This is a genomic window from Paraburkholderia sp. GAS199, assembly GCF_050436585.1.
Lineage (GTDB): Bacteria > Pseudomonadota > Gammaproteobacteria > Burkholderiales > Burkholderiaceae > Paraburkholderia.
In genome coordinates this window covers 113613-171283 of the sequence record NZ_JBNDMM010000011.1, presented here as the reverse complement: position 1 = coordinate 171283, position 57671 = coordinate 113613, and the positions used below count along the sequence as shown (strand labels likewise).

Below are 57671 nucleotides of genomic sequence, written 5' to 3'. Positions count from 1 at the left end.
GACGAAGAGATTGCGAGCTGTGTGCGCTCGTTGTCGTCCGGCCAACTCGACGACATCAAATTCGCGCAGGCACAGGTGCGCAACTTCGCGCAGGCGCAACGCGACTCGATTCGCGACGTCGAGATCGAGACGCTGCCCGGCGTGGTGCTGGGTCACAAGAACATGCCGGTGGATAGCGTTGCCTGCTACGTGCCCGGCGGCAAGTTTCCGCTGGTTGCGTCGGCACACATGGGCGTGGTGACGGCGAAGGTGGCCGGTGTGCCCCGCATCATCACGGCGTCGCCGCCGGTCGGCGGCAAGCCGAATCCGGCCGTGGTCGCTGCCATGCATCTCGGCGGCGCCGACGAAATCTACACCTTCGGTGGTGTGCAGGCGATCGCCGCGATGGCGCTCGGCACGCAGACGATCGATCCGGTCGCCATGGTGGTCGGACCGGGCAACGCGTTCGTGGCCGAAGCGAAGCGTCAACTGTTCGGCCGCATCGGCATCGACCTGATTGCGGGTCCGTCCGAAACGCTGGTGATCGCGGACGACAGCGTCGACGCGGAAATGTGCGCGACGGACCTGCTCGGTCAGGCGGAGCACGGTTTCAACACGCCGGCGATTCTTCTCACGAACTCGCTGCAACTGGCGAAGGACACCATCGCGGAAGTCGAGCGGCTGCTCAAGATTCTGCCGACCGCGAACACGGCCGGCGTTTCCTGGCGCGACTACGGCGCCGTGATCGTGACCGATACGCTGGAAGAGATGGTCGCGGTGGCGGATGACATCGCCTCCGAGCACGTTCAGGTAATGACGCGCGACCCGGACTACTTCCTGAAAAACATGAAGAACTACGGTGCGCTGTTCCTCGGCGCGCGGACCAACGTCGCGTTCGGCGACAAGGTGATCGGCACGAATCACACGCTGCCGACGGGCAAGGCGGCGCGTTACACAGGCGGACTCTGGGTCGGCAAGTTCATCAAGACCTGCACGTATCAGAAGGTGTTGACGGATGAGGCGAGCGCCTTGATCGGATCGTACTGTTCGCGGCTGTGTGCCATCGAAGGCATGATCGCGCACGGCGAGCAGGCGAATATTCGCGTGCGCCGTTTCGGCAACCGCGAAGTGCCGTACGGCACGGCCGTTCCCGCCTGATTGCCGGTGCGGGCTGTGCGTGGAATGTGCGTGGGCAGGGCAGTCGTGCCTGCCCGCTGTTAGTCCCCGACTTGCTGCAGCGTTTCGAGTGCTTCCAGAAGCGCGATCTTGGCGGGGCCTTTGAGGAATTTCTTGAGTTCCTTTTCGACCTGATTCTGCGCCGCGCGCCAGTACGGCTCGGCTTCTTTCAGTACACGAGCACCCGCGGGACTCAGGGTTGCCAGCTTGTACCGTGCGTCGTCGTCGCTGGAAACATCGACCCAACCGGCGTCGATCAGCAACTTGATGTTTCGGGAGATCGTGGTTTTGTCGAGCGAAAGTTCGGTGGCGATCTCGTTGTAGGTGGCGGAGCCGAGCCGGTCGAGGCCGCGCAAAAGAGTGAGCTGCGTGATTTTCAGGCCGAGCGGGCGCAACGCATTGTCGTAGACGCTCGTCAGGGCATTCGCCGAGCGCCTGAACTGGGTGCAATAGCATTCAGTGAACATCGTCAATCCTCTGAAGATTGAGAAGTGTATATGCAACTATCGTAGCACTGCTCGATGGAAGCGTCGATGTTAAGACAAGCCGTCGCGGAGAAATCCCGCTTCGGGTTCGCACCAGGTTGAAGGGCGATCTGGCTTAACTAGACTGATGCATATACATCGGTTGTAGATACACCTCCAGGTCTGTTCCGTCACGCTGTTCGAATGAAGGGAGTGGAGGGAGAAGAACGTAGCGTGCGATATGGCGTCTACACGCTTTCTGCAGACCGTTTGCGCGCTTATAGATGTATATGCATCGGAACAGCGCCGCGATTCACTTTAAAAAAGGAGTTTCTTGCCATGCCAATTATCGTTTGCAACACACGCGCTGGACTGGACGTCGACGTCAAACGCAAGATCGCCAAGGCGATCACCCTTGCCGTGAACGAGACTATCAAATCGCCGCTCGACATCATCAGCGTGATCTTCAACGATCTCGCATCCGAAAGCAGCTATGTCGGCGGGGAGCCGGGCGGCGACACGCTCATCATGTGCAACATCCGCGCCGGCCGATCCGACGACGCCAAACTCACGCTGGTCAAGAAAGTGAGCGCCATTTTCAGCGACTTCGCCGGCATCTCCGAAGATCGCATCGAAACAGGGCTGCTCGAATACGTTCCCAAATTCATTATTCGCGGCGGCAAGCAGTTGCCCGATCCACCTTACGCGTGATCGACGGCATCGTAGTGAGGCGCTGCAGATAAGGTCATAAATAGTTGCATACCTATGCATTAGGAGACGGGTTTGGATACCAAGCGTTCGACCGCGGCAGGGCATTCGTCACCGAAGATGCTGACGATTGCGATCGCCAGTTTTATAGGAAGTGCCATCGAATGGTTCGATTTCTTTCTGTACGGAATCACCTCGGCACTCGTTTTTGGCAAGCTGTATTTCGCTGGCGGCGATCCGCTGACGGGAACGCTACTCGCGTTCGGCACTTTCGCCGTCGGTTTCATCGCGCGTCCATTCGGAGGAATCGTTGCAGGGCATCTGGGTGATCGCGTCGGGCGCAAGTTCGTTCTCGTCACGACACTTCTCGCCATGGGACTGTCGACCACGCTGATCGGTTTCGTCCCGTCGTATAACCACATCGGACTGGCCGCGCCCGTTCTGCTGGTCCTGCTGCGTATCGTGCAGGGTCTCGCCGTGGGTGGCGAGTGGGGCGGCGCCGCGCTGATCGCCGTCGAGCATGCGAATCCGAACCGGCGCGGTCTCTTCGGCAGCTTTCCGCAGATGGGTTTGCCGGCCGGCTTGTGCATGGCGGTGGGCGGAATGGAACTCGCCAGCCGATTGCCGGAAGCGGAATTCCTGGCCTGGGGTTGGCGCATTCCGTTTCTGTTCAGTGCGGTACTCGTCGCGGTTGGACTGGTGATCCGGCTCCGTATCGAAGAGCCGCCCGCCTTCAAAAAAGTGCTCGATAGCGACGCCACCGTCAAACTGCCGATCGTCGAAGCGGTCCGGCGTTTTCCGCGAGCCATCCTTCTGTCGGCCGGACTCCGCTTCGCAGACAACATCCTGTACTACGTATTCACCACGTTCGGCCTGACGTACATGACGAGCCATCTCGGCTTGCCTCGAAAGACGGTACTCGTCGCGATCCTGATTGCGGCCGCACTCGAACTGTTGACGAAGCCATTCTTCGGCGCGCTATCGGACAAGATCGGCCGCAAACAGGTGGTCGTATTCGGTGCGCTGGTCGCGGTGGCGGCGCCGTTTCCCTTCTTTCAACTCGTGGGAACCGGCAATCCGACGCTCGTCGTGCTCGCCGAAATCATGGTGCTGAGCGTGGCGCACGCTGCGGTCTTCTCGCCGCTGGCGGCGTGGTTCGCGGAGATGTTCAGCCCCGAAGTGCGCTACAGCGGTGTGACGATCGGCTTCCAGTTGGGCGCTTTGGTGGCCGGCGCTCCTACGCCGCTGATCGCGACGGCACTGCTTGCCAAATACGGCGACTACACGCCGGTGGCCATCTTCGCGATGCTCGCGGCCGCTATCACGCTCATCTGTGCCCTGTTCGTGCGTGTCGCCACCGACCCGAAAGCGTCGCCGGCGCACACGTTCGTACCGGCAGCCGGGACGAACGACAGTTGAGCGCCGTCGATAAAACTGAGGCGATCAATTGAACCGGAACCGCAGGAATAACTATGTCGAACGGACTTTTCAGGCTTGATGGAAAAACGGCGGTGGTGACGGGGGCAAGCCGCGGCCTCGGCGCCGACATCGCGTCGCTGCTGGCCGAATCCGGCGCTCATGTCTACCTGCTCAGCAGGGGCGCGCAGGAACTGGAAGAGGTTGCCGCACAGATCCGCCGGAAAGGCGGAATCTGTACGCCACTGACGTGCGATCTGTTGAACGACGATCAACTGGAGCAGGCGTTTGCCGATCTCCCCGCGCTGGATATTCTGGTCAACAACGCGGGCACCAATATTCCCTCACGGATCGCGGACGTGAAGACTTCGGACCTCGATTTCGTCCTCGGTCTGAATGTGAGGGCCACGTATCTCGCGACACGCGCCGCCGTTCGCAAGATGCTGGAAACGGACGATTCGCGCGACCGTTCCATTATCAATATCTCGTCGCAGATGGGACATGTCGGCGCGCCCGATCGATCCGTGTACTGCATGACGAAGCACGCCATGGAGGGACTCACGAAGGCCGCCGCGGTCGAACTCGCACCGAAGATACGCGTGAATTCGGTCGCGCCGACTTTCGTCGATACGCCCATGACCCGGCCGTTCTTCGAGAACGAACAGTTCAACCGCTGGGTCTTCGATCGTATCCCGATGGGCCGCCTGCTTCCCGCGGACCAGGTGGCGGCCGCGGTGCTCTACCTGGCGTCTCCGGCCGCCGCGATGATTACCGGCACGAGTCTTCGCATCGACGGCGGATGGACGGCGCAGTGAACCGCGTACGAGCAGTGTAAAGCGCACTGCAAAGAACACCGAACCGGTCACCGGATGGCCTGAATCGTTGCGTATACGTCATTGTAGGTGCCGAACGATGCAGCGAGAATTGACTCGTCGCTTTGAGCGCATGACGTAGCCCGCAGCACGGTTCTTTCTGTTGATTCTCATGTCTCGCATCGGAACCTGCGTGCGTTCTGAACCGGAACACAGAGGCAAAAGCGGACTCGCTGTGCACGCCACGCGGAACGTTGCCGTGTCTGCGTCAGGCGACCATTAATCCCATTTGTTTGTCCGCCGGCGCACTGCCATGGCGGATGATTCCCCACGACTGGAAAAGGTGAGATGTCCAGAGGAAAGAATGTTCTGCCAGAAGCGGGGCCGACGTCGTCACGGCCGGCGCGAGGCTGGCTGAAGCGGGCTATTGCCGGTGTAGCGGCCGTCGCTGTCATCGGCGTCTGCGCGTTTGCTGCGTTGGCATGGCGGCCCGCCATTCCGGAAGCGCCCACGCCTGACGCCTCCAGCTTCTCGCCCGTGCTGATCCAGCAAGGCAGCCGCCTCGCGGCCGCAGGCTTCTGTGCCAGTTGCCATAGCGTTGCCGGCGGCAAACCGCTGGCGGGCGGCTACGCGATGAAAACCGGTTTTGGCACCATCTATTCCACCAATATCTCGCCGGACCGCGAGACCGGTATCGGCACCTGGTCTGAAGAAGCGTTTCTGCGTGCCATGCACGAAGGTGTGGCGCGAGACGGATCGCATCTTTTCCCGGCCTTTCCGTACGACCACTTCACCAAGCTGTCGAATGCGGACGTCCACGCGCTCTACGCGTACATCATGACGCAGCCGCCCGTGCATGCGGAAAATCATCCCAACGAGATGCCGTTTCCATTGGGATTCCGGCCTCTTCAGGCGGGATGGAAATTGCTGTTCTTTCATCCGGCGCGCTACGAACCGCAAGCGGATCAGTCGCCCCTCTGGAACCGCGGCGCCTATCTTGCCGAGAGCCTGAGCCATTGCTCGGCATGTCATACGCCGCGCGGGCCATTGGGCGAGGAACTGAAGGGCCGTTTGTATCAGGGTGCCGCCGTGGATGGATGGTTTGCGCCACCGTTGACGGCGGACAATCCGTCGCCCGTTCCGTGGACGTCGGCCGAGTTGTCCGATTATCTGACCAGGGGGATGAGCCGCTATCACGGCCCGGCCGCCGGTCCGATGGCGCCCGTCGCGCACGAACTGGGCATGCTCGACCCCGAGGATCAGAAGGCGCTGGTGACCTATGTCGAGTCGCTCGGCGGCGGCGACGCGAGAGCGGATCACACGGCGGTCGCGGTGAAAACGGCACTCGCCGCCGATGCGCAGGACAGCTCGCGTATCAGCGACGCGGGCGGCCGCCTGTTCGTGTCGGCGTGCGCTTCGTGCCATTACAACCGCACACCGGACGTCAATCCGGTCCGACCGGAGTTGGGTCTCAATAGCCCGGTGTTTCTCGACGATCCGTCGAATCTGATTCGCGTGATTCTTTACGGGATCAGTGCGAAAGAAGGCGCCGGCGGGATCGTGATGCCCGGCTTCGCACGCGGAATGAGCGACGAGGACGTGGCGAGCATTGCCGTCTATTTGCGAAACACGCGCACCGACAAAAAGCCCTGGCCGGATCTGGCGAAGCAGATCGCCACCATTCGCGCCGCAGGACCTGGAGAAATTCGATGACACGCCTACGCATCAACGGCAAAGCCGTGAACGTCAACGCCGAAGAGCAAACGCCCCTGCTATGGGTCATTCGCGACGAAGTCGGGCTGAAGGGAACCAAGTTCGGTTGCGGAATCGGCATGTGCGGTGCGTGCACGGTTCATGTCGGCGGAAGGCCCACGCGCTCCTGCGTGACCCAGCTCGGCGCCGTAGAGGGCGCTGACATCACGACGATCGAAGGACTGGACGCACACGGCGAGCATCCCGTGCAGCGCGTGTGGCGGGATATCCAGGTGCCGCAATGCGGCTACTGCCAGTCCGGCCAGATCATGCAGGCAGCCGCCATGCTCAAGGATTTCCCCGAGCCGACCGACGCGGATATCGACGCGGTGATGACGGGCAATCTTTGTCGTTGCATGACGTATTCGCGGATTCGCGAGGCCATCAAACAGGCGGCGCGCGCCATGGCGGAGAGCAAGGCATGAGTCGGGTAAAGCAGGGCATCGAAGGCGAGACCATCAATCTTTCGCGGCGCTCGTTCGTCGTCGCGACGGTGGCGACGGGCGCGCTGTTCGGTTTTTCGAATGCAGCCTACGCGCTGAACGCATTCAGCAGCGCGCCAACGGATTCCGCCGAATCGACGGGACCGGTTTTCGAGCCCACCGTATGGTTCGGCATCGATCACAACGGCATCGTGACGGTGAACGTGCCGAAGGCCGAGATGGGTCAGCACATCGGCACCGCGATCGCACGTATTCTCGCCGACGAACTCGAAGCCGACTGGAACATGGTCAGAATCGTGGGCGTCGATACCGATCCCAAGTGGGGCTTCATGGTGACGGGCGGCAGCACGTCCGTATGGGCGACCTTCCCGGTCTTCAGCCGGGCAGGCGCGGCCGGCCGTATTGCGCTGATCGAGCAGGGAGCCAGGCTGCTCGGCGTACCGGTTGCATCGTGCACGGCACGCGGCGGCGCAGTGCACGCCGGCAAGCGCTCGATCGACTATGGCCAGATCGTGCAGCGCGGCAACCTGGGTCGACGTTTTTCCGCCGACGAAATGAAGGCATTGCCGATCAAGCCCGCGTCCGGTCGCAACCTGATCGGCAAAGAGACGCGCGCGCTCGACGTTCCGCACAAAACGAACGGTACGGCCGTGTATGGCATCGACGTCGACATTCCCGGCATGGTCTACGCGCGCCCCAAATTACCGCCGACACGCTATGGTTCGAAGGTCGTGTCGATCGACGATAGTGCCGCGCGCAACATCAAGGGCTATCTTCGCAGCATCGTTCTCGACGATCCGTCCAACACGGTGCCGGGCTGGGTGATGGTGCTGGCCGAGTCGTACTACGCGGCGCTGCGTGCCACCGATCTCATCAAGGTCACATGGCAAAGCGGCGATACGTCGACCGTATCCGAGAAGAACCTGTTCGATCACGCTGCCGCGCTGATCGCCGACAGCAGTCAGGGCGCGTTGCTCGACACGGGTGGCGGAGACGTGGACGGCGGCCTCAAAAATGCAAAGAAGACGCTCGAAGGTGTCTACACCACGACGGGCGTTCTTCACTTTCAACTCGAACCGGTCAACGCGGTGGCGTTCGAGAAAAACGGCGTGTTCGAGATTCATACCGGCAATCAGGCACAGGGCTTTATTCTGCCGGTTCTCTCGAAGGCGCTCGGCGTGCCGGTGGATCGCATCGTCATGCGAACGTATCTGATCGGCGGTGGATTCGGTCGACGGCTAAACGGCGACTACACGGTGCCGGCGGCGCTCGCCACGCAGAAGCTCGGCCGTCCGGTCAAGATGGTACTGACGCGCGAAGACGATACCCAGCTCGACTCGCTTCGTTCGCCCACCTTGCAGCGGCTGCGTCTGGGATGGAACGACGAAGGCAGAACGCTGGCGATGGAACACGTGGCGGTCGCGGGTTGGCCTAGCCTGACCGTGTTTCCAGGCAATCTGAAGAAGGGCACCAATGGTGCGCCGTTCGATCCGTTTTCGATTTCGGGCGCGGATCACTGGTACGAAGTGGGCGCTTTGCGGGTCCGCGCGATCAATAACGATCTGGCGCAGAAAAGTTTTCGCCCCGGCTGGTTGCGCGCCGTCGCGCCTGGCTGGACGAACTGGGCGCTCGAGTCCTTCATGGACGAAGTGGCTCACACTCAAGGAATCGACCCGGTTGCTTTCCGCCTGAAACATCTCACGGCCGCGGGTCGCAATGCGGGCGCGGCGCCGAGTTCGGTCGGCGGCGCGTTGCGTCAGGCCAATGTGGTTCGTCGAGTGGCCGCGCGTGCCGGATGGGGGCGCGCAATGCCGGCAGATACCGGGCTCGGTCTCGCGAGTTCTTTCGGACAGGAGCGCGACATGCCGACCTGGTGTGCGTGCGTGGCGCAGGTCAAGGTAGACCGGCAGACCGGACGCGTGACGGTTCAGAAGCTTTGGATGGAGATCGACGCCGGCTCCATCATCGATCCCGACGGCGCAATGGCTCAGGCGCAGGGCGGAACCTTGTGGGGCTTGAGCATGGCACTCTACGAAGGGACCGAGTTCGAGAACGGCAACGTCAAGGACAAGAACCTGAATACGTACACGCCGCTGCGCATGGTCGACGTGCCGGAGATGGATATCGCTTTCGTGGATAGCGCCGAGGTGCCGGTGGGGCTCGGCGAGCCGCCTACGACGGTCGTCGCGCCCGCCATCGGCAACGCGATCTACGCGGCCGTGGGTGTGCGAATGCGCCATTTGCCCATACGGCCGGCGGCGATCAAGCTGGCACTGGATCAGGCGCAACCGAAAAAAGCGGGCTAGCGGCGGCGCGCAAGGAGCCTACGTTCTCTTCGATATGCCGTCCCGTACCTCATCAGGATCGACCGACTTTTCCGCTCTGGATGTGGAAGGTCGGCGGGACGAATCTGCTGGCACAAAGGGGCTTTCCGACCCGTGGAGTCAGGCGCGATTGTCGGCGAATGAAGTCTGCTTGGTGCTTTTCGACGGATGGTGCGAACGGCGTAACGTCACGGCGCTCGCGTATCTCATGCACGCGTGGCCGCTGATCGACGATGACGAGTTTCTGATTCGACGCCTGCTGCAGTCGATGCGTGAGCTTGAAAAACATCACCGCGATACGCTGCTCGACAGTGAGATCGTATTGATCGAACTGCTGTGCAATGAACTATCGGACCGGGAATGAATTCCCGATCCGATCAGGGTACGCAGAAAAAAACATCGATCATTCAACCGTGCTTTTCGGTGCCGGCACATCCGCGAGTCCGTTTGGAAGCATCATGCGTGCCGTGGATATGATGTTCAGGTACTCGCGCAGCAGTTTGATTTTTCCACCTTCTTCGACAAGACGGGTGACGTAGTCCTGAGCGTACACGCGCTCCGTGCCATCGATGAATCCATCGGTATGGTATTCGGTGAACAGCCCGTGACCGTCTTTCAGTTCGTGGATGCTGACATTCGACACGGTGAACGAAGAGAAGCGCGACCGGATGAGATTCAGCACTTCCCGTAGGGCCTCTTTTCCCTCGAATCGGGTCGGCATGCCGAGCGTCGAAAAATAGGGGAATTCGAATACGCCGTCGTCGGCAAAAAGATCGACGCAGCGATCGACCGACGTATCGAGATGTTTAAGGCAATCGAAAAATTCGTGGATCAGTTCATTGGCGGATGACATGTGAGTGTCCTGGTGTCGAAAGAAGCCACGCGCCGCTTTACGTGCGGCGGCACGTGGCCATTCGCGTGAATGGGTGGTTGCGCGCTCAGATCTGGGCGATGCCGCCGTCGACGAAGTACTCGCTTCCCGTCACGAAGCTGCTGTCGTCGGAGGCGAGGAAGGCGGCGACCTTGGCGACTTCGTCGTCACGGCCAATGCGCGCGAGCGGCGTGACGCTGGCCGCGAAACCGAAAAAGCCGCTGACCTCGTCTTTGCTAATGCCCATCTTGTCGTGACCCGGGGTTTCGATGACGCCGGGGCTCACCACGTTCACGCGGATGTTCTGGCCTTTGAGATCGGACGCCCAGGTTCTCGCGAAAGAACGCACCGCGGCCTTGGTGGCGCTGTAGATGCTCCAGCCGTTGAAACCCTTGCTACCGACAATCGAGCCCGTGAGGATGATCGATCCGCCCGACCGGATCAGCGGCAGCGTTTTCTGAACCGTCCAGATCACGCCTTTGACATTGGTATTGAGCAGATCGTCGACGTGCTGCTCGGTCAGATTGCCGAGCGGCGCGGGTTTTGCAAAGCCGGCATTCGCGAACACGACATCCACGTGTCCGACTTCCGTTTTCACCAGATCGACCAGGCGATCCAGATCGGCAGGGTTCGTCACGTCGCCTTGAACCGCGACCGCGCGGCTGCCCAGCGCGCTGACCGCCGCATCCAGTTCCGCCTTGCGTCGACCGGTCAGATAGACCCGGGCCGCGCCTTCGTCGAGGAATGCTTTGGCCGTCGCGAGGCCGATACCCGAATTTGCGCCGGTGACTATGGCGGTTTTATCTTTGAGCCGAGACATTGAAGTTCTCCATTCTGTAGAAGTGACGGGGCGCAACCGCGATCGACGACGGCGTCGCCGCATTCAGGTTTTCGCGTCCCATGAGCGGGGTGGTGCCCGATGACTACAGTTTGGCGCTTGCCATTCATGGCGACAATGTCATAATTGCCACCTTTCTCGCCATGGAGTGTCAGCCATGCACAGAGTCGGTTTTATCGTTTATCCCGGCTTCCAGCTCGTCTGCCTCGCAGCCAGTTCGGTTTTCGAAGTTGCCGATCGCGTCCTCGGCGTGCCGCATTACGAGGTCACGATCCGCTCCGAAGCGGGTGGCACGATTCGAGGCACCGCCGCCGTTTCGGTGCTGAGCGATCCACTCGGAGACGAGTCCTTCGACAGCATCATTGTTTGCGGCGGCGCGGACGTCCCGATCGCATCGCCGGGACTCGTGGACTATTTGCGCGAGGCAACCGCGACCACGTCGAGAATCGCGGCGATCTGCACCGGCGCGTTCATTCTGGCCCAGGCCGGTCTTCTGCATGATCGCCGCGCGACCACGCACTGGATGATGGCGGCGGAATTGGCGCGACGCTATCCGCAAGTGCAGGTGGAAGCGGACCGGATCTTCGTTCAGGACGACCGGATCTGGACCTCCGCGGGGATGAGTGCTGGAACCGATATGGCATTGGCCATGGTGGAAAACGATCACGGTATCGAAGTCGCGCGGACTGTCGCGCGTCAGCTCGTTCTCTATCATCGCCGTGCCGGCGGACAGTCGCAGTATTCGGCGCTGCTGGAATTGGCGCCTAAAACGGACCGCATTCAGAATGCGCTCAACTACGCCCGCTCGAACCTGAAAAGCCCCTTGTCGCTGGACGAACTCGCCGACGCCGCGCGTCTGAGTTCGCGCCAGTTCAGTCGTGCCTTTCGCGACGAAACCGGACAAACGCCCGCGAAGGCGGTGGAACGTCTTCGCGTCGAGGCCGCGCGGCAGATGCTGGAACAGGGACGCCACACGATCGAGACCATTGCGTACGAGACCGGATTCGCCGACCGTGAACGCATGCGGCGGGCCTTCCTGCGTACGCTGGGTCAGCCGCCCCAGAGCGTGCGCCGCAACGCCTCCTAGCCCCTTCACGGCGCGTGCATTAGCGACGCCTCCGTCGTAGGCGGATGTCGTCGCATGCTCGTGAATCTACTCGCCTTCCTCCTCGCGCCTGCCGGCGCAAATCCAGTCCGAAACTTCTTTTCGAAGCGCGCCTTCCGCGCGCGCGGCGGCGTGTCCGAAATCGTTGCATCTACGTCATTGAGGATATAAGCGCCGCTCCTTACTATTCCCCTCACTTTGCCGCGTTCTGCCATGCAGTCGAAAGCCGACCGCGGCAAGGTCGAATTTTGTCCGTCGCACTAACGTCGTCATTCGGCTACGTACCGCGCCGCTATTTTGAGGGGTTGATCGTATGGATATCGGAGTTCCTGCGGAAACAAGGCCACATGAAAGCCGGGTCGCCGCGACACCTGAGACCGTGAAGAAATACGTGTCGCAGGGTCACCGTGTTCTTGTTCAGCACGACGCGGGTTTGGCCGCGAGTTTCACGAACGAGAGCTTTTCGGCAGCCGGCGCGCAGATCGTGGATGCAGCCACGGCCTTCGCGGCCGAAGTCGTATTGAAGGTACAGAGCCCGACCGACGTCGAGATTCCTCTGCTGAAGCGCGGCACGGTGCTCGCGGGCATGCTCGATCCGTTCAACGCGGAAAACGCGGCCAGGCTGGCTGCGGCCGGTGTCACGGCATTCGCACTCGAAGCCGCGCCGCGCACGACGCGCGCGCAAAGTCTCGATGTCTTGTCGTCGCAAGCCAATATTGCCGGATACAAAGCCGTGCTATTGGCCGCCACGTTGTACCCGCGCTTCCTGCCGATGTTGATGACGGCGGCCGGCACGGTGAAAGCGGCCAGGGTTCTGATTCTCGGCGCAGGGGTGGCCGGCTTGCAGGCCATCGCAACGGCAAAGCGTCTCGGCGCCGTCATCGAAGCATCGGATGTGCGTCCCGCCGTCAAGGAGCAGATCGAGTCGCTCGGCGCGAAATTTCTCGACGTGCCTTTCGAGACCGACGAAGAGCGCGAAGCGGCGCAGGGCGTAGGCGGTTACGCGCGCCCCATGCCGCCTTCATGGCTCGCGCGTCAATCGGCACTGGTTCACGAACGCGCCACGCAGGCGGACATCGTGATCTCCACGGCGCTCATTCCGGGCCGGGCCGCGCCGACACTCATTGCCGTCGACACCGTTCGCGCGATGAAACCGGGTTCGGTGCTGATCGACCTCGCGGCGGGCCGCGGTGCGGAGTTCGAAGGCCGGCGCGGCGGCAATTGTCCGCTGACGGAAGCCGACACGGTCGTCACGCGCCACGGCGTTCAGATTGCCGGCTATACCAACCTCGCTTCGATGGTGCCTGCCGACGCATCGTCGTTATACGCACGCAACCTGCTCGACTTTCTGAAGCTGATCGTCACGAAAGAGGGCGCGTTGAATATAGATCTCGCCGACGACATTGTCGCCGCCACGCTTCTGGCGCGCGACGGTGAAGTCACGCGCAAACCTTGAAGGAGAACGGAAATGGAAGCCGTCAACCATACCGTCATTAACCTCACGACGTTCATTCTGGCCATCTATGTCGGCTATCACGTCGTCTGGAATGTCACGCCCGCATTGCATACGCCACTGATGGCCGTGACCAATGCCATTTCGGCAATCGTTATCGTCGGCGCAATGTTGGCCGCGGGGCTGACAGTCGGCCACGTTTCGAAGTTCTTCGGAGCGGCTGCGGTCGCGCTCGCGGCAGTCAACGTATTCGGCGGATTTCTCGTCACCCGGCGAATGCTGGAGATGTTCCGCAAGAAAGAGCCGAAGAAAGCATCGCCGACTCATACGGGGAGCGGAAAATGAATCTGAATGTTGTCACTCTGCTTTATCTGGTCGCGTCGGTCTGTTTCATTCAGGCGCTCAAAGGACTCTCCAATCCGAAAACCGCGCGTATCGGCAATACCTTCGGCATGGCCGGAATGGCGATTGCGATTCTGACCACCATCGCGCTGATCGTCAGGCAGGCGAGCGGGCTTGGTGTGGACCTGGGTCTTGGGTTCGGCCTTCTGCTCGCGGCGCTGGCAATTGGTGGTGGCGTGGGCGCGTTCGTCGCGGCGCGCGTCGAAATGACCAAGATGCCTGAACTGGTCGCGGCGATGCACTCGCTGATCGGTCTGGCCGCCGTGTGCATTGCGTATGCCGTGGTGTCGGAGCCCTCGGCCTTCGGACTCGTCGATCCCGCAAACACGGCGCCCGGCTTTCTGCCTTACGGCAATCGCGTCGAACTGTTCATCGGCACGTTCGTGGGTGCGATCACGTTCAGCGGTTCGGTTATCGCGTTCGGCAAGCTCTCGGGCAAGTACAAGTTCAGGTTGTTTCAGGGCGCGCCGGTTGTCTATGCGGGCCAGCATCTGATCAATCTGCTGCTCGCCATTGCGATGATCGGCTTCGGCGTGGCGTTCTTCGTCACGCAATCGTGGCTGCCGTTCATCATCATGACGATCATCGCCTTCGTGCTCGGCGTGCTGATCATCATCCCGATCGGCGGCGCGGATATGCCGGTGGTGGTGTCGATGCTGAACTCGTATTCGGGCTGGGCGGCGGCGGGCATCGGCTTCTCGCTGAACAATCCGATGCTGATTATCGCGGGCTCGCTGGTGGGGTCGTCCGGTGCGATTCTGTCGTACATCATGTGCCGCGCCATGAACCGCTCGTTCTTCAACGTGATTCTCGGCGGCTTCGGTAACGACGCGGGTGCGGCAGTAGCAGGCGGATCGGCGGAACAGCGTCCGGTGAAATCGGGTTCGGCCGACGACGCCTCGTTCATGCTCGGCAACGCGGAATCTGTCGTGATCGTGCCGGGCTATGGACTCGCGGTGGCGCGCGCGCAGCATGCGTTGAAAGAGCTTACCGACAAGCTGGTCGAGAAGGGCGTCGAGGTGAAGTACGCAATTCATCCGGTGGCAGGCCGCATGCCGGGTCATATGAACGTGCTGCTCGCCGAGGCGGAAGTGCCCTACGACATGGTGTTCGAAATGGACGACATCAACGGCGAGTTCGGTCAGGTGGACGTGGTGCTGGTGCTCGGCGCGAACGACGTGGTGAATCCCGCCGCGAAAAACGATCCGAAGTCGCCGATTGCGGGCATGCCGATCATCGAGGCGTACAAGGCGCGCACGGTGATCGTGAACAAGCGCTCGATGGCGGCGGGTTACGCCGGTCTCGACAACGACCTGTTCTACATGGACAAGACCATGATGGTGTTCGGCGACGCCAAGAAGGTGATCGAAGATATGGTGAAGGCCGTCGAGTAAGTGTTGGTAAGTATTGCGACGCTGCTTTGCGCTGAATTGGCGCAAAGCGGCGTTGGTTCGAACGACACTGTAATCAATACGGCGATGTCGCCGTGACGTATTTTTGAAGCTGAGGCTTACATGGATCAACTCGCATCGATGCGTGCGTTCGTCACGGTCGCACGAACTCAAAGCTATACGAAAGCCGCGGATATTCTCAACGTATCGAGAGCCGCGATTTCTCGCGCCATATCGGATCTGGAAGCGCACACCAGTACGCGACTTCTCAACCGGACCACGCGCCGCGTTGCGTTGGCTGAAACCGCGAGAGACTATTTCGAGTCCTGCTCGCGAATCATCGACGAACTGGAGCAGGCCGAGCGGCGGCTTATCGATGAGAAAGCTTCTGAATGCGGCTACGTTCGCGTCGTGGCGCATCCTCTCGCCGTGGCCGCCGGTATCTCAACCTTGCTCGATGCGTTCGGCGCAACGGCACCTTGCATAAAAATCCATCTCTCAGTACAGGACGGCCCACTCAACCTGGTTGAATCGGGTTACGACCTGTCGATCTATCCGCCCGAGCGCGTGGCGAATTCCACCGTCGTGAACCGTCCGCTGCTGCAATCCGGCTTTGTATTCGTGGCCAGTCCGCCGTACCTCGAAAAGAGTGCGCCGGTGAACTCGATCTGCGATTTGCCGCAGCATCGGATCATCGACGGACGCGACGAAGCCGCGAGAAAAGGACTGGAAATTTCCTCGCAAACCAGCGAGTGCCCAGCGCTTTCGCTGGACACCGCCAGCATGAACGTGCCCGGCGCGATCGCGAGAGAACTCGCGCTCGCGGGTGCCGGAATCGCGTTGCTGCCCGAAGTGACCGTTCGTCATGATCTGGCGCGAGGCGACCTCGTGAAAGTGCAGTTCGACGGCGATCTGTCTTTGGGTGGGATTGAGCTCGGCGTTCAATACCAGCAGGCCAGTTCCGTTCCACGAAGGACGAGAACATTTATCGACGCCTGTCTGGGTTATTTCCGATCGTTGGATAGTGATCAGGAATTAGCGGCGCCTTCTTTGTCCGTCTAAAAACGCGGGATGGGCAGCCTGTTTAACAGGCTGCTTTTTTTTCGTCCCGATCGAGCAATCGACGTGGGGCACCTGGCTTTTCACGCGGGTATCAGGATCATTGCAGAGAATTAACGCAGAGGAAAAGCTACTGCCAAAAGCTATGCCGATAGTCGATGTCGACTATGGGAGAAAGTCACGACCGCATCGTGTGTTGCGATCGCACATAACGCTATGCCGTCACCAGTATTGCGACCGGGTGACGGCATAGTACGACAACAGAAAACTGCTTACTTGCTCGAAGCCAGGCCGTAGCGCGCTGCCGGCGCCGAGTTGCCGAACTTCTGCGAGATCGCACGGCGACCCGCTTCCCACTGGTTCCAGTCTTCTGCGTCGTGCAGACCCGGAATCGTCACGATTTCGCCCGCATCGAGGCCGGCGAGTGCGGCGTCGACCAGATTGGCGGCGGACATCGTGATCGGCGAAGTCTTCTGGTCGGAATAGCCTGCGACGTCCCAGAATTCGGTAGCAGTTGCGCCCGGCAGAACCGACTGCACGCGTACGCCCTTGCCGGCCAGATCGCGTTGCAGAGCGTGGCCGAAGCTGATGACATACGACTTCGATGCGCTGTACACGCCGTTCAGCATTTCAACCGCGATACCGACCACCGACGCGATGTTGACGATCGTGCCCGTGCCACGCGCCACGAAGGCGGGCGCAACGGCGTACGTGAGGCGCGTCAGCGCAGTGATGTTCAGGGCGATCATGTCTTCCATCGTGTCGACGTCGCCTTGCAGGATCGAGTTGACCGAACCGACGCCGGCGTTGTTGACGAGCATGGTGATGCTCGCGTCGTCGCGCAGCACGGCTTCGACGCGGCGCAGCGCAGCCTTGTCGTTCAGATCTTCGGCGAGATACTTCACCGAGCGGCCCGTTTCGGTTGCCAGACGGCCAGACAACGCTTTCAGTCGCTCTTCGTTGCGTGCGACCAGGATGAGGTCGTAACCGCGCTTCGCGAGACGCTCTGCATAGATAGCGCCGATGCCGGTCGACGAGCCAGTGATGAGGGCAGTACCTTTCGAATTGCTCATGATTTTCTCCAAGGGTTTGGGCCGATTAATTTCGACTTCGAGACGAAAGATACGCCGGCTCGTCGCTGTCGCAAATGTCATATACGCAACTATTCCGGCCATGACGGAAAATACGGTGCCGTGGAACACGCGCATGCAGGAAGCCGGGCTCAATTGGGCGGCGGGTTCAGGCTGGTGGGGAATGTGATGACGATGTGGACGGGGGGAGCGCCCAGGCGCGTCGAACAGGCGTATTGCGCGCGGTTTTGACGACTCGCGCACTACTAGTGACGGGGAGTTTGCGTTAGCCGCCGCCGCTCATGAGCGAGCGGCGGGGTAGTGACCGACGTGCGTTAAAGCTTGAGTGGGCGATGCATCAAGCCGGAACGGAAGGCGAGGCGGTGCGCTGTATCGATTGCGGCGGCTGGCCGAATGCCCGCAGAAACGCTCGACGCATACGCTCGCGATCGCCGAAGCCGGTTTCCCGCGCAATCCGGTCGATGGGATGACGGCCCGTTTCCATCATGGTTCTTGCGGCTTCGACACGAAGACGCTCAACCGCCTTGGCCGGCGACTGCCCCGTTTCTTCGCGGAATATCCGGCTGAACTGCCGTGGGCTGAGATTGGCGGCTTCCGCCAATTCCTCGACGGAGAGTTCCGCAGTGAGATGTTCCTTCGCGTACGCAAGGGCGCTTTGAACGCGATCGGTCTTGGCGTCGAGTTCGAGCAGGGCGGAATACTGCGACTGGCCACCCGCGCGCCGGTGTGTCACCACCAGTTTTCGGGCGATGTCGCGAGCGATTTTCTGCCCCAGATCTTTTTCCACCAGCGCCAGCGCAAGGTCGACACCGGCACTCATGCCGGCGGAAGTCCAGATATGGCCGTCGATCACAAAGATCCGGTCTTCTTCCATCTGGGTGTTCGGATAGGCGCGCTCGAACGCTCTGGCGAACTGCCAGTGCGTCGTGACGCGGCGACCCTCGAGCAGCCCCGCTTCCGCGAGAACGAATGCGCCCGTGCAGATTGCGCAGATGCGGCGGGAATGACGGCTGGACGCGCGCAGATATTCCTTCAGGCCTTCGCTCGGCTTGGCGGTTTCGTTATCGCCGGTAACGATCAGCGTGTCGAATTTTTTGCGGACGAACGTACTCGTTTCGACCGAGAAACCTTGTGATGATTTGACGAGGCCGCCGAGTTCCGAAACCAGCGACAGATCGTAGATCTGTTCGCCGCTCATGATGTTGGCGTATTCGAAAACCGTTGCGACGGCGAGTCCGAGCGACTGAAAGTTAGGATAGACGACGAGTCCTACCTTCTGCATGACAACCTCCAATGAATGAAAACGTCGATGGCAGGAAACGTTGCATCTACGTCATTGAGGGGATGATCGCATAAATCTAAGATTCATTCACGCTCACTAACCCGCATCAACAACCAGCAGGAATTTTTCGGAGAAGTGTCTTGATAGAAGGAGTCAGCAAGGGAACTGCAGTCGTTACCGGCGCCTCGAGTGGCGTCGGTGCGTGCTACGCAGAGCAGCTTGCTGAGCGCGGGTATGACGTGATCATGATCGCACGCAATCGTGCGCGAATGAATCAACTCGCGAACCGACTGACGGACAAAACCGGACGCAGTTTCGAAGTGATGCAGGCCGACCTGGCAAAGCAGGCCGGTGTGCAAAGCGTCGAGTCTTTGCTGCGTAGCGATTCGAGCATCACGATGCTGGTGAACAACGCGGGAATCGGTTCGGCCGCGCCTGTGCTGCAAAGCGACACGAACCGGATCGGCCCGATTATCGCCGTGAATCTGGCGGCATTGACGCGCTTGACCACGGCAGCCGCCCCCGCTTTTGCATCGCGTGGGACGGGCACGATTATTCAGGTGGCAACGGTTGCCACGCACGGACCGGAGTGTAAGAACGGGATGTGCGAAGCAATTGCGGCCTATGTGCTGGCGTACTCGAAATCGGTCCATCAGGATTTCATCGATCAGGGCATCAGGCTTCAGGTGGTGTTGCCCGAATCGAAGTACAAGCGCTTTCTGAAGATCGCCGAGTACGAGACGGCATGCGCGCCGATCAGTCATTCGAAGGCTGCGGAGAACCTGGTGAGGACGGCTTTGGCCGGACTCGATCAGGGCGAATTCGTGTCGATGGCTTCATCCCGTTAGCGTTGGATCTTCGGCGCGGGCCGTAGACGAGTCGATCAAGTGGATTGGCAACACAATTGGAATTTTCTTTTAACAAAGTTGTACTAATCAAACAAGGTAACTTTCATTCATGAGCAAGTTCAAACTCAGCAGTCTCATTCTGGCCCTCGGTATTGCTGCCGCCGCGCCGACCATGGCCTCGGCACAGTCGCATGGCAAGGTTCTCGTCGTGCTGTCGAGCGCGCATACGCTCGATCTTCGTGACGGCAAGACGTACAAGACCGGTTATTACCTGAACGAGCTGGCCATTCCGCTGAAGCAGATCGTCGACGCCGGCTATACGCCCGTGTTCGTCAATCCGAAGGGCGACACGCCGTCGATGGACGAGAACTCCAACAACAAGATGTTCTTCGGTAACGACGACGCCAAGCGTGAAGACGCGCTGAAATTCGTCGACGGCTTCGCTGGCATCAAGCATCCGATGAAGCTCTCCACCGTCGCGGCCAAGGGCACGACTGGCTACGTCGGACTCTTCATGCCGGGCGGTCACGCACCGATGCAGGATCTGCTGAAAGACAAGAACCTCGGCAAGATCCTGGTCAGCTTCCACGACACCGGCCGTCCGACCGGCATCATCTGCCACGGCCCGATCGCACTGCTGTCGACCACGAAGAACCCGGCCGCCTTCGACAAGGCGCTGATCGCAAACGACACCGCATCGATCGACAAGCTCAAGCAAGGCTGGCCGTATGCGGGCTACAAGCTCACCGTGTTCTCCAACGCCGAAGAAAAGCAGCTCGAAGGCGAAGGTAAGCCGCTGGGTGGACAGGTCCAGTTCTACACCGACGAGGCGCTGGCCAAAGCCGGTGCCGACGTACAGATCGCCGAGCCGTGGAAGAGCAATGTGGTCGTCGATCGTGAACTGATCACCGGTCAGCAACCGTTCTCGGACCACGCATTGGGTGACGCGCTGGTTGCGAAGCTGAACGAGCAGGCGTCGAAGTAAGGTTGGCAAACGTGGCGTTCTGCCGGCGTCGATCGCGGGTGAGCTTGCAAGCTCACCGCGATCGGCGGACAGGACGTCCGCCTGGGCCACACCGGAGCGGCTTGATTCGAGAGGTCAAAGTGGACAGCGTCGATTTGGATGTGATCAGAACGAGTGTTCAATGGCTGCATGAAGGGCACGATGTTCTGCTAGCGACCGTGGTGAGCACCTGGGGTTCGTCGCCACGTCCCGAGGGCGCCATGCTCGCTTTGCGCGGAGACGGCCGCCTGGTCGGATCGGTGTCCGGCGGCTGTATCGAAGACGACCTGATCGCACGCTTCCGCTCGCAGATAGCGCAATTGCAGCGTCCCGAAGCCGTGACCTATGGCGTCACGGCGGAAGAAGCGCGCCAGTTCGGTCTGCCGTGCGGCGGCACGATCCGGCTGATTCTCGAGCCGTTGCGTGCGCAAAGCAGTGGAATCGAGGAACTGCTGATCGCGCTCGACAGCGGCAAGCTGATGAGCCGCACTCTGCACATGGCCACCGGTATTGCGCGTATCGCACCGGCGAAGCGGGACGACGCGCTCTCGTATGACGGTGCAATCTTCAGGGCCGTGCTCGGTCCTCGTTACCGGATGCTGGTGATCGGCGCGGGTGATCTGTCGCGTTACCTCTGCACGATTGCCCTCGGCCTCGATTATCAGATCACGGTCTGCGATCCGAGAACCGACTATACGACCGACTGGAGTTTGCCGGGTGTGCGCGTCGTCCACTCCATGCCCGACGACACCGTGATCGGGATGAATCTGGACGAGCGCAGCGCGGTGATCGCGCTGACGCACGATCCCAAGCTGGACGATCTCGCCTTGATGGAGGCGCTGAAGACGCCTGCGTTTTACGTGGGTGCGCTCGGATCGCGACGCAACAATGCGGCACGCCGTGAACGGCTCAAGCTATTCGACGTGTCGGGAGAACAGGTGGCACGGCTTCGCGGGCCAGCGGGGCTTTATATCGGCAGCAAGACGCCGCCGGAGATCGCCGTGTCGATTCTGGCCGAGGTGACGGCCCACAAGAACGGCGTTCGTCCAGCGGAGCACGCGACGGTAGAAGAGGGTAAGCGCCGTCGTGAACGCAAAGACAGATTGCCCGGCGGGCCCTATGGCGAGAAGCGTTATGCGAGTGGAAACATGGGCTGCGTTCCCACTACGCCCGTCATTTGACGAACCTGTTCCAGCCCAGCGTTTCAGCGACTCGGGCTTCGGAATGTGGGAACTACGTATTGTTGCGGCACGGCCGTAATCGCATACTTTTTTTAACGGGAAACGACGCGGTGTGTCGTTTCTCAATCCATACAGTTGAGGAAATCATGCCCTATCTGCAGCTCGACGTACCCTACGAATACACCTCGGACCAGAAGAAAGCAGCCGCAAAAAAGATCGGCCAGATCTACGCGGATGTGATGAAGGTCAACACGAACATCATCACCGTGTCGATCCGTGAAGTGGGCAAAGGCGGCGTGTGGCGTTGTTCCGACGACGAACCGGATGAAGCGGCGATCATGATGCTGGATATCCGCCGTGGGCGCCCGCTCGAACAGCGCGGAGAACTCGCGCGGCAGCTGATCGAAGCATGTGTGGAATTGCTCGGTCTGAAAACGAACCGCCTGAACGTCGAGTTCACCCAGCATTCCGGCGACGAAATGTATCACCCGATTCTGGGTGGATTCAATAAAGACTGGATCGAAGACGAGCGCAGCGAATAACAGTTTCGATACAGCCTTTTTCTTCTTGCATTTCGTGTTGAGCGACAGAACCGGCTGCCATCGGCCAGCCGGTTCTCTGATCGCGCGTGCGTCGACTTTATGTGTTCGACGTCGCGAGAGGATGCATGTCGTCTGGCAGGTCAAAAGAAAAATATAACCGGACCGGTCAAGCGGTCAACCGGTAATCGACGGGTACGACGAGTATTCCCCGGAAGAAATCCATCGACGCCGTAGGCGCCAGGGTATGTGAGGATGACACCATGAAGCAACCTTTCTACAAAGTCCTGTATCTGCAGGTGCTGTTTGCGATTGCCGTCGGCATCGTGCTCGGTCATCTGTATCCATCGTACGCGATGTCGATGAAGCCTTTTGGCGATGCCTTTATCAAGCTCATTCGCATGGTGATCGGTCCCGTCATATTTTGTACGGTTGTCACCGGCATCACGAGCATGGGTGACCTGAAGAAAGTCGGCCGGGTCGGCGGAAAAGCGCTGCTGTACTTTGAGATCGTTTCGTCGCTGGCGCTGGCAATCGGCCTTATTTCCGGGCATTTTCTGCGTCCCGGTGATGGCTTCAACGTGGCGATTTCTTCGCTCGATCCCCATGCGATCTCCGGGTTCGTGAATCAGGCCGAACATATGGACGGCATTGGGGGCTTTCTCCTTGCAATCATTCCGGGCTCGTTCTTCGACGCCTTTGCACGCGGAGAGACGCTACCGATTCTGTTCGTTTCGGTCATGTTCGGAATCGCGCTGTCTGCGGCGGGCGAGCGCGTTCAAAGCATTACGGTTGCCATCGAAAAGCTCTCGACCGTCTTTTTCTCACTCGTCAAGATTATCACCAAAGTCGCACCCATTGGCGCCTTCGGTGCAATCGCTTTTACCGTGGGCAAGTATGGAATCGGCTCGCTGGTTCCGCTCCTTAAGTTGATTGCCGTGTTTTATCTCACCGCATTCGCGTTCGTCGCCATCGTGCTTGGGCTGATCGCGAAACTGGCGGGATTCAACGTCTTTCGTTTTCTGGCTTACCTCAAAGAAGAACTGTTCATTGTTCTCGGAACGAGTACATCAGAAGCCGCACTGCCGCAACTCATGCAAAAGCTCGAACGGCTAGGCTGCTCGAAAGCGGTAGTCGGACTGGTTGTGCCGACGGGATACTCCTTCAATCTCGACGGCGCGAACATCTACATGACGCTGGCCGTGATGTTCCTCGCGCAGGCCACCAATATCCATCTCACGCTGACACAGGAGCTGACGCTGTTCGCCGTCACCATGCTGACATCGAAAGGATCGAGTGCCGTTGTCGGCGCGGGTTTTGTCGCGCTGGCAGCGAGTCTGTCGGTCGTGCCTACCGTTCCTGTCGCGGCGATGGTGTTGATTCTGGGCATCGATCGCTTCATGGCCGAGTGCCGGTCGCTGGTCAATATCATCGGTAATGCCGTGGCGGCGGTGGTCGTTTCCGCATGGGAAGGCGAACTCGACCGCGACGCGCTGGCTCGTGAATTGTCGGGTCGCGGCGAGGCGGTCAGTTTAGCCAATGCGGCCAATGCGGAAAGTGTGCGGTTCGGAACGCCCGCCGAGGTGATGGCAGCCGCGTCGAACGCTCCTGAAACGGAAACTTTGTAAAGCGAGCGGGTATTCCGTGCGCTTTCGACCACTGACGAGCGGCCCGTGGCGGTTAGTCATTCCACTCGGGGTCATCTGCTTTATCGTCGTCGTGACGGGGGCGCTGCTGTCTGTTTCGCAAAACCTCGAACACGCGCGACAGGAGCGGCAACTCGTATCCGATACGCTTTGGGCCGAGCAGGCAGTCGTCTTTGAATTGCAGAGAGTGGTGGAGGCGTTGCAGTCGCTCGAACGTGACTACGCGTTGTCGTCGCAGAGCGAGCAGTACTTCCACGTTCGGGCCGCGGCGATCATGCAGCGGAGTCCGGCGATCGGGCGCATTCTGCTTTGGCAGGGCCATGTCGATAACGGCGGCCCGCACATTCTCATGAGTGAAGGTGCTGCCGGCGCACACAGCGAACCAGCAGCCAGCGAAGACGCGATTCGGGACGCGGCGCTCAAGGCCAACACCTTGCGCGGACCCGGCGTTTCGATCTTCCGGGATCTGCAGCATGGGTCACACATGCTGCTTGCCGTGACGGCTTCCGCCGATAGCCGGCAGCAGGTCATCGTCGCGTCGATTTCGCTAGACCAGTTGCTTGCGTCGACCATTCCATGGTGGTTCGCGCACCAGACGCAGCTTTCGCTGGAAGATTTCAAAGGTGACGTCCTGGTGACCCGTGACCCTCACGTCATAGGAAAAGGCGTTTATACCCACCGTCTGGCGGCGTCCTTTGCCGACGAAACACTTTATCTCGACGCCAACAGTACGCTCGGGCCGCCGTCTCTGATTCCAAACGTGTTGACGTTGGCGGTAGTCGGTATGTCCGTCCTTCTGGCGTGGACCGTGTATGCCTTGTGGCGCGATCTCGCATGGCGGACTGCGGCCGAGAAGCGTCTGCGCTCGCAGCAGGCCTTCAGGGAAGCGATGGAAGCATCGATGATCACCGGTCTGCGCGCCACCGATACGGCTGGAATCATCACGTACGTCAATCAGGCGTACTGCGCCATGGTGGGGCGAAGTACGGGGGAACTCGTCGGCACGCGTGTAGAGCTTTCGAACGGTGGTGGCGGTTCATCGGGACACGATGCCAACGTCGAGGGCGTTGCGGCACAGAACGCGCAGGAGGCGCGCTTGATGCGATCGGACGGCACGCTGATCGATGTCGCGATCTTCGAAGCACCCATGCGTGATGCGACGGGTACTGTTTCAGGACATATGGCGTCGGTACTCGACGTGACCGAACAGAAGCGCAATGCGTCCTTGCTCGGGGCACAGAACGCGCGCGTCAATCGGCTGTCGCGGCTGATTACGATGGGCGAAATGACTTCGGCACTCGCTCACGAAATAAACCAGCCGTTGACAGCCATCAACAGCTATCTCAGCGCGGGAAAGAATCTTCTGGAAGCGGCATCGCACGATGCGGAGCACTCGGAAGCGTATCAGATGCTCGAAAAGGCGCGCTATCAGGCGGAGCGTGCAGGGCTGATCATTCGAAGGATCAGGCAGTTCGTGCACAAGTCCGGCCCGGTTCCGGGACCGGTGGATATGACGCAAGTCATCACCGAGTTGCTGCCGTTGATACGGCTGCAGGCGCCGCGTCCGGACGCCGATATCGAACTCGATCTCGATGCCGCGTGTCCGCCTGTGATCGGCGATCGGGTTCTGCTCGAGCAGGTTCTTCTGAATCTGACGAGAAATGCTTTTGAGGCCATGTCGACGTGGCCTTCTGCCGATCAGATCGTGGTCGTCGCGATGTGGCGTCCAGAGGACGACAGGCAGTCGGTCGTCGTCGAGGTTCGGGACTCGGGACCGGGGCTGGGAGACGAAGCAAATGCCGACGCGAACACGATTCTCTCCCGTTCATTCGTGTCGACGAAAGCCGACGGCATGGGACTCGGGCTTTCGGTTTGCCGCACGGCTTTGGAGCTGCTCGGTTCGCGGCTCGTCTACGAAAAAGCCGCAAGTGGCGGCGCTTCGTTTCAGTTCCGGCTTCGAAGTACTTCAGGCAGTGAGAGAACACGATGACAACGCGCGAAAAAACGCCGTACAAAGATGCCCGTCTTTTTCTGGTGGACGACGACGAGTTCATTCGGGATTCGCTGGGCGCGCTATTCCGGTCGCGCAATGTTTCGTCGGACGGATATGCCGATCCCCGGCAATTCCTCGCCTCGTGGCGAACGGATGGCATGAGGGAAGGGCCGGCGGTATTTCTACTCGATGTGCGGATGCCCGGCATGTCAGGCTTCGAATTGTTCGAGCAATTGAAAAAGCTCGGCTTGCCCGCGCACAACCTCGTTATCTTTCTGACCGCTCACGGAGAGATTTCAATGGCCGTCGAAGCGATCAAAGCCGGCGCATACGATTTTCTGGAGAAACCCTTCTCCGACAATCGACTGGTCGACAAGGTGATCGCCGGGATGCGGCACGCGCAGACGGTTTTCGCATCGGAGGAACGGGAGCGGCTGCAATCCAATGGCGAGGTGTTGACCGTGCGTGAACTGGAAATTGCCGAGCGGATCGTGGCGGGAAAAACGAACCGGAATATCGCTGAAGAGTTATTCATCAGCGTACGTACCGTGGAGGTTCACCGGGCAAAACTGTTTTATAAGCTGAACATCAAGAGTGCAGTGGAACTGGTGCCTCTTCTGAAAAAGCAATGAAGAAATGAGCAGGACAGTCTGGACATCATCGATATGGTGAATCTCAAGCGGCGAACGCTCCTCGGCGTCGCGGGTGCGGCGGCTTGCGTCGGCCTGGGCGCGACCTTTTTGAGCCGTCGTGAACGGCATCAGGATGCGCCGATTGTTCTGCGCTTCAGTCACGTTGCCGCAGCGAATACGCCGAAGGGAAGGGCAGCGCAGTATCTGAGTGACGAAGTGGCGCGTGCCAGCCGCGGAGAAGTGCGAATCGATGTCTTCCCCAATAGCACCTTGTATAAGGACGGAGAAGAACTCGAAGCATTGCAACTCGGCACGGTGGATATGATTGCTCCGTCGCTGTCGAAGCTCGCGTCGATTGGACTCAATGGTTTCGCCGCTTTCGATCTGCCTTTCCTGTTCTCCGGTTACGAGAGTCTGCACGAGATTACGGATGGGCCGATTGGTCGAAAGATGCTCGACCAGTTCGAACATGCGGGACTCGCGGGGAAAGCGTTCTGGGACAATGGTTTCAAGAATATGAGCGCGACGCGGCCGCTGATCGAGGTGAAAGATTTCAGCCAATTGCGTATGCGTATCCAGCCTTCGAAAATCATCGATCTTCAGATGCGACTTCTCGGTGCCAGTACAGAAGACATCGCTTTAGCCGATCTGCGCGACGCACTCGCAAAAGGACTCGTGCAGGGTTGCGAGAATCCGCCGTCGAACTTTCTGACGCAGAACCTTGGCGCGGTCCAACAGTACATGACGCTGTCACGGCACGGCTATTTAGGCAATCTTCTGCTGGTGAACAACGAGTTCTGGTCACAATTGCCGCGCTATATTCGCACGCTGCTCGACGAATGCATCGACGCAGCGACCCGCTACACCAATAGCATCGCGAGGACGGAAAACGATCAGGCGCTCGCCATGATTGAGAGTACAGGAACGACCAGGGTTCTCGATCTTTCTGCGCGCCAACGAAGCGACTGGCAAAAGACGCTCGAACCGGTTTATCAGCAGATTACGGATTCCACTTCGTTGGCGCTGGTGGCAACAGCGCGTCGCCGCTCGTAGCACGAATGTTCACGTCATGGCTGTCGCGCCTCAGCCAAGGCGGCTTCGTAGAGATTGTTCGAATACGTCCGTGGCCTGACGTAGATTGCCCGGCTGCAACGCACGAACGATTTTCGCGTCGAGAGAGAGCGAGAAGTCGGTGACATCGACAATCGATAACTCATCGCGTAGCGGACTTTCTTCGACAACGCTGCGCGGCACGATGCCCAGCCCCATGCCCGCCGCAACCAGCCGAAGCTGCACCTCGGTGCCGTGCGTGTTGATACTGATCTGCAGCCGCCGGCCTTTGCCCTCCATGGCGCGTTCGAGCGCCGCGCGATAGCCACATCCCAGCGGATTCAGTATCCACTTGTGTCTGGCCAGTGCGTCGATGCCGGACGGTGAGTCGACTGACGGGTGTTGCCTGCTCTGCACGACGACGGTCTCGACGCGCTGGATGAGTTGACCTTCCACGTCATTGGGCAGATCGGTGCCGGACACGACGAGGAGGGCGGCGGCATCGAGCGCACCCGAGCCGACCATTGCCAGCAAGCCGGGACTCCAGCCGGTATGCAACTCCAGATCCAGAGCGGGAAAACTCGTTTTCAACTGCACGACAGTGTGAAACATGGCGATGTCCGCGAGAGCATGCGTCAAACCGAGGCGGATCGTGCCGGCAGGTTCGGTGGTTTCCTGCGTGATCGCCAGCAAGCCGTCGCGGTCACGCAGCAGCCGAACCCCTTGCTCGTAGATGCGCCTTCCCATCGCGGTGAGGCCATGTGGCTTGATCGTGCGGTCCAGAAGCTCGACGCCGAGCGTGCTTTCGAGTTGTTGCAAACGGCGCGAAATGGCCGATTGCGTGATCGACAGTTTATCCGCCGCTTTGGTCAGGGACTTGAGATCCGCAACCGCGACAAAAGCCTCGATATCCTGTAGCAACTTGCGCTCCGTTCATAAACATAATGAAAATTATGCGCTTGTCGCACATTTGCTAACACTCTAACCTATGTTTATTCCCGGCGCTGCCGGCAACATCAAGTCCCTTTAAAAGGAAATCGATCATGCCTCTCGTTCGAATCAATATTTCCCAGACTGCTTCCAAAGAAGTTGTCCGTACCGTAAGCGACGTCGTGTATGACGCGATGATCACTGTCGCAAACGTGCCGCAACACGACAAATTCCAGATCATCACGCGCCACGCTGCCGACGAACTCGTGTATCCGGAAGAAGGCTATCTCGGGGTGACGTATAGCCCGCAAATCGTGTTTATTCAGGTCACGTGGAATGCGGGAAGGTCGACCGACACGAAAAAAGCCTTCTATCAGGCCGTCGCGGAAGGTATCCACACGAAAGCCGGGATACGCAAGGAAGATGTGTGGATCAGCCTCGTCGACGTGGCGCGCGAAGACTGGTCGTTCGGTAACGGCGAAATGCAATACGCGCCGAAGTGACGCGCAGTTGCTCGAACCGCATTCTGTTACTTAACTGACGATGACCCCATGAAATTCGCAACGTTTGAGCATCAGGGAAAGCAGCTCGTCGGCAAGGTCAGCGCCGACGGCCAGCGCATTTCGCCCTTGTCGGCAACGAGCATGCTCGACCTGATCGAGAGATACGAACACTTCGCCGGACAAATCGAAGCCGGGCACCCGGACGCGTTGCGCCTCGACGAAGTGCGATTGCTCGCGCCCATTCCGGCTCCGCGCAAGAACATTTTTTGCGTGGGCAAAAATTATCGTGAGCATGCGCGTGAGTTCTCGAAGAGCGGCTATGAAGCCGGCGCGGTGAGCGGAAGTGAGATCGACGACTATCCCGCTGTTTTCACGAAGCCTGCGACTTCCGTTGTCGGCCCGGACGACGCGGTCTACACGCATCCTCAAATGACGGACAAGGTGGACTACGAGGGCGAAGTCGCGGTCGTGATCGGGCGCCGTGGTTCCAATATCAGCAGGGCGGACGCCGAGCGTTATATCTGGGGATTCACGATCATCAACGATGTCACTGCGCGGGACCGGCAGAAGAATCATCGCCAATGGTTTCTCGGAAAATCGCTCGATACGTTCTGCCCGATGGGACCGTTCATCGTCACGTCAGATGAACTGCGCCACGACGACCTGTCCATTCGCACGTGGGTGAACGGAGAACTGCGGCAAGACGCGCACACGCGGGATCTGATCTTCGACATTCCTGCGCTGATCGAAGCCATTTCCGCGGGCTGTGCGCTCGAACCCGGTGACGTCATTTCGACGGGGACGCCCGCCGGCGTCGGCATCGGGTTCACGCCGCCCAGATTTTTGCAGTCGGGCGACGTCGTGGAGATTGAAGTGGCCAGGATTGGACGTTTGAAGAACCACTTCGTCTGAGCATAGCGGACGCACTACCGGCGTCTGCCTTGCGCGTGACGGTCGATCAGTTCGTCGACGATCCGGTGCGCCGCTTCGATCTGGTCCGTGATCGGCGTGGCAGCCTCCACGGCATGCAAAACCGAGCCGCCGAGCTGCTTCGCGGCCTGCGTAAGATCGGGCGGCGTGGAGACGGTTGGGTTGATGAAGAGCGTTGTTTCGATTCTCCCGTCCTCGATATGTCTGAGGACGAGGAGAATTTCGAAACCACGATAAACATCGCGAACAGGTTCTTGCACCTTTGACTCCTTCAAGCCGGAAGACGCCGCGCTGCGTCGAACATGATGAAGTTTGATTTTCGCCGTTCCTGGATGTATGTACAACAATCTGGGCGAGAGAAAGATGTGGGTTGGGACGTGCGGTGAGTAGGTTATGGACGTGGTGGGAGGTCAGCTTATTCTTCGGATTGGTGATTTGACATAAGATAAATTATCACCAATTTGTTTGTGGCGAATACATCCCGGACTGAACCCAAACCACCTCCATCGGAAGCCGGAAAACCGCTCGCGAATGCGTCCTGTACCACGTAACGCGAACACAATCCGTTTTACCATCGAATGCATTTTCGCGTCGCACGTGGGGAGATTGGCATGATCTCGTTGCGCCACAGTTCGTCGTTCGGAGCCGGGTTTGTCCTCGCTGCGCTGGCTTTGCCCGCGGCGGCCTTTGCCGGGAGCGCCTTGCACGATACCGGCACTGGCGGCATCGTGCGCGTCCGATACGACACCGGCGTCGTGGTGACGTCGCGCGTGATCAACGCCGCCAGCAATCACCAGTCCGTCGAAGACTTCCATTCGACTGAAGCCGTGCCTTCCTTCCGGTTCTGTCGCAACCGGCCCGACTGGAATGGCCGCTGTGACGCTGCGCGCGAATCCTTCGAAGAAGTCGAACTCGAATCGCGTTGCACCGGCCGCGTGCCGGCCGGCGGATTTCCGTCCGCGCCGGGATTGGACACGGGCCAGCACCAGCATCATGCGGCGTTTGACAACATCGCGCAGTGAGCTCTAGACCTCCAGCAGATTCAGGCGGATCAGGCTTTCGGCGGTTGCCACGATGGCATCCTCGGCCGGGCGCGGCCGCCAGCCCAGCCGCTTTTCTGCTTTCGCGCTCGTCGCGTTCATGTTGACGCCGAGCATCGGCGCAATGGCCTTCATCTGCGGATTTTTGCCTGCGCCGAGTCGAACGAGCCAGTTGGGCAAGACGCGTGTCGATACCTTACTGGCCGCCGGCCCCATGCGCTCGCGCAGAATCCCGGCCACGTCGGCAAGCCACAGGCTTTCGCCGGCAATTGCTAGAAAGCGCTCTCCGTTGGCGGCCGCCATGGACATGACCCGCACATGCAGGTCCGCCACATCGCGTACGTCGACGAAGCCCGAATTGATTTTCGGTGATCCGGGCTGGCCGTCCATCATGTTCTTGATCAGACGAATCGAGTGCGAATAGTCCGCGCCGAGGGCAGGTCCGAGAACCGCCGTTGGATTGACGACAGCCATCTGCAGCCCGTTGCCCTCCTCTTTCACGAATTTCCACGCGGCCATTTCGGCGAGCGTCTTCGACCTCTGGTACGGAGCGAGATCGCTCTGCAAGTTGCTCCAGTCGTTTTCATCGAACGGCCGGTCCATCGGTTCATGGCCGCAACCGACCGCGCCGAACGCCGAGGTCAGGACGAGGCGCTTGACGCCCGCATCGCGCGCGGCCCGTAACACTCGCAGATTGCCCTCGACGGCGGGCCGGTTCCAGTCGTCTTCGGTGGCGTAATGGCCCGAGGGAGTCGACGAGGCGCAATGAATGACATAGGTGCAGCCGTCAACGGCCTCGGCCCATCCCGCGTCGGAGCCCAGATCCGCCGCGACGAACGATAGTAAATCCTCTGCTTCCGCACCACCCGTTTTGAGGTTCGTTCGAACTTCCGCTTCACGTGACAGATTGCGTAAAGTCGTGCGAATCCGGTAGCCCTGAGCCAACAGCGCCAGCATGCAGTGCTGCGCGATGAATCCCGTGCCGCCGGTGACGAGTACCCGTTCCTGACTCATTGTCGATCCTTCGTAGTGTGTCGTGTTCATTAGCGCGTTGGTTCAGCGGTCGATCGTCGTCATGACGAAGTCGTTGTAGCGATTGCCCGAAACCGTACCGGCGGCGAGTGCCGCGTCGAGCGTCTGCATTTCCGCTGCATCGAACCGAATCTGGTCGGCCGCGACGTTTTCTTCCAGATACGCGCGGCGCTTGGTGCCCGGAATCGGGACGATGAACTCGCCTTTGGCGAGCAGCCACGCGAGCGCAATCTGTCCCGCCGTGACGCCCCTGCTTCGGGCAATGTCGAAGACGATCTGCGCAGCCTCGACATTGGCATCGAAGTTCTCGCCCTGATAGCGCGGGTCCGTGCGACGCGTGTCGCCATCCTGATACGCCTCCGCGCGCCTGACGCCGCCGGTAAGAAACCCGCGTCCCAGCGGACAGAACGGCACGAGGCCGATTCCGAGTTCCTTCAGAACCGGGATGATGTCCGGTTCGAGGTTGCGCTCCCACAACGAGTATTCGCTCTGCAGCGCCGAGACCGGATGAGTGGCATGAGCACGACGAAGATTGGCCACGCCGATTTCGGAGAATCCGAGGTAGCGCACCTTGCCCTCGCGCACCAGCTCGCCGACGGTGCCCGCAAACTCTTCGATCGGCACGTTCCGGTCGATCCGATGCTGGTAGAGCAGATCGATATGGTCGGTCCGAAGCCGACGCAAACAGCCTTCGACGGCGAGGCGAATACTTTCGGGCCGGCTGTCGGTATCGGCGCCCATCTGGCGACCGTTCTCGAAGCGAAAGCCCACTTTCGTCGCGATGACGACCGCGTCGCGGCGGTCCCTGAACGCACGGCCGATCAATTCCTCGTTGACGTAGGGGCCGTAGCCCTCGGCGGTGTCGAAAAAATTGCAGCCCAGTTCGACCGCGCGATGCAGCGTGGCGATCGATTCGGTTTCGTCGGCTGGTCCATACGACTGACTCATGCCCATGCAGCCGAGCCCGATGGCCCCCACTTCGAGTCCCTGCGTGCCCAGTTTTCGTCGATGCAAGCTCATTCATTTCTCCCTGATTCGAATTCGTGGCAGGGAGAACGATAAGTGGCACGGTCCGTACTGAGAATGCTTGAACGTCCGTTTTGCTTGTGCGAAAGTACGAGAATGCATGCCGATCCCTTTTCCGACATCCTCAAACTGACGCAGGCGCAGAGTCTCGTCACCGGCGGTTTTTCGGCCAGCGGACCGTGGGCCGTGCGCTTCCCCGCCCCCGACAAAATCAAATTCTTCGCGGTGGTAAAGGGAAACTGCTGGGTGCGTCTGGAGGGCCTGGCCGAACCCGAGCGCTTCGAGACGGGCGACGTCGGCTTGCTGTCTGCGCACCGCTGGTCGATCCTGTCGAGCGATCTGGAGACCGAGCCGGTCGAAGCCATGGACATCTTCTCTCGCACCGGACGCTCCACTGCCAAGCTCGGCAGCAGGAGTGAGAGCGAGAGCGAGTTCGCGCACATCGGCGGTCACGTGTTGCTCGATCCTGTCAGCGGTCCGTTGCTGCTGGACGTCCTGCCGCCGTGGATCCATATCCGCGCATCGTCGCCGCAAGCGGTGGTGTTCAGCTGGCTGCTCGATCAACTGGTCGAAGAGCGTGCGTCAGGTCAGCCTGGCTCGCAACTCGCGTCGGCGCAACTATCGCAATTGCTGTTCATCCAGATTCTGCGTGCGCATCTGGCGGCCTCGGGGCCGCTCGACGCCGGCTGGCTGCGCGCATTGAGCGACACGCGCATTGCGCCGGCGCTTCGTCTGATGCACGGCGATCCTGCGAAAACGTGGCATCTCGAAGATCTTGCGCAGGCGTGCGCCATGTCGCGAACCACCTTCGCTTCGTATTTCAAGTCGGCCGCCGGGGTCGCCCCGCTCACCTATCTGACCAACTGGCGCATGCGATTGGCGGAACGCGCGCTGGGGCACGACGGCACGGCGGTGTCGGTCGTCGCCCAGACGCTCGGGTATGCCTCGGAGAGCGCGTTCAGTCACGCGTTCAAGCGCGTCACCGGGAGATCGCCCAAGGCCTATCGGGGACTGCGTCACGCGCGATTGGTGAGCCCGCTGTGAGTCCCAGCGACGCGTCTACGTGGCGTGATTCCGTTGCGCTTCCGCTTACGTTCGAGCCCACGCCCCCGGACGGGACGCTTCAGACGGATTGATGCCGAGTGGCTCGCCTGACACCGTTTTCCTCGCTCATCTGGGCTCATATCCTTCGCTGCCAATCCGCCCCCCTCCACGCTCAAGCCTTCCCCATTCTTGCCGTTAATCCACTCGCAGCTGCTATAAACCGACACTTCCGTCTTCGGCAAGCAATCCGGTCGCGCCACCCAGGCGGGCCGTCGAATCCACAGATGTCAATGAACCTCATACCGTTCCGGGTGAATCGCGGAGCCCGGCACATGATGCACAGCACGACACTCGGCGCGTACTTCCTGGCGCTCGGGCTGCTCGCGGGCTGCGCGACGAAAGTCGCGCGCGTCGAGCCGACTGCCGCGCACTACGACGGACCACCCGTGCGTTTGCACCCTGCGCCCGGCCCCGCCAACACCATCGTGGTCGGTACAGAAAATGCGCTGGGTTACGTGAATGCGCGTCGACAGGAAGCGGGCTTGCCGCTCATCGCGGTGGACGCCGACATTGCCGCCGCGGCCGCGGATCACGCGCGCTATCTGGACCTGAACCGCGTCGGCACGCACGAAGAGACGGCGGGCAAACCCGGTTTCACGGGCATCGACGTCTTCACGCGCGTCCGTCTGCACGCGAACGCCGATGGCGCGAGCGAAGTGCTCGCCGTGTTCGGTGGTTCGGGTCCAGCGGATACGCCGATCGAAGATATTTTTGCGTCGCCCTATCATCGCGGCGCGATTCTGTTCGACTGGGCGCGCGCAGGCGAAGCGTCGATTGTCGGTTCGAGTTCGGTGACGGTGGTGGACTTTGCCGACGTGGCCCCTGCGCTGACGGACACCGAACTGGTGGCCTGGCCCTACGACGGTCAACGGCACGTGCCGACGATGTGGATCGACAACGAGCAGCCCGATCCGATGGGCGCGGATGGCCGCTATCGCGGTCAGGTGCTGGGTTTTCCGATCACGCTGTCGGGTGGACCCAACGCGCACATCGAATTGCTAGGCGTCGATTTGCGGGATCAGCGCGGCAAAAAGGTGCCGTGCAAAATCGCCCCGCTCACGGTTGCCGACGCCGCGCGCAACACGGCCGTTTGCACGCCCTACGAGCCGCTGCGCACGGGTACGCATTACACGATTCATGCGCTTGGACGCGTGACGCAACTGGGGAAGATTGCGCCCTTCGATCTGGTCTGGGGGTTTAGCACGCGCGAAGAACCCGGCCGTGCTGCTTCGGTGGTCGCGCAGTCGCGTAGCCGGGCAGTCAGCGAGTGATCTGACCGGCTTGAATCGCCTGTAGACGCCAAAGCAGCGCCGAAGCAAAGCCGCTTCAGGCCTGATCCACTCTGCGGCGTGTCGAAATCGCCGACGCTGTCGATATGACGAGGTCCGCGAAGCGCTTTTCATCGCGATCCGCCTGCCAGCGCGAACGCGCAACCGCGATATTCACCGCGCCGATGCCGCGCCCATGTGCATTCGTGACGGCGGCGGCCGTTGAAATATCGGCGACGAAATATTCGTCTTCGGTATGCGCGTAACCCTGTTTGCGGATTTGCGCGAGCCGTTCCTTGATCTTGCGCGGCTGATAAACCGTGGACGACGTGAATGGAACCAGATTGGTGCGCGAGAGAATGTCGTCGACTTCGCCATCCTGCAGCGTGGCGAGAATCGCAAGACCCGGCGCCGTGCAAAACGCGGGCAAACGCGACCCCGTAATCACGTGCGCATTGAAAACGTTGCGGCTGACGATACGCAGCACGAACACGATGTCGGTGTCGTCCAGCACCGTGAGATTGGTGGCCTCTTCCGTTTCCGAACCCAGTTGCTGCAGATAAGGCGTGGCACGGCTCACCAGTTCGTTCGAAATCAGATAGTGATACGTGAAGTCCACGAGTTTCGGTGACAACTCGTACTTGCGACTGTCCGGATCCTTGAACAAGTAGCCGAGCGCCGCCAGCGTGAACGTGAAGCGCTGCGTCGCGCTCAGGTCGAAGCCTGTCAGCGTTGCGATTTCGGAGAGCGAAAGCTGACGCTTGCTGCCGTCGAAGGCGGTGAGTACTTTCATCGCCTTTTCGACGGATTGCACGTAAAGCGACGACTCCGTAGGGTCTGCCGCCTGCTTTGCGCCCTGTGCGGCGCCGGACGCACGGCTTTTGCGTGCGGGTTTAGGTTGGGTTGGGCTCACGATAGTAGACGATGTTGCATAGCTCGTTCATTATTGCATATCGCCAGCCAATTATCAGATAGCGATAAGCCTGCGAATCAGACTACTTTCCGGATACGGGTTGCCTTTTCAGTGCTGCAAACGGTCCCACGCATCGCCCGTGTCGCGTGACAGCAGATGCTTGCGAATGCGCTCGCTGGCGGTCATTTCGAAATGCGCGACCGCGCGATAGTAACGGGGCAACTGGAAGCTCGCGAGCCGTTCGCTAGCCCATTCGTGCAGTGTCTCCCACGTCACGGCGTCCTGCTTGAACTGCACGTTCAGCAAAATATCCTGCTCGCCGACCGATGAGGCCACGCCGATCGCCGCACTCGCCTGCACCGCCGGATGCGCCGCAAAAATGCGCTCGATTTCCCACGCCGACACGTTTTCGCCGCGCACGCGCATGCTGTCCGTGCGACGGCCGATGAAATACAGATCGCCGTCGGCGTCGCGTCGCGCGTGATCGCCGGTATGCAGCTTGCCGCCGCGTAGCGCGCTTTGCGTCGCCTCTTCGTTTTTCAGGTAAGTCGGCAGCAGCGCGCCTTCCACCTTGCTCGTCAGCACGATTTCGCCCGGCTCGCCAATGCCGACCTCGCGACCGTTCTCGTCCAGCAGTTCGAGTTCGAACCAGGGCAACGCCCGACCGATCGAGCCTGGCTTGTTGGTCGTATTGAGCGTGGCGAAACTCGAGCATTCCGTCATGCCGTAGCACTCGCGCAATTGCACGTTCAGGCGCTGTTCGATCGCATTCCATGCCGACGCCGCGATACCCGCGCCCCATGCCACGCGCAAGGTATGCTCGCGCGGCTCGGTGCCCGGCGGCAGTTGCATCAGGATATCGAGCACGCCGCCGAGATAATGCAACTGCGTGGCCTCGGCGCGCTTCACCTGCGGCCAGAATTGCGACGCCGAAAAACGCGGCACGACATGCAGACTGACCGGCATCAGAAACGGCAGCAACAGCATCTGTGCGCCGCCGATATGGCAAAGCGGTTCCCACATGAAAAGCCGGTCGTGTTCGCGAACGTCCGCCACGCGCAATGCTGCTTCGCTGGAGATTCGCATCATCCGGTGGGTGAAGACGACGCCTTTGGGCGCGCCCGTCGTACCCGACGTGTAGATGATGCACAGCGCGTCGTGAATGCCGATTCGCGGCGTGAGCATGCCACTCGCGGGCGCCGGGCTGCGTTCCGTGTCGAACGAAGGAAGACGCACGCGGCGCGCACCGGCGCAATCGATGCTCGCGCTGACGGGATCGAATTCCGCGTCGATCACGAACAGCTTCGGCTCGGCGTGCTGCAGTACGTATTCGAGCCCGGCGGCGCGAAGCCGCGTGTTCACCGGCACCCATACGATGCCGCTCAGCATGAGCGCGTAGATCAGGTAAATGTGCTCGGGGCTGTTGCCGAGCATGACCGCGACGCGGTCGCCCTGCTCCACGCCCTGTTCGCCGAACCACGCCTGCCACTGCACGATATGCGCGACGGCCTCGCCGCACGTGACGGCGCGATCGTCGAACTGAAGGAAGGCTCGCGACGGGTCGAAGGTGAGACCGGCTGCAAGCAGCGGCGCGCAGTCGAGTTCGTCGTCGGCGTGACGATGCGGGAAATAGTCTGGATACAGATGCATAACCTGTCGTTCAAAAAGGCGCAATGGCGAATTGTTGGGCGTGCGTTAGCGCGTGCGCCGCTTGATCCATGAGGACACAGCGATCACCAGTGCTATCAGCACGATCAGCGAAGTCGAAACGGCCGCGAGCGTCGGCGTGATGGCGAGCTGGATGTCGTCCCACATCTGCTTGGGCAGCGTGGTGTTGATACCGCCGCTCACGAAGATCGCGATCGTCAGATCGTCGAAGGAAACCAGGAAGGCGAACAGCGCCGCGGCGGTGACGCTCGCCATCAGCAGCGGGAGCACCACGGTACGGATACGTTGCAGCGGCGAGGCGCCCATCAGACGCGCGGCGTCGTCGAGGCGCCAGTCGAAACGCTGGAACCCGGCGGCGAGCGTGACCACCACGTACGGAATCGCCAGCACCGTATGGCCGATGATGAGACCGGTGTTGGTGCCGGTCAGACCGAAGCGGCTCAACAGATACAGCAGTCCGACCGCGACGACGATGCGCGGCACGATCAGCGGCGCGACCAGCAGCGCGAAGAGCGGCTTGGTCATTCGTTGCGACATGCGCGTCATGGCCAGCGTGGCGCCGAAACCGAGGATCAGCGAGAGCACGGCGGTGCCGAGACCGACCTCGAATGAACGGATGAAGGCGCTCTGCCACACCGGCGATTCCGCAAACGTGCCGAACCAGCGAAGGCTGAACAGCTTCGGCGGAAACGCGATGAAATCGCTTTTGGTGAACGCGTAAGGAATGACCGAGAGAACCGGCACCACGAGTACGACCAGAACGGCAATCGTGAAGAGTCCGAGCGGGCTCGTGACGCGCACGCCCTCTCCTTGCGCCTGCAATCCGCCACGCCGGCGCACCAGCGGCGCGCAAAGCCGACCCACGGCCAGCAAGGCGGCGAGCTTGAGCCCTTGAGCGCGGGAGGCGCGCTGCTTCACGCTGACTTCGCCAGTCAGGGACGTCAGACCCACCACGCGGTCGTAGACGAGGAAGATCGCAATCGAGCAGACCAGCAGCACGGTCGACAGCGCGCCGGCGAAGTGCATGTCGAACAACTCGAGCACCGACGAAATGACCAGTTGCGCGATCATCGTTTCGCGCGGCGAGCCGAGCAGCGCCGGCACGATAAAGAAGCCGAGGCTGGAGATGAACACCAGCAATCCCGCGGCGGCGACGCCCGGCGATGACAGCGGCAGAAACACCGTGAAGAAGCTCGTGCTGCGTTCGGCGCCGAGCGTTTCGGCGGCCTGCGCAAGGCGGTCGTCGATGCCGCGCATCACGGGCAACATCGTCATGACGGCCAGCGGCAGCATCGAATGCACCATGCCGATCAGCACACCGGTCAACGAGGGAATGACGCCGTTGGTTTCCTGCACCAGACCGAGCGCGAGGGCGATGGTCGAGAGCACGCCGCTCTTCGACAGCAACAGCATCCACGCATAGGTCTTGACGAGATAGCTGGTCCAGAACGGCAGCATGATCCACAGCAGCCACCGTTCGCGCACGCGTTCCGACACGCGGCTCAACAGATAGGCGACCGGATAGCCGAGCAGCACGGAAAACGCGGCCGTCAAGAATGAAATCGAGAAGGTGATCCACAGCACCTTGGCATAGACCGGCGTGCGCGCGATGCGGGCGAATTGCCCGAAGCCGATCGAGCCGTCGGCCGACACGAGCCCGCCCTGCAGAATCTCGCCCACCGGCACGATGAAAAACACCAGCAGGAACAGAAGCGTCGGCACCACCGGCAAGATGCGCAGCGACGCAGCCAGCCAGGCGTGACGGCGGCGCGATGCTGCGGTGGGATGCACGCGTAAAGCGAGAGTCATGGAAAGTCCTTCGGCGAAAACGTGTCAGGCGTGCAGCAGCGTGGTGCGATATGGGTCCCAGGTGAGGCCGACCATGTCGCCCACGCGCGGGCTCACGGTACGCGCACAGCGCGCCGTCAGTTCGCTGCCGTCGGACAAGGACAACTGCACATGGGTATCGCTGCCGAAGAACACCACGTCGTCGATGCGTCCGTCCATAAAACCATGGCTCGGCGCGACCAGTTCGAGCGCCTCGGGCCGCAGCAACAAGGTATGCCGCGCGGCGGACGTGACGTTCACCGTGCGCGGCAGCGGAATGCGCGCGCCGGCCGCCAGCAGGATCGGCTCGCCGCCCGTCTCCGAGCCTTGCGCAAGCGCGCCTTCCAGCAGATTCGAATGACCGATGAAACCCGCAGCGAAACGGGTCGCGGGCCGGTCGTACAGATCGGCGGGCGTGCCGATCTGCTCAATCTTCGCGTTATTCATGAGGCAGATGCGGTCCGACAGCGTGAGCGCTTCGTCCTGATCGTGCGTGACATACACGAAGGTCGCGCCGAGTTCCTTGTGCAGACGGCGAATCTCCGACTGCATGTGCTCGCGCAGTTTCTTGTCGAGCGCGCCGAGCGGTTCGTCGAGCAGAATGACCGAGGGCCGGTAGGCGAAGCAGCGCGCGAGCGCAATGCGCTGCTGCTGACCACCCGACAGTTCCTTGGGAAAGCGCTTGCCGAACTCGCTCATGCGCACCATGGCGAGCGCGTCCTCGACACACTTGCGGACTTCGTCGCGAGACTTGCCGCGCATGCGCAGGCCGTATGCGACGTTGTCCCACACGCTCATGTGAGGAAACAGGGCATAGCTCTGAAACACCATGCCGATGCCCCGCTTACCCGGTTCGACGTACGTGACATCGCGTCCGGCGATCTCGATGCGGCCCGTGCTCGGCGTGACGAGCCCCGAGATCATCTGCAGCAGCGTGGTCTTGCCCGAACCCGACGGCCCGAGCAATGTGAGAAATTCGCCCGCCTGCACGGTGAGATCGGTCGGTTCGAGTGCAACAGTTTCGTTGTACCGCTTGCCGAGCCCGATCGCTTCCAGTTTTGCGCTCATGCCAGTGTCTCGCCTTCAGTGCGTCAGGAAATGATCCACGAGTTGAAGCGTTCGGTGACTTTCTGCCGGTTTTCCTGCCACCATTCGGGGCTCGGCAGCTTCATGTTCTTGATGTTGTCCGGCGCGGTGGGCAGAAGCGGCGCGCGCTGCGGCGGAATGGATTCGAACGATTTGCGATTGGTCGGGCCATACGCCAGCGTCTGGGTGAGCACGGCCTGGCGTTTCGCGTCGGCGCAGAAACGCACGAACTGTTTGGCCATCTCGGCGTGCGGCGTGCCTTTCGGAATGCCCCAGCCTTCGATCGAATAAAGCCCCTGATTCCACACGATCGTCACGGGCGCGCCCGCATCTTTGGCCGACTGCGCGCGACCGTTCCACAGCGAGATCATGTCCACATCGCCGCTCTGGATCGCCTGCATCGACTGCGCGCCGGACGTCCACCAGATCGCGATGTGCGGCTTGATCCTGTCGAGACTTTTGAAAGCGCGATCCACGTCGAGCGGATAAAGCTTGTCGAGCGGAACGCCGTCGGCGAGCAGCGCCTGTTCGAGCGTGTCGAGCGGGCTGCGGCGCAGACAGCGGCGGCCCGGGAATTTCTTCACGTCCCAGAAGTCGGCCCACGACTTCGGACCGTTGTCCTTGAATTTGTCGGCGCGATAGGCCAGCACGGTCGAATACACGTCCACGCCGAGCCAGTCCGCCGTGACGGCTTCCGGCATCACGTCCGGGAAGTCGGACGGTTTCAGGCCGATCGGCTCCATCAGACCTTTTGCTTCGAGATACGGAATGTCCGCGGAGAGCGTCAGCGTGGTGACGTCCCACACGTAGTTCTTCGTTTTCACCATCGCCTCGAACTGCGCGACCGGCTGTGATTCGCGCGCCACGCTCACGACCTTGATACCCGTCGCCTTCTCGAACGGATCGTAGAAAGCCTGGCGATACGCCGTGGTGTACGGACCGCCCGGATCGGACACGACAATCTGTTTGTCATCGGCACGGACCAGCGTGGGCATCGCACCGGCGAGTGCGAGTGCACCCGCGCCTTGCAACATACGGCGTCGCTTTTCGTTGAAGTTCTGCGTCATGATCGTGGTCTCCCGCTCGCTGGCTGGGTCGGTGAATAGTGCGTGGTCGTTGGCGTGGTGTGCGCTGTCTTACTTCGCGCGCTTGCGGAAGAACTCTTCCATCATGCGTGCGGGTTCGCCCGAATCGTAGGCTTCGCGCTGAATCCGGATGCCCGCTTCGATACAACTCTGGAAGCCCTCTTCCGTCATTTCGCGGAAGCGTTGCTTGTCGAGGCGCATGGCGACCGGCGGCTTGTTGGCGAGGTCGGTGGCGATTTCGAGTGCCTTCTCGAACACTTTGTCCTGCGGCACCAGGTGATGGATGAGGCCGATCTGCTTGCACTCCTCGGCGTCCATCAGACGGCCGGTCAATGTCAGCTCGATGGTGCGCGACATGCCGAGCATCGAGTTCATGATCCACGGGCCGGTCGTGCTGGCGATACCGGCGTTGATTTCCGGCTGACCCATGCGCACGGCAGGATGGCCCACGCGGATGTCGCCGAGCAACGCAACCTGGAATGCGGAGCCCGCGGCCGTGCCGTTCAGCGCCATCACCAGCGGCTTTTTGAGGCCACGCAGCACGGCGTAATAGCGTTGCCACTCCTTGACCCACGCCACCGCGCGCTCGCCGTCGAAGTCATGCGCTTCCGACAGATCCTGCCCTGCCGAGAAAGCGCGGTCGCCCGCGCCGGTCATGATGACCGCGGCGACGTTGTCGTCGCTATCGAAGCGTTCGAGTGCTTCGATGATCGCGTCACGCATCGGCGTGGTCCATGCGTTCAGCTTGTCGGGCCGATTCAACGTGATGACCGCGACGCGGCCGTGATGGGACAGCAAAATGTCTTCGCTCATTTGTTATCGCATTCCAATAGTTAATCGGTGTATAGAAATATAGTGCGGTCAAAAATAGGATGCAAGTAGAGCTTGCGATATCTCACGTAGTCCGAATTTCGGCGTATACCCGCACCCGTGCGGGCTTTCGCTCGTGGCACGTATTGTTCTGATCGAACGCGTCGAAAAAATATTCGCGGCTGGCAAAGGGATGGGAGCGTATTGAGCCGCGCAAACGGCACGCGGCCGATGCCGGCGCGCGAGCTTCAGTCGATTGCATTGCGCAATCGAACAGACTCATTGCATAGCGAAAAATGCAATTCGTGGCCGTGCTGGGAATGATGTTTGAAGCGGGATTTAAAGCAGGATTTAAAGCGGACGAGCGACGCCGTCAGTCGCTCTTTGCTCTGAGCATATCCATGCCGGCTTCGACCGGAAGACGGCGCACGAGCGGTATGGCGCTGACGGTCAACAGTCCTGCGACCAGAAACGCCAGCCAGAAATCGGAGGGCTGAAGATGCGCGTGGCCGTGCAAGGCGCGCGAGATTTGCAGAACTACGCCGCCTACGGCCACGCCCAAACCGAGCGAGACCTGCTGAACGACGCTGCTCAGGCTCGTTGCCCTGCCCGCGCTCGCCGGCGGAATATCGGCGTAGACGAGCGTGTTCAGGCTCGTGAACTGCAATGCGGAAAAGAAGCCGCCGAGCAGCACGATGAGCCAGATCGTGAGATGGGAGGTGTCGGATGAAAAGATGCCGCACGCGGCCGTCGCCACACCGGCGAGTGCCGCGTTGTAGATCAGCACCGAGCGGAATCCTGCGTGGCGCAGTATCAACGCGGTAACGGGCCGCATGAACAGGCTGCCGAACGCTGACGCGCTCGTGATGAGACCGGACTGGAACGCGCTCATGCCGAGTCCGATCTGTAGCGACAACGGCAGCAGAAACGGCACCGCGCCGCATCCGATACGAAACAGCGAGCCTCCGGCCACGCTCACCCGGAATGTCGGAACCTTGAACAGGCTCAGATCCAGAACCGGTTGTGACGCGTGCCGCGCATACAGCACGTAGGCTCCCACGAAGCCGACGCCGGCCGCGAACATCAGCCATGCCGTCGAATCCGCCACGATGCCGCTGTCGACGAGTGACAGCCCCAGTAGCACGCCTGTCGCGCCGAGCGCGGCCAGCACGCAGCCGGCCCAGTCGAATGCGCCGGGATCGGGTTCTCGCGAGTTCGAGATATAGCGGCCGCTGAAATAAAGTCCCGCGAGGCCGATCGGCACGTTGATAAAGAACATGACGCGCCAGTGCAGATACGTGGCGATGAAGCCGCCGAGAAGCGGCGCGATCACCGGTCCGATATACCAGCTCACACTGAGGTAGTTCATCGCGCGCACGAACTGATGCCTCGGCACGGCGCGCACGACGATGATGCGCCCGACCGGCACCATCAGCGCGCCGCCGATGCCCTGCACGAAGCGGGCAAACGTGAACAGGTGAACGGACGGCGCGGCGGCGCAGATCAGCGAGCCCAGCACGAAGATGGTGATGGCCGCGCGGAAGACAGAGAGTGCGCTGAACCGGTCGGTCAGCCAGCCGCAGACCGGTATGAAGACGCCCAGACTGACGACGTAGCTGGTGACCGCGATCTTCAGCGCGACGGGATCCGTGCCGAAGTCATGGGCCATGGACGGCAGCGCCGTCACGATGATGTTGGCGTCGATCGCGTCCATGAGGAAAGCGCACGCGACGATCAACGTTGAAACCAGAGCAAAAGACTTCGACGCTGCTGGACTTTGAGTCTTCGAATTTAAGCCCGTTGTCACGGGTGATCTCTTCCAGGTGTGTTATCGCCCGCATTGCTCGAGCCCGGACTCGCGCGAAGCGTTTCGCTTCGTGTATCGCGATCCGGTCAAAAGGATTGGTCGACATCTTACCCCCGAGCCGCCCGATTACGCACGGACTTTGAGGTGATAGTCGACGCCCTTTTCCTGCGTGCGACCTTGCGTCTCAGCCGAGGCTGCGTCTGCGCAAACGGTCCGCGACCGAGATCAACACCGAGACGAAGATGAACAGGCAGGTCGACACCGCAGCGATCGTGGGGGAAATCTGCAGCGTGGTTTCGTCCCAGAACTGCTTCGGCAGCGTGGTGCTCAGGCCACCCGACGAGAACAGCGCGATCGTCAATTCGTCGAACGACGTCGCGAAGGCAAACAGGAACGACGACAGCATGCCGGCGCTCAGCAAGGGAAACGTCACCCGGCGCAGCGTGGTCCAAGTGTGCGCGCCCATGCTTTGCGCGGCCAGATCGAGGCGCTGGTCGTAGTTGCGCAACACGGCCATCAGTGTGATGACCACGTAAGGCACGGCCACCACCGTGTGGGCCAGCACCAGTCCGAACGACGAACCCACCAGGCCGATCTTCGCGAAGAAATAGAAAATCCCGACGGCCAGAATCATGCGCGGCACGACGATCGGCGCGAGGACGAAGGCGAGCACCGGCGCGTTCCAGCGCAAACCGCCGCGTACCAGCAGGAACGCGACAGGCGTGCCGATTGCCATCGACAACACGCCCGTTCCCACACCGACGAGAAGCGAACGCGTGGCGGCCTGCATCCACAGCGGCGAATCGAATACCTGCCGATACCATTGCAGGGACACGCCATGCGGCGGCCATGCGAGGCCCGATACCGAGTCGAACGAAAGCGGGATCATCAGGAAGGCCGGCGCCGACAGAAACACGAGGATCAGGGTGACGACCGTGCGCAGCGTCTTGCCGTTACCGTCGCTCATGCGGCGCTTGCGTTTCGGCAGAACGCCGATCAGCGCGTCGGTTGCGTTCGCGAGCAGCGTGAGCACGGCGCCGCCCGCCTTGCTCATGAGGCCGGGCGCTTTCTGCGGGCCGCGCGCCGCCGCGCTGCCGCCCGTCATGGTCGAGAGGCCGACCATGCGGTCGTAGACGATGAAGACCACCAGCACCACGGCCAGCAGCAACACGGAAATTGCCCCGGCGAATCCCCAGTTCAGCGCCTGCAGCACCTGATCGATGATCAGTTGCGTGATCATCGTTTCGTGACGGCCGCCGAGCAGCGTGGGCGTGATGAAGAAGCCGATGGACGTGACGAACACCATTAGTGCCGAGGCGAACACGCCCGGCAAGGAAAGCGGAAAATACACTTTCCAGAACGCGGTGCCGGGACGTGCACCGAGCGTCGAGGCCGCGCTCGGCAGACGCCGGTCGATGTTTTCCATGACGGAGAGCATCGTCATGATCGCGACCGGCATCATGGCGTGCGTCATGCCGATAATGACGGCAGGCAGGTTGTACAGCAGATCGAGCGGCTGATCGATCAGCCCGAGATGCCGCAGGGTCCAGTTGATCACACCGTTACGGCCGAGCAGCACGACCCACGCAAAGGTGCGCACGAGAAAGCTGGTCCAGAACGACAGCAGGACCCAGTAAAGCAGGCGGTTTTTGCGTTCCCGCGTCACCACGGAGATGAGAAACGCCACCGGATAGCCGACCAGCACCGAGAAAAACGTGGTCAGCAGGGAAATCTTGAGCGTGATCCACAAGACGTCGAGATAGACCGACGACGCGAAAAGGCGCCTGTATTCCGCGAGCGAAAACTGGTGCCCTTTCTGAATGGACAGAAGCAGCAACTGCCCGACCGGATAAACCAGCAACACGAGCAGCAGCACCGTGACGGGCGCGAGCAAGGCGGCTACGCGCAAGCGCTGGCGCCACGGCGAACGCCGTCGCGTGGCCTGCGGCGGCGCCTGATGACGGGAAGCAACGACAGTCTGGTTCATCCCTTACCCCGCAATCGCGACCGCGTCCGTCGCCAGCCACGAGAGCGACAGCGTTTGACCGACCTCGTAGTTCACGCCGAGCTGGTTGGTCGGAAACGAGGCGATCAGATCGGCTGCCGGGGCGCCGTTCTGGCCTTGCCGCATATAGAGTTTGGTCATGCCGCCGGTGACCATGATGTCGGTGAGCGTCGCGGACAGGGTTTCGACGTCGGACGCTCCCGCATTCACGCGCAGATTCTGCGGACGCAACATCAGCTTGATATCCTTGCCGGCCTGAACCTGCGAGTCGTAGACCATCGCGCGGCCCTTGTCGACGCCGTGCATCGCGACCCGCACGCGGTCGCCTTCGCGCGCGGTCACCTGGGCGTCGAGCAGGTTCGACTCGCCGAGGAAGTCGGCCACGAAAACGTTTTTCGGCCGGAAATACAGGTCGGCCGGCGATCCCAGCTGGGCGATGGCGCCCGCGTTCATCAGACAGATGCGATCGGACATCGTCATCGCTTCTTCCTGATCGTGCGTGACGTAGACAATCGTGGTGCCCAGCTCGCGGTGAATCCGCTTGATCTCCAGCTGCATGTGATCGCGCAGCTTTTTGTCGAGCGCCCCCAGCGGCTCGTCCATCAGGATGATCGACGGGCGATACACCATGCAGCGCGCCAACGCGATCCGCTGCTGCTGACCGCCGGACAGTTCGCGCGGATAACGCCCCGCCAGTTGCGGCAGATGCACCATCTCCAGCGCCTCGGACACGCGCTTTTTCGCACTGGCCGCGTCCACCTTGCGCATCTGCAGCGGAAAGGCGATGTTCTCCGCCACCGTCATGTGCGGAAACAGCGCGTAGTTCTGGAACACCATGCCGATGTCGCGGTCGTACGGCGCACCGTCGGTCACATCCACGCCGTTGATGTGGATCGTGCCGCTATCGGCCTGCGCGAGGCCAGCGATGAGACTTAGCAGCGTCGTCTTGCCCGAGCCGCTCGGCCCGAGCAGCGTCAGGAACTCGCCCTGTGCGACGCTCAGGTCGGTCGGCGCGAGTGCGACGAAGTCGCCATACCGTTTGCACAATCCGGAAATCTGAAGGTTGGTTTTCGACATACTCATCCGTTCCACTGAATCTCGACGTTGCGTTCAAAGGGTAGCGAGCTTGCAGGCCCTGGCGAGGCGCGAGGCCGCCTCGCCGATCTCCTCGATGCCGGGCCCGGCAAACGACAGCCGCAGCGAACTCGCATCGGCCTGGTCCGCGTAGAACGCCCTGCCCGGCACGAACAGCACCTTCTGCGCAATCGCGTGGGTGAGCAGTTCCGACGAATCGACGCCTTCCACGCGCACCCACACGAACATGCCGCCGTGCGGGCGTTGAAACTGAAGCCGTCCCGCAAGTTGCGCGTCGAGTTCGTCGCACAGCAGATCGCATTTGCGCCTGTACGCCGCGATGATGCGCGGCAAGTGCACGGCGAGAAAACCCTGCGCCAGATAGTCGGCGGCGATGGCCTGCGTGTACGGCGCGCTGCAAAGATCGGCCGTCTGTTTGGCGATGACGCAGCGGCGCACGATGTCCGGATGCGCGACCGTCCAGCCGACGCGCAAGCCCGGCGCGACGATCTTCGACAGGCTGCCGAAATACACGACACGTTCGACCCCGCCGTCGATTTGGCCGGCGAGTGCCCGCACCGCCGGCACGTGCTCGCCGGTAAAGCGCAAATCGCCATATGGATCGTCTTCGACGATCAGAAAACCGTATTTCACGGCGAGTTCGATCAGCGCGACGCGCCGCTCGCGCGACAGCGTTGCGCCGGTCGGATTCGCGAAAGTGGGCACCGTGTAGAGCAGTTTCGGCTTGCCGCACTCGCCGCTTTCGAGCATTGCCGTCAGCCGCTCGACGTCGAGGCCATCGGCATCGACCGGCACGGTGACGATGCGCGCCTGCTGCTTCCGGAGCGCTTGCAGCGTGGCCGGATACGCGGGCTGCTCGACCAGCACGCCGTCGCCCGGATTGATCAGGACGCGCAGCAGCAGATCCAGACCCTGTTGCGAGCCGGTCGTCAGCATCAGCTGGTCGGCGGCCACGTCGACGCCGCGCTGCTGCATCAGGCGCATCACTTCATGCTTGAGTTCGGGCAGGCCGTCGGTGGGTGCGTACTGCAGACATCGCGCCGGCTCGCGCCATGCCGCGGCGGCCGACTGCTGCAGGCGCTCGACATCGAACAGATCGCTCGACGGATAGCCACCGGCCAGCGAGATCATGCCGGGCTCGCCGAGATACTTGAACAGCTCGCGAATCGGCGAGCCGCTCGTCTCGCGAAAAGGCGCGGTGAATTCGAACATGGGAATCGGCTCCGGATGCGATGGCGAGATCAGTCGACGTTGAAGTCGATGCCTTGCGCGAGCGGCAATGCCGACGAGTAGTTCACCGTGTTGGTGGCGCGGCGCATGTAGGCTTTCCATGCGTCCGAGCCCGATTCGCGGCCGCCGCCGGTTTCCTTTTCGCCACCGAATGCGCCGCCGATCTCCGCCCCGCTCGGGCCGATGTTCACGTTCGCAATGCCGCAATCGCTGCCGGAGTCGGACACGAAGCGCTCCGCTTCGCGCAGATCGGTCGTGAACACGCACGACGAAAGACCGTGCGACGCGGCGTTGTTCGCGGCGAGCGCGTCGTCGAAAGTGCTGTACTTCATCACGTAGAGAATCGGCGCGAAGGTTTCCGTCAGCATGATCGGCGTTTGCGACGGCATCTCTACGATGGCCGGCCGCACATAGAAGCCCGCTTCGCAACCCGGCACCGTATGACGCTCGCCGCCGGTGACCGTGCCGCCCTCGGTCTTCGCCTTGGCGAGCGCGGCCTGCATGCGCTCGAAGGCCTGCGCGTCGATCAGCGGACCCATCAAGGTGCCGGTGCTCAGCGGATTGCCGATCGACACCTTGCCGTAAAGCGTTTTGAGCCGTTCGACGGTGGTTTCGTACACGCTCTCATGCACGAACAGTCGGCGCAATGACGTGCAGCGCTGACCGGCCGTACCGACCGCCGAGAACAGGATGCCGCGCAGCGCGAGTTCGCTGTCCGCCGTACCGGTCACGATGCCGGCATTGTTGCCGCCGAGTTCGAGGATCGAGCGGCCGAAACGCTTCGCCACTTCGATACCGACCGCGCGGCCCATTTCCGTGCTGCCCGTCGCGCTGACGACCGACGAACGCGGATCGGCCACCAGTTGCGCGCCGACATCGCGCAGACCGTTGATGACCGCGGTCAGGCCCTTCGGTGCGTCGCCGAATTCAGCCAGCGCTTCTTCGAGAATCTGGTTGACCGCGAGCGCGGTGAGCGGCGCCTTTTCCGAGGGCTTCCAGATCACGGCGTTGCCGCACACGAGTGCGAGCGCCGCATTCCACGACCACACCGCCGCCGGGAAATTGAATGCCGAAATCACCGTGCAGACGCCCATCGGGTGCCACGATTCGGCCATCCGATGTCCCGGACGCTCCGACGCGATCGTCAGGCCGTACAGTTGACGTGACAGACCGACCGCGAAATCGCAGATGTCGATCATTTCCTGAACTTCGCCCATCCCTTCCTGCAGGATCTTGCCGGTTTCCAGCGTAATGATGCGGCCGAGCGCTTCCTTCTTTGCACGCAGCCGGTTACCGAGCAGACGCACGAGTTCGCCGCGACGCGGTGCCGGGACGTTGCGCCACGCCACGTAGGCCGATTGCGCGGCGCTCAGCGCGGCGTCGACTTCGACGGCGGTCTGGCTCTTCACACGGCCGACGACCGCGCCGTCAATCGGCGAGCGGACGACGATGTCGCCGTCCTCGGCGAGATGTGCAATACCCAGTTCGGCAAGAATGCTCGAAGCGTTCAAAATGGTCTCTCCTGATTGATGCAAGTTGATGCAAGCGATTGTGCGAGTACGAAACGCCCGGCTCAAGCGAGTTAAAAGCACGACTTGATGCGTTCAATGCATCAAGCGCGGCGTCTCTACGTGGGGTGGGTCAGGCGTGGGCCGGCTGACGCAGCGCGCGTTGCAGCAACTGCGCGATATGCAACGCGCCGCGCTGCGCGCCGTGTTCGATCTGTTCGCGACAGCTGAAGCCGTTGGTGACGATCAGTGTCTCCGGCGCGGCTGCGCGCACGAGCGGGAACAGCTTGTCCTCGCCGATCTTCATCGACAGATCGTAATGATCGGCGTTGAAACCGAACGAGCCGGCCATTCCGCAGCAGCCTGTGTCGAGCAGTGTCCAGCGCACGCCAATCCGCTCCAGCAGCGCCGTTTCGCGCTTCATGCCGAACAGCGCCTTCTGATGGCAATGGCCGTGCAGCAGCACGTCCGCATCGAGCGTCGGCCACGCGAAATCCGCCTGCGCGACGAAGTCGGAAAACATCGAGGTCTGCTGCGATAGTTGCCGGGCGAGCGGTTCATCGGGCAACTGCTTCAGCAATTCGTCCTTGAATACCGAGAGGCAGCCCGGCTCCAGTCCGACGAACGGCGTGCCCGCGCGAATCTCGTCGGCGAACTCGTCGAGCACGTCTTGCAACAACGCGCGTGCCTCGTCCAGCAGGCCGAAGTCGTACAGCGGACGGCCGCAGCACAGACGCTTCTTCGGCAGCACCACGTCATAGCCGAGCGCGCCGAGCACGTCGGTGGCCGCGTGCGCGATGTCCGGCGTGAAATGATCGTTGAAGGTATCGACCCACAGGATCACCTTGCCGCGCGACGCCGCCGGACCCGTGGCATGTGCAACCGCACGCCCGCCGCGCAACGCGTCGGCCCGGAAGGTGCGCGACGCGAACACCGGCAGCGCGCGACGCGGTGCAACACCGGCCAGCCACTTGCCGAACGGCGCGAGCGGCCTGAACGAGGTGGCGAAATTGACGAGCCACGGCGCGCGTGCCGCGAGCGGCGCCCAGTGGCCGATGCGGCCCATGAACCACGCCTGGCGCGGACGCGCATTGCGTTCGTAGTAATGCGAGAGGAATTCCGCCTTGTACGACGCCATATCCGTATGCGTCGGACAATCGCTCTTGCAGCCTTTGCACGCGAGGCAGGTGTCGAGCGCCTCCTTCACTTCCTTGCTGTTCCAGCCGTCCTGAATGACCTCGCCCTGCAGCATTTCCCAGAACAGATGAGCGCGGCCGCGCGTCGATTGCCGCTCTTCGCGGCTGCCGCGAAAACTCGGGCACATCGTGCCGCCGTCCAGCGAACGGCATTTGCCCATGCCGATGCAGCGTTCCACCGCGCGTTGCATGCCGTCGCCTTCGCGGCTCTGGAAAGCGAGCTTCGTGTGCAACTGCACCGGCTTGTACGCCGGTCCCATGCGTAGGTTTTCGTCGGCGCGATAGGCGTGCACGACCTTGCCGGGATTCAGCCGGTTGGCCGGGTCCCAGATCGCCTTGAACTGCTCCATGGCCGCCAGAATGTCGGCGCTATACATGATGGGCAGAAATTCCGCCTTGGCCTGACCGTCGCCGTGTTCGCCGGACAGCGAGCCGCCGAATTCGACCACCAGTTCGGCCGCCTCGCGCAGGAACCTGCGCCATACGGTGACGCCTTCGGCACTGCGCAGATCGAAGGTGATCCGCGCGTGCACGCAGCCGTCGCCAAAGTGTCCATAGAGGCTCGTTTCATAGCCGTAGCGGTCCACGAGTGCCTGGAAGCGGCGCAGATAGTCGCCGAGGCGCAGCGGGTCGACCGCCGCGTCTTCCCAGCCGATGACGGGGTCCGGTTTCGACGGATCGATCGAGAGCGCCACGGCGGAGGCGCCGGTTTCGCGGATCGACCAGATCTGCTGCTGCTTCGCTTTCTGATCGACCACGAAGCCGCTGATGTTCGCGCCGGCTTCGCCCGACAGGAAAAACGCCCGCGCGGAGTCGGCCTGCGCCCGCGCGTCGTCGAGCGTCTCGGCGCCGAATTCCAGCACGACCCACGCGTCGCCCTCGGGCAGCAACGCGATCTCCTCGGCCTTCAGACCGCGCGCCTGCAAGCCGCGAATGATCGCCCGGTCCAGACCTTCGATTGCAATCGGCCCGAAGCGCTCGAAATGCGCGACGCCGTCGGCCGCCACGAAAATATCCGTGAAGCCGAGCACGAGAATCACCCGCTGCGCCGGACTGTGCACGAGGCGCACCTTGGCCTGCAGCGTCACTGCACACGTGCCTTCGGTGCCGACGAGGGCGCGCGCCACGTTAAAGCCGTTCTCCGGCAGCAACTGGTCGAGATTGAAACCCGACACGCGGCGGCGAATCTGCGGGAATTCGCGGCGAATCGCGTCGCCGTAGCGGTCGCGCAGATCGCGCAACTGCCGATAGATCTCGCCCTGCCGGCCGCCCGCGCCGATGATCCGGTCGAGTTCGTCGGCGGACGTCGGGCCGACCCAGAAACGTGCGCCGTCATAGGTCGCGACTTCCAGCGCCTCGACGTTTTCAGCGGTTTTGCCGGCCATCACCGAATGCGCGCCGCACGAGTTGTTGGCGATCATGCCGCCGAGCGTGCAGCGGCTATGCGTGGCCGGATCGGGACCGAACGTGAGACCGTACGCCGCCGCGGCGTCGCGCAAGGTATCGCAGATGACGCCGGGCTCGACCACGGCCGTGCGCGCCTGCGCGTCGATCGACACCACGCGGTTCACGTATTTGCTCGCGTCCGCCACCACCGCGACGTTCACGCACTGACCGTTCTGCGACGTGCCGCCGCCGCGCGTCAGAAACGGCACGTCGTGCTGGCGGCACACGTCGAGCGCTTTCGCGAGATCGTCGACGTCCTTCGGCACGACCACGCCGAGCGGCACCTGCCGGTAGTTCGACGCGTCCGACGCGTACAGCGCCTTCGCGCTCGCGTCGAAGCGGACTTCGCCTGACAGCGCCGCAGTGAGCGCGCTTTCCAGACGTTGCAACAAGGCGGGAGCGGCCGCGTACGGTGTGGCGGTTTTCACGGCTCAGTTCGTGGCGACGGCGGTGTCGGAGGCGGCGGCGTTCGCGGTCATCTTGAAGATTCCTTGTGCGTTGCCCGCGTCGAAGCGCAGGTCGGTGGTCCAGCGGCGCGTGGCCTTATCGTACTCGCGGTGACGCGTGATGAACTCGTAGAACGAGCCCGGCACCTGGCGCGTGACCGTGTCGCCGTTTGCCGTGCGGAACCGGCGCGCGACCATGTCCGCGCGATACGCGGTCTGAAACACGCGATTCGAACGCGAGCGCTCGACCTCCGGCTTCATCGGCCGGCCCTTCGCCTTTTCGCTTTCCGACAGCGCGAAGACGTCGGCGACGCGGTCGGTCGCGTGGTTGAACGCATTGCCTTCGGTCGCGATCCACGCCATTTCGGCGGACTCGGCGAGCAGCACTTCATAGTCGGCTTCGGTGGGCAGGTCGTGCTGACGGTCGAACGCACCGACGATCACCGGCAGCAACGCCTGTGCCGCGTCGAGCGGCAGCGCGCCGTCGCGCTCGAGTTCCCACAATTGCGATGCCGCGAGCGGCGTCAGCGGGTCTTTCGAGGTCGAGACCACGTTCGTCACGGCCTGCTGGAAGGCGTCGGAGAAACGCTCCGGATACAACTCGCTGAGAAAGAACTGCGCGATTTCGTCGGGCGCATCTTCATGCGCATAGGCACGTCCCACCATTTTCAGGCGGTCGAGCGGATAGCGGCCGTTCTGACGGAAACCGAGCGGACGCAGAATCCGCGTGAAGGCGGCCTCGCCGGCGGGCAAGGCGCCGTTCTCGTGCCAGCGCACGGTGCGCAGCGCGCCGTGGTCGAAATACACCGAGCCGCCCTTGCCGACCGTTTCGTCGGTGTAGGTTCGGCCATTCGCCGAGCGCCCGAGCAGCCCTTCGAATAGCGCCATGTTCATGGCCTGGGCGAGTTCGGCGCGCGTGACCTGACCCGGCTCGAAATCCGCGAGGATCGACGGCATGTTCAGGGTCTTGAAGAGGAAGTCGGTTTTATCACTACCGAGAAGCCGTTCGAGCAAGGCTTCGATATTCGGGTTGCGGATCATCGTGGTCGGGACGGGTCGTGGACGGAAGAAATCTCAAGATCAGGATTTTTTTCTTCCTTGCGACGCGCGTAAAGCGAGATTAAATTGTTACTTGATGAGTCTTTGGAATCACCATGCGTAAATTCAAAATCCCGAGCATGGGTGCGCTGCTCGCCTTCGAAGCGGCGGCGCGGCACGAAAGCTTTACGCACGCAGCCAAAGAACTGTTTCTGACGGAGAGCGCGATCTCCCGTCAGATCGCCACGCTGGAGGCCAATCTGGGGGTGCGTCTGTTCGTTCGCGCGAAGCAGCGCGTCGTGCTGACGCGTGCCGGGCGCATTTACGGCACGCAGGTGAGGCGTTCGCTCGAAACGCTCGATCGTGAAACGCTGTCGATCATCGCGCACGGCAGCGGCGGTGGATATCTCGAACTGGCGGTGCTGCCCACTTTCGCCTCGCAGTGGCTGATTCCGCGTATCGGCGATTTTTACGGCCGCTCGCCGGACGTGCGCGTCAATATGGGCGTGCGCACCGAAACGTTTTCCTTCGCCGAGTCGCACTTCGAAGCGGCCATCCATTACGGCAAACCCACGTGGCCGGGCACCTCGGCAGATTATCTGTTCGGCGAGGAAGTGGTGCCGGTGTGCGCGGCGTCGCTGCTGGAGCGTCCTGTCAGGCAGGCTCACGAACTGCTCGCCTATCCGCTGCTCCATTCCACGACCCGGCCCGACGGCTGGACAGAATGGTTCGCCGCGCTCGGCGTGGAAGACGCCAGCACCATGCACGGCGTACGCTACGAACTTCACACCATGGCAATCAGTGCGGCCGCAGCGGGACTCGGCGTGGCGCTGGTGCCGAAGTTCTTCGTCAGCAACCAGATGCAGCAACTCGGACTCGTGGTGCCCTTCGAGGCGTCGACGCGGATCGACTCGGCGTATTACCTCGTCTATCCCACCGAACTGAGCCACGGCAAGCCGCTCGAACAGTTCCGCACGTGGCTGCTGGAACAGGCCGCGCAGTATGCGGCCGAAGGCAGTCTCGATAGCCGCGCCGGCGATCAGGCCTAGCGCGAAGCACCCCTCCTCATCACCCTGCCGCCGCACTGCTTCGTGCGGTCCGGCACGCCACGTCCTCTATGTTCTCCTGCCGCGCGCGATGTCCGGGCGCGTACGACATGAGTAAAAAGCATCATGTCGTGATTTTATCTCGCTTGGTCCGTGAAGCGGATCGCCCGATCATGAACGTACACCCCGCGCTGCCCGCATAGGGCGACGCGCACAAGGTCGACAGTCATCACGCGGCGCCAGGCAGCTTGCACGCAATGCGCACAGCACCGCTTCCCACTTCTCGCAGACATCGGAACCTCATAGTGGCAAACGATCAAAAGAAACCGTCTGGCGCTTCACGCCGCGACTTCATCCGTCTGGGCGTGGCTGGCGCTGCCGGCATCGCGATGCCGGCGATCTGGACGTCGGCCAAGGCAGCCAGCAAGCGTCTCGTGGTGCGCGACTCGGGCGGCGTCTATTCGGACGTCTATTCGAAGATTCTCTACAAGCCGTTTCTTCAGGCTACCGGCATCGAAGTGATGGGCGTGGCCTCGGGAGCCGAGCCGACCGCACAGATCAAGAGCATCGTGGACGCGGGCGCGAAGACGTGGGACATGGCCGAACTGAGCTTCCCGGCGGTCTATCTGCTCTCGCGCAACGGCAGCAACTATCTGGAGCCGGTCAATCTCGACGGCAACGCGACGGTCGCAAAGATTCCCGCGCAATTCAAGGACAAGTTCGCCATCGGTCACAACGTCTACACCACGGTCATGACCTATCGGACGGACATGATCAAGGGCGGCAAGGCGCCGTCGTCGTGGGCCGATCTGTGGGACGTGAAAAACTTCCCCGGCCGTCGCGCGCTGCGCAAGTTCCCGTTCGACACCGTCGAAGAAGCGCTGATGGCCGCCGGCACGCCGACGTCCGTCGTCTATCCGTGCGACCTCGACAAGGCGTTCAAAAGCCTGGACGCCGTCAAGCCGCACATCGACATCTGGTGGACGACCGGCGCGCAAGCCGAACAGATTCTGCGCTCGGGCGAAGTGGCGATGGCGTCGACGTGGCTCGCGCGCGTGCTGCCCGCCATCGACGCCGGCGCCCCGCTCGCGATTTCGTGGAGCGGCCACATCTATGGTCCGCAGGGCTTCGGCATCCTGAAAGGCGGCGACAACGTGGACGCGTGCCGTCAGTTCGTCGCATTCTGCGCCGACCCGAAGCGCCAGGCGGAAGTGGCGAGCGCGCTCGCGGTGGGGCCGTCGCATCCGGACGCTTTCCAGTTTATCGATCCGAAGCGCGCGAAGAATCTGCCCACCTTCCCCGCCAATCTGAGCCGTGGCGTACGCATCGAGCCGACTTACTGGCCGGCGCATCAGGACGCGGCGATCGAGCGCTTCAACGACTGGGTTCTGCGCTGATTTCCGCGCCCATCGCGGTGTTTTCCAGGCTTGCCGCGCTTTGCCGGAACGGTCCTTTATGAGTCTGCTCTACTCGTCCACGCGCGGCTTCGCGAACGTCGCCGACTATCGCGAAGCCGCGCGGCGGCGTCTGCCGAGAATTGCGTTCGACTATCTCGACGGCGGCGCAGAAGACGGCCGCACGCTCGAACGCAATCGCTCCGCGTTCGCCGAGATTCACTTCGCGCCGCGCGCGATGGTGGATGTGTCGCACGTGTCGGCGGCGGCCGACCTGTCCGGTTACGCGTCGGCCGCACCGATGGTGGTCGGCCCGACCGGACTGAACGGCTTCTTCTGGCCGAAGGCCGACGAAATGCTCGCGCGCGGTGCCGCGGCGCGCGGCGTGCCGTTCGCCTTGTCGAGCGCGTCCACGTCCCTGCTCGAAGACGTGCGCGCTGCCGTGCCCGAGGGCGAATTGTGGATGCAGCTCTACGTGCAGCGCGACCGGCGCATCACCGAAAGCATCATGCGGCGCGCGTCCGAGGCCGGCTACACGACGCTGCTCGTGACCGTCGACACGCCCGTGCACGGCAAGCGGGATCACGACATCCACAACAACTACCGCCTGCCCTTGCCGGTCACGCCGAAGCTGATCGCCGATCTGCTGACGCATCCGCACTGGGCGCTGCAGATGGCGCGTCAGGGCACGCCTCAACTGGTCAATCTGGCGAAGAGTCTCGGCGAAGCGCCGGACCTGCAACGTCAGGCTGCCGCGCTTGCACGGCAGATGGACCTCTC

General features: G+C 61.7%; 52 protein-coding genes (2 of these 52 cut by a window edge). 29 read left to right on the top strand and 23 right to left on the bottom strand.

Annotated features, from left to right (window positions below; translation table 11 throughout):
- Positions 1 to 1137, top strand: partial view of a histidinol dehydrogenase gene (gene hisD, locus P3T18_RS32975; RefSeq protein ID WP_429304163.1) — the 3' portion only. The gene continues 177 nt to the left of window position 1, outside the view; only the last 1137 of its 1314 coding nucleotides appear in the window; the start codon falls outside the window, past its left edge; it ends in the stop codon at positions 1135 to 1137.
- 59 nt (positions 1138 to 1196) lie between these two features.
- On the opposite strand, the gene P3T18_RS32970 is transcribed toward hisD, so the two are convergent.
- A complete protein-coding gene (locus P3T18_RS32970) occupies positions 1197 to 1622 on the bottom strand; it encodes a MarR family winged helix-turn-helix transcriptional regulator (protein ID WP_429304162.1) in 426 nt (141 codons plus the stop codon).
- A gap of 336 nt (positions 1623 to 1958) precedes the next feature.
- On the opposite strand from P3T18_RS32970, the gene P3T18_RS32965 reads away from it, so the two are divergent.
- From P3T18_RS32965 to P3T18_RS32935, 7 genes are all read left to right on the top strand, one after another.
- The gene (locus P3T18_RS32965; RefSeq protein ID WP_429304161.1) at positions 1959 to 2330 is read left to right on the top strand and encodes a tautomerase family protein; all 372 of its coding nucleotides are present in this window, start codon (positions 1959 to 1961) and stop codon (positions 2328 to 2330) included.
- A gap of 72 nt (positions 2331 to 2402) precedes the next feature.
- Positions 2403 to 3746, top strand: a complete 1344-nt coding sequence (locus P3T18_RS32960; protein WP_429304160.1) for an MFS transporter — start codon at positions 2403 to 2405, stop codon at positions 3744 to 3746.
- Positions 3747 to 3799: 53 nt separating this feature from the next.
- Positions 3800 to 4558, top strand: a complete 759-nt coding sequence (locus tag P3T18_RS32955) for an SDR family NAD(P)-dependent oxidoreductase (protein WP_429304159.1) — start codon at positions 3800 to 3802, stop codon at positions 4556 to 4558.
- Between the two features lie 345 nt (positions 4559 to 4903).
- A complete protein-coding gene (locus P3T18_RS32950; protein WP_429304158.1) occupies positions 4904 to 6268 on the top strand; it encodes a c-type cytochrome in 1365 nt (454 codons plus the stop codon).
- Entirely contained in the window at positions 6265 to 6732 is a 468-nt protein-coding gene (locus P3T18_RS32945) for a (2Fe-2S)-binding protein (RefSeq protein ID WP_429304157.1), read from the top strand. Before P3T18_RS32950 ends, P3T18_RS32945 begins: the two co-directional genes overlap by 4 nt.
- Positions 6729 to 9056: a molybdopterin cofactor-binding domain-containing protein gene (locus P3T18_RS32940; RefSeq protein ID WP_429304156.1), complete on the top strand. Its 2328-nt coding sequence runs from the start codon at positions 6729 to 6731 to the stop codon at positions 9054 to 9056. Before P3T18_RS32945 ends, P3T18_RS32940 begins: the two co-directional genes overlap by 4 nt.
- 34 nt (positions 9057 to 9090) lie before the next feature.
- Positions 9091 to 9438 carry a hypothetical protein gene (locus P3T18_RS32935; RefSeq protein WP_429304155.1) on the top strand — a complete coding sequence of 116 codons (348 nt, stop codon included), beginning with the start codon at positions 9091 to 9093 and terminating at the stop codon, positions 9436 to 9438.
- Positions 9439 to 9477: 39 nt separating this feature from the next.
- Here P3T18_RS32935 and P3T18_RS32930 read toward each other — a convergent pair whose 3' ends face one another.
- Both P3T18_RS32930 and P3T18_RS32925 read right to left on the bottom strand, forming a co-directional pair.
- Positions 9478 to 9927, bottom strand: a complete 450-nt coding sequence (locus tag P3T18_RS32930) for a nuclear transport factor 2 family protein (protein WP_429304154.1) — start codon at positions 9925 to 9927, stop codon at positions 9478 to 9480.
- An 85-nt stretch (positions 9928 to 10012) separates the two neighbouring features.
- On the bottom strand, positions 10013 to 10765 hold the full coding sequence (locus P3T18_RS32925; RefSeq protein WP_429304153.1) for an SDR family NAD(P)-dependent oxidoreductase: 753 nt from the start codon (positions 10763 to 10765) through the stop codon (positions 10013 to 10015).
- Positions 10766 to 10940: 175 nt separating this feature from the next.
- On the opposite strand from P3T18_RS32925, the gene P3T18_RS32920 reads away from it, so the two are divergent.
- From P3T18_RS32920 to P3T18_RS32900, 5 genes are all read left to right on the top strand, one after another.
- Positions 10941 to 11870: a GlxA family transcriptional regulator gene (locus tag P3T18_RS32920; RefSeq protein WP_429304152.1), complete on the top strand. Its 930-nt coding sequence runs from the start codon at positions 10941 to 10943 to the stop codon at positions 11868 to 11870.
- A 331-nt stretch (positions 11871 to 12201) separates the two neighbouring features.
- Positions 12202 to 13344: a Re/Si-specific NAD(P)(+) transhydrogenase subunit alpha gene (locus P3T18_RS32915; protein ID WP_429304151.1), complete on the top strand. Its 1143-nt coding sequence runs from the start codon at positions 12202 to 12204 to the stop codon at positions 13342 to 13344.
- Between the two features lie 12 nt (positions 13345 to 13356).
- Positions 13357 to 13686, top strand: coding sequence for an NAD(P) transhydrogenase subunit alpha (locus tag P3T18_RS32910; protein ID WP_429304150.1), 330 nt, complete (start codon positions 13357 to 13359; stop codon positions 13684 to 13686).
- The gene (locus tag P3T18_RS32905; protein WP_429304149.1) at positions 13683 to 15137 is read left to right on the top strand and encodes an NAD(P)(+) transhydrogenase (Re/Si-specific) subunit beta; all 1455 of its coding nucleotides are present in this window, start codon (positions 13683 to 13685) and stop codon (positions 15135 to 15137) included. The genes P3T18_RS32910 and P3T18_RS32905 overlap by 4 nt, the downstream gene beginning before the upstream one ends.
- 138 nt (positions 15138 to 15275) lie before the next feature.
- Complete coding sequence (locus P3T18_RS32900) at positions 15276 to 16196, top strand: LysR family transcriptional regulator (protein ID WP_429304148.1); 921 nt, start codon at positions 15276 to 15278, stop codon at positions 16194 to 16196.
- Between the two features lie 269 nt (positions 16197 to 16465).
- Here P3T18_RS32900 and P3T18_RS32895 read toward each other — a convergent pair whose 3' ends face one another.
- Together P3T18_RS32895 and P3T18_RS32890 are read right to left on the bottom strand one after the other, a co-directional pair.
- Positions 16466 to 17269: an SDR family NAD(P)-dependent oxidoreductase gene (locus P3T18_RS32895; protein ID WP_429304254.1), complete on the bottom strand. Its 804-nt coding sequence runs from the start codon at positions 17267 to 17269 to the stop codon at positions 16466 to 16468.
- A 352-nt stretch (positions 17270 to 17621) separates the two neighbouring features.
- Positions 17622 to 18566 (bottom strand): GlxA family transcriptional regulator, encoded by a 945-nt coding sequence (locus P3T18_RS32890; protein ID WP_429304147.1) that lies wholly within the window; start codon positions 18564 to 18566, stop codon positions 17622 to 17624.
- 140 nt (positions 18567 to 18706) lie between these two features.
- On the opposite strand from P3T18_RS32890, the gene P3T18_RS32885 reads away from it, so the two are divergent.
- The 5 genes from P3T18_RS32885 to P3T18_RS32865 all read left to right on the top strand — a co-directional run bounded on the left by P3T18_RS32885 (position 18707) and on the right by P3T18_RS32865 (position 23765).
- Entirely contained in the window at positions 18707 to 19414 is a 708-nt protein-coding gene (locus tag P3T18_RS32885; protein WP_429304146.1) for an SDR family NAD(P)-dependent oxidoreductase, read from the top strand.
- Between the two features lie 109 nt (positions 19415 to 19523).
- Positions 19524 to 20399, top strand: a complete 876-nt coding sequence (locus P3T18_RS32880; RefSeq protein WP_429304145.1) for a type 1 glutamine amidotransferase domain-containing protein — start codon at positions 19524 to 19526, stop codon at positions 20397 to 20399.
- A 119-nt stretch (positions 20400 to 20518) separates the two neighbouring features.
- The gene (locus tag P3T18_RS32875) at positions 20519 to 21598 is read left to right on the top strand and encodes an XdhC family protein (RefSeq protein ID WP_429304144.1); all 1080 of its coding nucleotides are present in this window, start codon (positions 20519 to 20521) and stop codon (positions 21596 to 21598) included.
- 146 nt (positions 21599 to 21744) lie between these two features.
- On the top strand, positions 21745 to 22140 hold the full coding sequence (locus P3T18_RS32870) for a tautomerase family protein (protein ID WP_429304143.1): 396 nt from the start codon (positions 21745 to 21747) through the stop codon (positions 22138 to 22140).
- A 260-nt stretch (positions 22141 to 22400) separates the two neighbouring features.
- Positions 22401 to 23765, top strand: coding sequence for a dicarboxylate/amino acid:cation symporter (locus P3T18_RS32865; protein ID WP_429304142.1), 1365 nt, complete (start codon positions 22401 to 22403; stop codon positions 23763 to 23765).
- Positions 23766 to 23817: 52 nt separating this feature from the next.
- Here P3T18_RS32865 and P3T18_RS32860 read toward each other — a convergent pair whose 3' ends face one another.
- The gene (locus P3T18_RS32860) at positions 23818 to 24258 is read right to left on the bottom strand and encodes a hypothetical protein (protein WP_429304141.1); all 441 of its coding nucleotides are present in this window, start codon (positions 24256 to 24258) and stop codon (positions 23818 to 23820) included.
- An 81-nt stretch (positions 24259 to 24339) separates the two neighbouring features.
- Between P3T18_RS32860 and P3T18_RS32855 the strand changes: the two genes are divergently transcribed.
- Genes P3T18_RS32855 through P3T18_RS32845 form a run of 3 tightly spaced genes read left to right on the top strand, consistent with a single transcriptional unit; the run spans position 24340 to position 27461 of the window.
- Positions 24340 to 25773 carry a two-component system sensor histidine kinase NtrB gene (locus P3T18_RS32855; RefSeq protein ID WP_429304140.1) on the top strand — a complete coding sequence of 478 codons (1434 nt, stop codon included), beginning with the start codon at positions 24340 to 24342 and terminating at the stop codon, positions 25771 to 25773.
- Complete coding sequence (locus P3T18_RS32850) at positions 25770 to 26408, top strand: response regulator transcription factor (RefSeq protein ID WP_429304139.1); 639 nt, start codon at positions 25770 to 25772, stop codon at positions 26406 to 26408. Before P3T18_RS32855 ends, P3T18_RS32850 begins: the two co-directional genes overlap by 4 nt.
- A 33-nt stretch (positions 26409 to 26441) precedes the next feature.
- On the top strand, positions 26442 to 27461 hold the full coding sequence (locus tag P3T18_RS32845) for a DctP family TRAP transporter solute-binding subunit (protein ID WP_429304138.1): 1020 nt from the start codon (positions 26442 to 26444) through the stop codon (positions 27459 to 27461).
- Positions 27462 to 27491: 30 nt separating this feature from the next.
- Here the strand turns inward: P3T18_RS32845 and P3T18_RS32840 are convergent, their stop codons facing one another.
- Positions 27492 to 28379 carry a LysR family transcriptional regulator gene (locus P3T18_RS32840; RefSeq protein WP_429304137.1) on the bottom strand — a complete coding sequence of 296 codons (888 nt, stop codon included), beginning with the start codon at positions 28377 to 28379 and terminating at the stop codon, positions 27492 to 27494.
- A gap of 122 nt (positions 28380 to 28501) precedes the next feature.
- Between P3T18_RS32840 and P3T18_RS32835 the strand changes: the two genes are divergently transcribed.
- Both P3T18_RS32835 and P3T18_RS32830 read left to right on the top strand, forming a co-directional pair.
- Complete coding sequence (locus P3T18_RS32835) at positions 28502 to 28891, top strand: tautomerase family protein (protein WP_429304136.1); 390 nt, start codon at positions 28502 to 28504, stop codon at positions 28889 to 28891.
- Positions 28892 to 28939: 48 nt separating this feature from the next.
- The gene (locus P3T18_RS32830) at positions 28940 to 29803 is read left to right on the top strand and encodes a fumarylacetoacetate hydrolase family protein (RefSeq protein ID WP_429304135.1); all 864 of its coding nucleotides are present in this window, start codon (positions 28940 to 28942) and stop codon (positions 29801 to 29803) included.
- Positions 29804 to 29817: 14 nt separating this feature from the next.
- Here the strand turns inward: P3T18_RS32830 and P3T18_RS32825 are convergent, their stop codons facing one another.
- Positions 29818 to 30081, bottom strand: coding sequence for a hypothetical protein (locus P3T18_RS32825; RefSeq protein WP_429304134.1), 264 nt, complete (start codon positions 30079 to 30081; stop codon positions 29818 to 29820).
- A 351-nt stretch (positions 30082 to 30432) separates the two neighbouring features.
- On the opposite strand from P3T18_RS32825, the gene P3T18_RS32820 reads away from it, so the two are divergent.
- On the top strand, positions 30433 to 30843 hold the full coding sequence (locus P3T18_RS32820) for a hypothetical protein (protein WP_429304133.1): 411 nt from the start codon (positions 30433 to 30435) through the stop codon (positions 30841 to 30843).
- 3 nt (positions 30844 to 30846) lie between these two features.
- Here the strand turns inward: P3T18_RS32820 and P3T18_RS32815 are convergent, their stop codons facing one another.
- On the bottom strand, positions 30847 to 31875 hold the full coding sequence (locus P3T18_RS32815) for an SDR family oxidoreductase (RefSeq protein WP_429304132.1): 1029 nt from the start codon (positions 31873 to 31875) through the stop codon (positions 30847 to 30849).
- Between the two features lie 42 nt (positions 31876 to 31917).
- Positions 31918 to 32913: an aldo/keto reductase gene (locus tag P3T18_RS32810; protein ID WP_429304131.1), complete on the bottom strand. Its 996-nt coding sequence runs from the start codon at positions 32911 to 32913 to the stop codon at positions 31918 to 31920.
- 63 nt (positions 32914 to 32976) lie between these two features.
- Here P3T18_RS32810 and P3T18_RS32805 point away from each other — a divergent pair, with 63 nt between their 5' ends.
- The gene (locus P3T18_RS32805; protein ID WP_429304253.1) at positions 32977 to 33963 is read left to right on the top strand and encodes an AraC family transcriptional regulator; all 987 of its coding nucleotides are present in this window, start codon (positions 32977 to 32979) and stop codon (positions 33961 to 33963) included.
- A gap of 332 nt (positions 33964 to 34295) precedes the next feature.
- Complete coding sequence (locus tag P3T18_RS32800) at positions 34296 to 35294, top strand: CAP domain-containing protein (RefSeq protein ID WP_429304130.1); 999 nt, start codon at positions 34296 to 34298, stop codon at positions 35292 to 35294.
- Positions 35295 to 35349: 55 nt separating this feature from the next.
- Here P3T18_RS32800 and P3T18_RS32795 read toward each other — a convergent pair whose 3' ends face one another.
- The 13 genes from P3T18_RS32795 to P3T18_RS32735 all read right to left on the bottom strand — a co-directional run bounded on the left by P3T18_RS32795 (position 35350) and on the right by P3T18_RS32735 (position 54451).
- Positions 35350 to 36204, bottom strand: a complete 855-nt coding sequence (locus P3T18_RS32795) for an IclR family transcriptional regulator (RefSeq protein WP_429304129.1) — start codon at positions 36202 to 36204, stop codon at positions 35350 to 35352.
- A gap of 108 nt (positions 36205 to 36312) precedes the next feature.
- Positions 36313 to 37854, bottom strand: a complete 1542-nt coding sequence (locus P3T18_RS32790; protein WP_429304128.1) for an AMP-binding protein — start codon at positions 37852 to 37854, stop codon at positions 36313 to 36315.
- 45 nt (positions 37855 to 37899) lie between these two features.
- Positions 37900 to 39681 (bottom strand): ABC transporter permease subunit, encoded by a 1782-nt coding sequence (locus P3T18_RS32785; protein WP_429304127.1) that lies wholly within the window; start codon positions 39679 to 39681, stop codon positions 37900 to 37902.
- A 24-nt stretch (positions 39682 to 39705) separates the two neighbouring features.
- The gene (locus P3T18_RS32780) at positions 39706 to 40767 is read right to left on the bottom strand and encodes an ABC transporter ATP-binding protein (RefSeq protein ID WP_429304126.1); all 1062 of its coding nucleotides are present in this window, start codon (positions 40765 to 40767) and stop codon (positions 39706 to 39708) included.
- Positions 40768 to 40790: 23 nt separating this feature from the next.
- Positions 40791 to 41852, bottom strand: a complete 1062-nt coding sequence (locus P3T18_RS32775; protein WP_429304125.1) for an ABC transporter substrate-binding protein — start codon at positions 41850 to 41852, stop codon at positions 40791 to 40793.
- 69 nt (positions 41853 to 41921) lie between these two features.
- Entirely contained in the window at positions 41922 to 42683 is a 762-nt protein-coding gene (locus P3T18_RS32770) for an enoyl-CoA hydratase/isomerase family protein (RefSeq protein ID WP_429304124.1), read from the bottom strand.
- A gap of 370 nt (positions 42684 to 43053) precedes the next feature.
- On the bottom strand, positions 43054 to 44487 hold the full coding sequence (locus P3T18_RS32765; RefSeq protein ID WP_429304123.1) for an MFS transporter: 1434 nt from the start codon (positions 44485 to 44487) through the stop codon (positions 43054 to 43056).
- Between the two features lie 184 nt (positions 44488 to 44671).
- A complete protein-coding gene (locus P3T18_RS32760; protein WP_429304122.1) occupies positions 44672 to 46474 on the bottom strand; it encodes an ABC transporter permease subunit in 1803 nt (600 codons plus the stop codon).
- Positions 46475 to 46477: 3 nt separating this feature from the next.
- Complete coding sequence (locus P3T18_RS32755) at positions 46478 to 47569, bottom strand: ABC transporter ATP-binding protein (protein ID WP_429304121.1); 1092 nt, start codon at positions 47567 to 47569, stop codon at positions 46478 to 46480.
- Positions 47570 to 47602: 33 nt separating this feature from the next.
- Positions 47603 to 48799: a PLP-dependent aminotransferase family protein gene (locus tag P3T18_RS32750; RefSeq protein ID WP_429304120.1), complete on the bottom strand. Its 1197-nt coding sequence runs from the start codon at positions 48797 to 48799 to the stop codon at positions 47603 to 47605.
- 29 nt (positions 48800 to 48828) lie between these two features.
- Positions 48829 to 50328: an L-piperidine-6-carboxylate dehydrogenase gene (amaB, locus tag P3T18_RS32745; protein ID WP_429304119.1), complete on the bottom strand. Its 1500-nt coding sequence runs from the start codon at positions 50326 to 50328 to the stop codon at positions 48829 to 48831.
- 130 nt (positions 50329 to 50458) lie between these two features.
- Positions 50459 to 53395 (bottom strand): FAD-binding and (Fe-S)-binding domain-containing protein, encoded by a 2937-nt coding sequence (locus P3T18_RS32740; protein WP_429304118.1) that lies wholly within the window; start codon positions 53393 to 53395, stop codon positions 50459 to 50461.
- Between the two features lie 3 nt (positions 53396 to 53398).
- Positions 53399 to 54451, bottom strand: coding sequence for a DUF1338 domain-containing protein (locus tag P3T18_RS32735; RefSeq protein ID WP_429304252.1), 1053 nt, complete (start codon positions 54449 to 54451; stop codon positions 53399 to 53401).
- Between the two features lie 116 nt (positions 54452 to 54567).
- On the opposite strand from P3T18_RS32735, the gene P3T18_RS32730 reads away from it, so the two are divergent.
- From P3T18_RS32730 to P3T18_RS32720, 3 genes are all read left to right on the top strand, one after another.
- On the top strand, positions 54568 to 55500 hold the full coding sequence (locus P3T18_RS32730) for a LysR substrate-binding domain-containing protein (RefSeq protein WP_429304117.1): 933 nt from the start codon (positions 54568 to 54570) through the stop codon (positions 55498 to 55500).
- A gap of 302 nt (positions 55501 to 55802) precedes the next feature.
- Complete coding sequence (locus P3T18_RS32725) at positions 55803 to 56894, top strand: ABC transporter substrate-binding protein (RefSeq protein WP_429304116.1); 1092 nt, start codon at positions 55803 to 55805, stop codon at positions 56892 to 56894.
- Between the two features lie 58 nt (positions 56895 to 56952).
- A protein-coding gene (locus tag P3T18_RS32720; RefSeq protein ID WP_429304115.1) for an alpha-hydroxy acid oxidase crosses the window boundary here: on the top strand, positions 56953 to 57671 show its 5' portion. Its footprint extends 541 nt past the window's final position; the window shows 719 of its 1260 coding nt (coding positions 1-719); its start codon is at positions 56953 to 56955; the stop codon falls past the right edge of the window.

Excerpts from the sequence above, each read along its gene's own strand:
- P3T18_RS32970 (WP_429304162.1), bottom strand. The coding sequence starts at position 1,622 with ATGTTCACTGAATGCTATTGCACCCAGTTCAGGCGCTCGGCGAATGCC.
- P3T18_RS32965 (WP_429304161.1), top strand. The coding sequence starts at position 1,959 with ATGCCAATTATCGTTTGCAACACACGCGCTGGACTGGACGTCGACGTC.
- P3T18_RS32955 (WP_429304159.1), top strand. The coding sequence starts at position 3,800 with ATGTCGAACGGACTTTTCAGGCTTGATGGAAAAACGGCGGTGGTGACG.
- P3T18_RS32950 (WP_429304158.1), top strand. The coding sequence starts at position 4,904 with ATGTCCAGAGGAAAGAATGTTCTGCCAGAAGCGGGGCCGACGTCGTCA.
- P3T18_RS32945 (WP_429304157.1), top strand. The coding sequence starts at position 6,265 with ATGACACGCCTACGCATCAACGGCAAAGCCGTGAACGTCAACGCCGAA.
- P3T18_RS32940 (WP_429304156.1), top strand. The coding sequence starts at position 6,729 with ATGAGTCGGGTAAAGCAGGGCATCGAAGGCGAGACCATCAATCTTTCG.
- P3T18_RS32935 (WP_429304155.1), top strand. The coding sequence starts at position 9,091 with ATGCCGTCCCGTACCTCATCAGGATCGACCGACTTTTCCGCTCTGGAT.
- P3T18_RS32930 (WP_429304154.1), bottom strand. The coding sequence starts at position 9,927 with ATGTCATCCGCCAATGAACTGATCCACGAATTTTTCGATTGCCTTAAA.
- P3T18_RS32925 (WP_429304153.1), bottom strand. The coding sequence starts at position 10,765 with ATGTCTCGGCTCAAAGATAAAACCGCCATAGTCACCGGCGCAAATTCG.
- P3T18_RS32920 (WP_429304152.1), top strand. The coding sequence starts at position 10,941 with ATGCACAGAGTCGGTTTTATCGTTTATCCCGGCTTCCAGCTCGTCTGC.
- P3T18_RS32915 (WP_429304151.1), top strand. The coding sequence starts at position 12,202 with ATGGATATCGGAGTTCCTGCGGAAACAAGGCCACATGAAAGCCGGGTC.
- P3T18_RS32910 (WP_429304150.1), top strand. The coding sequence starts at position 13,357 with ATGGAAGCCGTCAACCATACCGTCATTAACCTCACGACGTTCATTCTG.
- P3T18_RS32905 (WP_429304149.1), top strand. The coding sequence starts at position 13,683 with ATGAATCTGAATGTTGTCACTCTGCTTTATCTGGTCGCGTCGGTCTGT.
- P3T18_RS32900 (WP_429304148.1), top strand. The coding sequence starts at position 15,276 with ATGCGTGCGTTCGTCACGGTCGCACGAACTCAAAGCTATACGAAAGCC.
- P3T18_RS32890 (WP_429304147.1), bottom strand. The coding sequence starts at position 18,566 with ATGCAGAAGGTAGGACTCGTCGTCTATCCTAACTTTCAGTCGCTCGGA.
- P3T18_RS32880 (WP_429304145.1), top strand. The coding sequence starts at position 19,524 with ATGAGCAAGTTCAAACTCAGCAGTCTCATTCTGGCCCTCGGTATTGCT.
- P3T18_RS32870 (WP_429304143.1), top strand. The coding sequence starts at position 21,745 with ATGCCCTATCTGCAGCTCGACGTACCCTACGAATACACCTCGGACCAG.
- P3T18_RS32865 (WP_429304142.1), top strand. The coding sequence starts at position 22,401 with ATGAAGCAACCTTTCTACAAAGTCCTGTATCTGCAGGTGCTGTTTGCG.
- P3T18_RS32860 (WP_429304141.1), bottom strand. The coding sequence starts at position 24,258 with ATGCTGCAGATCCCGGAAGATCGAAACGCCGGGTCCGCGCAAGGTGTT.
- P3T18_RS32850 (WP_429304139.1), top strand. The coding sequence starts at position 25,770 with ATGACAACGCGCGAAAAAACGCCGTACAAAGATGCCCGTCTTTTTCTG.
- P3T18_RS32845 (WP_429304138.1), top strand. The coding sequence starts at position 26,442 with ATGGTGAATCTCAAGCGGCGAACGCTCCTCGGCGTCGCGGGTGCGGCG.
- P3T18_RS32835 (WP_429304136.1), top strand. The coding sequence starts at position 28,502 with ATGCCTCTCGTTCGAATCAATATTTCCCAGACTGCTTCCAAAGAAGTT.
- P3T18_RS32830 (WP_429304135.1), top strand. The coding sequence starts at position 28,940 with ATGAAATTCGCAACGTTTGAGCATCAGGGAAAGCAGCTCGTCGGCAAG.
- P3T18_RS32820 (WP_429304133.1), top strand. The coding sequence starts at position 30,433 with ATGATCTCGTTGCGCCACAGTTCGTCGTTCGGAGCCGGGTTTGTCCTC.
- P3T18_RS32815 (WP_429304132.1), bottom strand. The coding sequence starts at position 31,875 with ATGAGTCAGGAACGGGTACTCGTCACCGGCGGCACGGGATTCATCGCG.
- P3T18_RS32810 (WP_429304131.1), bottom strand. The coding sequence starts at position 32,913 with ATGAGCTTGCATCGACGAAAACTGGGCACGCAGGGACTCGAAGTGGGG.
- P3T18_RS32805 (WP_429304253.1), top strand. The coding sequence starts at position 32,977 with ATGCTTGAACGTCCGTTTTGCTTGTGCGAAAGTACGAGAATGCATGCC.
- P3T18_RS32800 (WP_429304130.1), top strand. The coding sequence starts at position 34,296 with ATGATGCACAGCACGACACTCGGCGCGTACTTCCTGGCGCTCGGGCTG.
- P3T18_RS32790 (WP_429304128.1), bottom strand. The coding sequence starts at position 37,854 with ATGCATCTGTATCCAGACTATTTCCCGCATCGTCACGCCGACGACGAA.
- P3T18_RS32785 (WP_429304127.1), bottom strand. The coding sequence starts at position 39,681 with ATGACTCTCGCTTTACGCGTGCATCCCACCGCAGCATCGCGCCGCCGT.
- P3T18_RS32780 (WP_429304126.1), bottom strand. The coding sequence starts at position 40,767 with ATGAGCGCAAAACTGGAAGCGATCGGGCTCGGCAAGCGGTACAACGAA.
- P3T18_RS32775 (WP_429304125.1), bottom strand. The coding sequence starts at position 41,852 with ATGACGCAGAACTTCAACGAAAAGCGACGCCGTATGTTGCAAGGCGCG.
- P3T18_RS32770 (WP_429304124.1), bottom strand. The coding sequence starts at position 42,683 with ATGAGCGAAGACATTTTGCTGTCCCATCACGGCCGCGTCGCGGTCATC.
- P3T18_RS32760 (WP_429304122.1), bottom strand. The coding sequence starts at position 46,474 with ATGAACCAGACTGTCGTTGCTTCCCGTCATCAGGCGCCGCCGCAGGCC.
- P3T18_RS32755 (WP_429304121.1), bottom strand. The coding sequence starts at position 47,569 with ATGTCGAAAACCAACCTTCAGATTTCCGGATTGTGCAAACGGTATGGC.
- P3T18_RS32750 (WP_429304120.1), bottom strand. The coding sequence starts at position 48,799 with ATGTTCGAATTCACCGCGCCTTTTCGCGAGACGAGCGGCTCGCCGATT.
- P3T18_RS32730 (WP_429304117.1), top strand. The coding sequence starts at position 54,568 with ATGCGTAAATTCAAAATCCCGAGCATGGGTGCGCTGCTCGCCTTCGAA.